Genomic DNA, 55,799 nt, shown 5'->3' on the forward strand with positions numbered 1-55,799 from the left:
ACGGTCACCGGCAAGAAGCAGGAAGCGGCCACCGACGGCTACCTGCATCGCGGCATTGCCGGCCGGCCGTTCGAGCACCGGTTCGAACTCGCCGATCATGTCAGGGTGAACGGAGCTGACTTGAGCAACGGTCTACTGTCGATTGATTTGGTGCGCGAGATCCCGGAGGCGTTGAAGCCGCGCAAGATCTCCATCCAGAGCGCTGGGGCTTTCGCGCCCGCGCAAATCGAAGCGCAGAAGGCCGCTTGACCCCGCTTGGCCGGAGAACAAGGGCGCCGTCACGACGGCGCCCATTAACATTCCGGGTTGGAAAGGAGAGAGCGATGAAACCCGATATGTTCAAACAGCCTGTTTCCATTTTTGTCGGCCTTGGCTTCCCAGCAGAGGTTCGCAGCGTCATGGATGCCTACCGGCATCTTTCCGAGTGTTCGACGTCACTCAGGGACAGCGCGCATGCGATTGCGCTGAAGGCCTGCAGTGCGGCACTGCATGGCGAGATCGAAGCAGAAACCGCGCGGGGCCTGTTTGCGGCCTTCGCCGAGAAACACGATCTGCTGGCGCCGGAAACCAATATGATCGCGGTCTCACGCCTGCGGCGTGACCGCGATCCACACGTACAGTGAGGTGGTCCGATGACGCATGACATGTTGCAGCAGGCGGCCAGCAACGCGATGGCGATGGGTCCTGCGGTCTTGCTTCAGGGTATGCAGCTTCGGCGGCCAATCGATGTGGTGAGAGCGCCGGCTCTTTCCGTCGATGATAAGCGAACGATCCTCGCGGCCTGGGCCTCCGACTTTTACGCTATCGATTCGATGCCGGCTCTCCGGCAGGTGCCGGGAATGCCAGAGCCGATTTCGATCGATGAGGTACAGTCCGCGCTGAAAGAACTCGATCGGCGCTATGGTATCTAACGAACCGCGCGTTCAAGCGGCCTGCTTCGACGATTTGGCGAGCCGCTTGATCGCCTGTTCGAGGAACGCTGCCCATCGAAGTAATCGTGCCAAGCGCTCGCCGCATCTCCTCCGCGGCAGGCTGTTTTGTTTTCGGCGCCTCGTTCCTGCTACAAATTGAGGTCGAGTTGCGGTTGGCTCTCTGTGGCATCACTTGGCTGATCACTGGTCAGCGACGACAGCGTCACTCCCAAAAGGCACACGGACCGATTGAAGGGATAGACGGTTGCCAGAAGCCCTGATGCCGCGTCCAATACATCCGCCAGGTTGACGAACGGCACTGTCGCAGTCCGACTGCGCGTTGCCTGGGTGAAGTCCGATCGTTCATTTCGAACATTCCACCGGGCGTCTATCTGGCCCTCGCCATTGCTCAGGGCTCCATATTTCGCAGCGTTGGTTGTGAGTTCGTGAATGACCATTCCCAAGGCGAGCCCACGCTCGGGATTGAGTTTCAGGTTCGGGCCCTCGACCGTGATACGCTCCGCCGCGAAGGGTGAAAGTTCCGCTGAGATTAACTCGTGCACAGAGGCCTCCTTCCAATGCTCTCGCGACAGCAGCCCGTAGGTCCGTGACATCGCCTTCAATCGGCCGATAAACGCTTCGTGAAATGCTTCTGGCGAAGAGGCGGAGTTCAGTGTCTGGGTCGCGATGCTGATAGTAACCGCAAGCATGTTCTTGACGCGATGATTGAGCTCGGAAATCAGAGTCCTTTCAACACGGGGTCAGGGACGAGGACGCGTTGACGCGGCTTGTGAGAAGCCCTGGCTTGATATCACCGCGTCCGGCGGCACGATCAGCAGCTTGGAAGACCACATGCCGACTGATCGCTGACAACCGGCGACAAGCCAAATGGCCTTTTTCAGTACATTAGCGGCCGCCCAACGCACAGGAGAGTTAGTGCTCGGGGTTAAGCAAATGATCGCTGAGCGGCCAAGAATGAAATATCAAATATCGAGCGGCAGTTGTAGCTCAAATTTCTATGGCGCGACGGTTAATGCTTTCGTCGCGCAAACAGACATTCCGGTAGATACCAGGATGTGGATAAGATAACTCCACAAAGTAATTTATTGTAATGTGATGCAGGTTCGTCTACAGCCAATTTTCAGCGCCAAAGGCGAGATTTACAAGTCACCCCCCACATTCATCCCCCGCTCACGCGGGGGTAATCCTTACGGCACTAGGCTGGGTAGGGACGTTTCTTGATCCAACGCCATCTAGCGTGGCTCAACCGACATCCCCGTGCGATGTCAACCTTCCGGTAACCTAAACCGCTCTTTACGTTCGTACGGCAGGTTGTTTTCCGCTATGCGTATTTCTCGTTAAACTTGCGTAAAGGGAGCGACCTATCAATGAACTCCACCATGCCGATAACAGTGCACAACTGGTTCGACGGCACCCTGAACAAAAAGTTCGGCTCCCTTTTAAATGCTGTCGAATATGTAGGAAAGTTCTCCAGCGACCTCAGGGCGATAGAAATCCTCTACCATATCGGCGATCATCAATATCGGATCATTTCGGGCAACGAACTGGCCGCGATGATTACCCAGGTCAACGCGCGCCACCTATTGCAGATCCTGCTCGCCTCCGCAGCCGTTACTCACGAGCGGCAGACGGCACAAGCATCTTGAAGAGCCGCGTCGAGAACCTATCTGAATCCATAGGCGGTTAATCTCGGCGGAGGAGCAGGTTATGTCGCTGCTAAGTCTCCTTTATCTGGATGATCATGGCATTGAACTGGTCTCCAATGCCGTTAGGCAGTGGTGTCAGGACCGCCAGGTCTCAATGCAAAGCGTTCAAGGCCAAAAGGCCATGGGTATTGCTATCGATAAGGTACTCGCCGGTGAATCGTCGCCGGCGGCTCTTGTTGAGGCAATCGATAGCGATATGCAGGTCGACCTCACGGGCAAATAGCTCGCGAGGAAATGGCCATTTGGTGCGGAACCGCACGGAACTTATCCGACTGTCATTTGTTGGACAAAATGGATCGCACAGGTGGCCCCATACCGGGGCCGTCCGCTTCCCTTCCTTTCCTGTGCGATCCGCCCTTTCCAGCAACTGCCCCGTTTCGGCGGGGCTCCTTTTTGGTCCGCGGCGCGCCCGGCGCGAGGCCGCAACGGCCCCGGAATCATGACCTCACACATTAAAGATAAAGAATCCGCTGGCACGGGAACAATAGCCTTCGTTGATGGTAAGATGCCTCGCCGAGCGGAGAGGTGTAAAGCCACATGACACCTCGCCGTTGGGCCCACTCGTACACCTGAGCCTGCCCCGCTCCTAGAAAAAGTGGGGCTTTTTTTTGGCAATTGACGACGTTCCAGGTGGACGTTTGTGTCACGCGGTTGCGTGTCTTCTTGGCTGGTGGTTCCTTTCGTTTCTAGGCAATGTTCTTATTTTGTTCGTACTGGTGATTTAGTCAATCAGGAATCTGTTGGAGGCCGAATGGAGGAGTGGACATTGGCACCTGAATGCCTTGTCGCTGAGGCAAATCAACGTGGTTTTGCCCTGTGGACAACTTGTGGGTTCAGCGAACTGGCATTGGGGCGTGGCCAGTGAACATGATCCGGCCACGCACTCGCAATTCGTCGATGCGATCGGCACTGAACACTTCGGAGGGATAGCCGGCAGCGACGTTGTCAGATGTCAGGGATAACTCTCCATCCATCGACCAACGCGCCCGTGCTCGCCCGGTCGCATGGATCGTGGCGGCCGCCGAAGGCATGAGGAACATGATGCTGTCGACACGGTCATCGTCACGCACAAAGGCAAAGGCCGCGAAATCTTGCCTGAAATCACCGATCGCGGAAATGTTTGCCGCCGAGATGTTCAGTATTGGAAAACGACGGCAAAGGTCTGGGATGAAAAGCGTGGCTTCGTGCAGCAAATGAAGACAGAGCTCGAGATAGGGGAGCACAGGCCGGACACGCGACTCACACCTTGCCTCGAAAGCCGCAATAGCTGATCCGTCTGGCGCCCAATTTATTCGAATTGTCAGAACCGCACACAGCCCCCCGGCCATATGGCTGTGATGTCCTTCATGATGCATAAGCGTATCCTTGAGGCGACCATCAAGGCTGCTGGTATGAGCGCGGGCTCCCTCCCGAAGGAGACGTGCATGTCCATCCCCGATCAGAGTAGCGTTCGCAATTTGCTGCTGAAGTCTCTGCCCGTCGAAGCCTTCGAAATGCTCGCCGCTGATGCCGAAAAAGTCCATCTGCCGACCAGGCACGTCCTGGTCGAATCCGACCAGCCGAACGACCATGTCTGTTTCATCGAGGACGGTCTGGCCTCGATGGTCGCGACAAGTGTCGAAGATGAAGCTGTCGAGGTTGGGCATATCGGATATGAAGGTATGGTGGGATCCCATGTCGTGCTAAGGACGGATACAACTCCCAACCGGACCTTCCTGCAGGTCGAGGGCTCCGGTTTTCTGGTTCCCGTCGGCACCTTGAAACGGGCAACGGCGGAGTTCCCGACGGCCAATGACCTATTCTTGAATTACGTTCACTGTTGCGACATACAACTTGCGCAATCGGCCCTCGCCAACGCCCGTTATAATATGCACGAGCGGCTCGCTCGCTGGCTGTTGATGTGCCATGACCGCCTCATCGGAAACGATTTACCTCTCACGCATGAATTCCTTGCGCTGATGCTCGGCGTGCGCCGATCGGGGGTCACCAACGAGCTGCATATCATCGAGGGGATGAGGGCGATCAGGGCCACTCGCGGCAATGTCAGGATCATCGACAGGGAAAAACTGGAAGAAATCGCCGCGGGATGCTACGGCGTGCCGGAGCGGGAATATGAGCGCCTGATTGGCCTGACGACGCGCCGGGCGGTCATTCGAAAGGTCGGATCGCTTCCGTGAAGGGCACGATCAGGAGAACGCCCCCGTCATCGTCAAAAACGCGAACTTCCCTGGCGGAAATGTCCTTCCCCGAAAGCACAGCTTGACTCATTCGCGCGCGTCGCGGATGGCCTCACGCTTGGCGTCTTCTGTCGCCAGCTCGGTACCTTCGAAGTCGGCGATCGTTCCTGTAGCGGAAACGATGTCGAAGTAAAATATTGGCATTTCCTGCCCCATCTGCGGCACCTGTCACAAATCCCGGGTCAGTTCCTTAAAAATCGTCGCAGCCGCCTCCCGGCTAGGTCAATCTGGGAGGCAGCGGAACATGCATCGCGAGGCCTCGCCTATCAATTGTAAGTGCTGCAGGCCTCGTCAGCCCTCCGATCAGTCATCGTCGCGCGAAGTTGGAGGAGTTCATCGACAATTCTCTGAAAACAGTCATCGTCGGCGCTGGCGATCGATAACGTCGAAGCGCGGATCGTCTGAAGCAGACGATTGAGGGCCGGGTATCGGTCGCCACCGCCGCTTGCGGCGTCGCGATCACAGATTTCTTGAAGCTCATCAACGATGTGCCGCACGACATTCTGCCGCTCGAAGCTGTCGAGGGTAGAGGGATCGACGGCTTCCCATTCGAGATGACCGATATCCATCACGACACACAGGTTTCGCTAAGATCAGACGACGGCGGCAGGCAAGACTGCGCTTCCAAATGCATATATCGCACTAGGCCGCTAAGTTTATGTTGATCTCGGATGCCGCACTCGAACCAGGAAACAAGCTCCCTAGCAACATGCCGCGCTGCCTGACTGCCCATGCCACAGGATTTTTCCTGGCACCACCCCTGCAAAATAGCTTGCAACATGGCGATGTCGGCAGGTTGTAGAGCTGGCTTCGTAATTCCGGTGTGCTGCGTCATGTGTTCCTCCCCAGGAATATAAGCGCATCCTAATTTCAAGAATTTCGAATTCAACCGCTCGTGCGGAACCGTACGAATCCGGTTCGCCCCCCGACCCATCGTGGCCACGGAACAAACCCAGCACGATCGGGTTTGGCAGGTCGAATTAGGATTTTGCGGCCACATGATGCGGGGCAGCGTCGGCGTATGTTCGTCGCATGCGTTCGCCGGGCACGGCCCAGCGCCTTTTACATTTCCCATCGGAATGGACGGAACTGAGGTTGCGCGCTCAAGGTGACTTGGAACGGAAGGTGACAGCACCGTCTGGGCGACTAGCGATCGACGCGCTTCATATTAAGATGTCCGACTTGAAACAATCCTTGGCCGCAGCATCTGCTAGTGCTTTGCCGAACGATTGGGCACACTGCGAGCGACACGGGTAGATGACGAGTCATAACGGTTCGAGAGAGATGGAGAGCGGAAAGGCCGGCGGGTTTCGCGGCCGTCTCCGGCGTCATCGTACCCAGCTCATCGCAGGGGCGACGCTCATCGTTTTCTGCATGGTCGGATATTCGATCACGCAGCTTACCGACGAAGTTAGCTACGACGACGTCGTTAATGCGCTGGCTACTACCCGCGCCAGCGCGATCCTTCTCGCAGTTCTCTTCACTGGTCTCAGTTTCTTTGCGCTGATCTTCTACGATCTGAAAGCCACCGACTATATCGGCAGGAAGTTGCCCTTTTCGCATGTCGCGCTCACGGCTTTCAGCGCTTACGCGGTCGGCAATGCCGCGGGTTTCGGGCGGCACCATCCGCTACTGGTCCTATTCACGTCTCGGCCTCACGCCGGAGGATATCGGCCGCGTCATCGCCTTCGTCACGCTGTCTTTCGGTCTCGGGATTGCGAGCTTCACGGCGATCGCGCTGATGATCATAGCAGATGAAATCGGGCCGCTGATCAACACCAATGCACTGCTGCTGCGGATCATTGCCGGGCGATCCTGACGGCGCTCGGCGTGGTGGTCTATCTCGGACGGGATGGGAGGGTGGTCAATCTCGGACCGATCGCCGTCTGCCTGCCGGATTCGCGCACATGGTTGCGCCAGTTCCTAGTTACCGCATTCGATGTCGCTGCGTCTGCGACCGTCCTTTACGTTCTCCTGCCCCAGACCGCGATCAGCTGGCCTGTGTTCCTGGCGGTCTATGCGATCGCGGTCGGGCTCGGCGTGCTCAGCCACGTTCCGGCCGGTCTTGGGGTTTTCGAAACCGTCATCATCGCCTCGCTCGGCAGTGCAGTGACTATCGATCGGATATTGTCCTCAACCCCCTCTTTCAGACTTTCGATACTGCGATTGGGGTGGAAGAACTCGGATTTGAGGGTGGCGAAGAAGCTCTCCATTGCGGCGTTGTCGAGGCAGTTGCCCTTGCGTGACATGCTCTGGGCGATGTTGCGGCTTTCGAGCATGCGCTGCGCATCTCCAGATCGGCCATCAGTTCGAAACGCTCTTCATCCGTCAGGACTCCAGAACCGAGGCGAACTAGCGCTCCGAGACGCCCGCAAAATTGGTCACGATGCACTTCCTGCTGATGGCTTAGTTATGTCTTTCACCGATCAGCGATTTCTTAGGCGTCATCTCCCTGGCAGGTCCTTCTCGGTCGTCGCGGGTGCCGGAAGCTTTTGCTGCGACTCTTCCCTGTCCGACGCCCGCATCGGGGCCGTCGACGCACCGGCGACATAGTGGCCGAGCCCGAGCGCGCCGATAGCAACGACAAATGCACCCGATATGGCGAGGACGGACCTCTGCCCATCCTGGTTGATCATTCCGAAAGCAAGAGCAACCCCCAGAAGAGCTGCTCCTCCTGCCACTAGCCAGAGATAATTCATTAGCATCAGCTCCAATGTCCGGCGCCTAACCCTGAGAAATAACGAAGGTTCCCAGCTACCCCAAAATAGCGGAGTCAACGGTTCTGGCGCGGCGAGGCTTTCGAGGCCAGCACCCGGCCCTTGTTGCTATGGGGTTCACGTTTTAGGTCAGAAAGATCGCATAAATGGATTGTCGGGAACCTGTGCGAAAGTCTCGGGACGAACTACTTGTCGCCGTTTCCTTTCAAGAACGTTGAGCGCATAGACCGCCCTCAGCCCCCATCCGATTGGCCACAAATTCTGCTGCGGGAATGGTGCGGTGATCGGAAATGACGGTGGGTGTAGACTGGTAGTCCGGTAGGCGCTATTCGTGATGTACCAGCATATCATCAAACCCTTCCGCGGATTTTCCAGGGCCTCTTATATTGAAAAAAGTGCAACGCAGCTTTGCCGCCGAGTACAAGACCGGCAGGCGAAATCTCGATACCAAGTCAAACTCGATCTGGGGCAACGTGGATCTAAAGTCCGCCGCTAGAGACCTGGAGGAAGAGGCAATGACGTTTCTGTCGGGCAGCTCTCAGAATGGCAAATCCGACAATGAAATGTCTTTACCAAAAGTAGATCAGCCCGAGTCGTTGTTGACACCGCCTCCCTGGCCGTCGACAACTGCATCAGATACGCAGGAGATAAGCATGGCCGACGAGACTGATACGGCAATGAGTGCCGCTGTTCCGACCGTTGTCGAAACGCCCATTGCGCCGAAAAAACAGCGCAAACCGCGCGCCAAGAAAGCGGCGGCACTCGAGACCGCGCCAGCTGACGCTTCGGCAGAGCCAACAGCTGCTCTGACCGGCGCCGGTGGTGGGAAGAGGAGAGGGCGCAAGGCAAAGGTGATCGAAGCTGCGTCCAGTGCCAAACGCGCACCTGTGAGCCGTGCTCCAAAGGCCGAGCAGACAGCCTCGGCCGCGCCGATCGCGGCGATCGATGAGATGGCAGACCTTTTGCAGTTAGAAGAGGAAAATCAGCGGCTGCGCAAGCTGTTGGCTGAAAAACTTCGCGCTGAAAATGCCGATTTGCGCAAACGGCTCAAGCTCGATTGATATATAAACAGCCGGTCAACCGCCGGCCGCATTTCCATGCGTATTGAGATAACAATTTGGCAACGGTGAATGCTGTTGCCGGAACTAAAACTCACTGCCTGCTTGCGGAATAAAACGCGAGGTCGGATAAATGGCGTCTCCCTGGAAACTTCTTGCCCGACTGATCTCCCCGGGACGCGAACACAAGAGCGAAAACGGCTCGACCGAGAAGGTTACGCCGGACGCGTTGGCTATTTCGGGTCCGACTGAAACGCTTGCCGAGGAGAGCCTGATTAGCGCTGCTCGAGCGGCAAGTGAGGAGCTACCTCGTCACGATCATGCCGCTGTAATCTCCGCAGTGCCTGTGCATGCCGAAGAAGCCGGAAGCGATGTCCGCGACACGGTCGACGGCGATGTCGCCAGAATGGCGGAGGTCGCTAATCCGGCTATATTCGGGGGTACTGGTATCGACGTCACCGCTGCACATGATACCCCTGGGATCAGGCGAACTGTCGAGGTCGCACCGCGCAAGCAAAGGAGCCGCGGCAAGGAAGCGGTGGCGATAGCGAACGATCGTCAGGTTATCCACACTGCAAACGAGATGAGCCTCGATGACGAGATCAAGGTGCTGAGGGGTCAGTTGGCCAGAAAGCTAACGCTGCAAAACGCGCAGTTGAGAAAAATGCTAGACCGGTTTGAACGGTGAGCGTGGCGCGCTGCCTGCCCATTAACCCCGGATCGATTGCAAGCCTGTTGCAGGAGAACGAATCTCAGATTTGAATAGGGTGTCGCCGGTTCGAGTCCTTTCAAGGCGTGCATGCAATATTGCGTTCTCTTTGTGATCGCTAAGACAAGCGACTGCAGGATGTGCCTGCAGTCGCTGTCCCTATCTGTTAAACCGCAACGGGTCTCAGCCAAGGTTGATTGTCGGCCGCGGCGCTATCGACAACGGCATCGACGAATGCAACGCCTTTGAGTCCGTCATAGGCGGTCGGAATATCCCTTCCAAGGGCGGTTGCTTCGCGCCCATCGTGCTTTGCACGAATAGCTTCGGCGAAGCCGGCATATAGGTTTGCAAAAGCCTCAAGGTATCCCTCAGGATGCCCCGGAGGCGTACGTGTGCGGACTTTCGCAGCCTCGGAAAGCTCGTCGGCGCCTCGTTTGATAATTTCGGTACGACCGTTGAGACGAGCGTGCACGAGTTCGTTCGGCTGCTCCTGAAACCAGCTCAGCGATGCTGTTTCACCGAACACACGCAGCCGTACACCGTTCGACGAGCCGAGGGCCACCTGCGACGACCACAAAAGCCCGCGCGCGCCACCTTCATATCGCAGCATCACGTGGGCGTTGTCATCGAGTGCCCGTCCTTCCACGAATGTTGCCAGGTCTGCGGTCAAGGACTCTAGCTTCAGGCCCGAGACAAAACCGGCCAGGTGATAGGCATGTGTGCCGATATCGCCGATCGAGCCACCACGGCCGTTCTTTTTCGGATCGGTACGCCAGGCGGCCTGCGCGTTTCCTTCGCTTTCTATTGCGGTCGCCATCCATTCCAGGGGATATTCGACCTGAATTGTGCGGATTTTTCCAAGCATGCCTGCCGAAACCATGTGCTTGGCTTCGTGGATCATCGGGTAGCCGGAATAGGTATATGTGACGCCCATGAAGCGACCCGTCTCGCGAACGAGCCTTTCGAGCGCGACGGCGTCTTCCAGGGTGGCTGTCAGCGGCTTCTCGCAGATTACGTCAAATCCGGCTTCCAGAAAGGCCTTGGCGATTGGGAAATGTGTGAAATTGGGCGTGCAGATGGCGACGGCGTCGATCTGGTCTTCGCGACGGCTTTCGCCCGCGATCATCGCGCGGTAGTCGTCGTACGAACGACTCGCCTCCAAACCCTCGCTGGCGGCGAACGCGTGGCCACGCGCCGCATCAACGTCGAAGGCTCCTGCAACGAGGCTCCACTGTCGGTCCTGACGCGCGGCGATGCGATGGATGTTGCCGATATAGGCACCGTTGCCGCCACCGACCATGCCAAGGCGAAGGGGCTTATTAACCGTAGAACTGGAAGTCATATTATCCTCAATCAAGACCGAGCATGGCGCGATTGGCGTCCTTGTTGGCGGCGGATTTTACGAAGTCATCGAACGCACGGTCGGCAACTTTGATGATGTGATCCCGGATGAACTTTGCGCCCTCTGCGGCGCCATCGTCCTGGTTCTTGATGAAGCACTCCCATTCGAGAACTGCCCAGCCGTCGAAGTCGTAAGTTGCAAGCTTGGTGAAGACCGAACCGAAGTCGACCTGCCCGTCGCCGAGCGAGCGGAAACGGCCGGCACGCTTTGACCACGGCTGGAAGCCGCCATAGGCGCCGGTCTTGCCGTTCGGTCGGAACTCGGCATCCTTTACGTGAAACATCTTAATGCGTTCGTGGTAGTGTTCGATGAATTCCAGATAGTCGAGTGCCTGCAGCACGAAGTGGCTCGGATCGTAGAGGATGTTGCAGCGCGGATGATTGCCCACGCGCTCCAGGAACATCTCGAAGGTCAGCCCGTCATGAACGTCCTCGCATGGATGGATCTCGAAGCAGAGGTCGACACCCTGTTCGTCAAAGTCATTCAGGATCGGCGTCCAACGTTTTGCAAGCTCGTCAAAGGCTTCATCGACAAGACCCTCGGGCCATTGGGGATAGGGGTAGAGGTAGGGCCAAAGGAGCGAGCCGGTGAAGGTGACATGCCGGTCGATACCGAGGTTGCGAGAGGCGCGGGCGGCAAATCGCATCTGCTCCTCGGCCCAGGCTCGGCGGGCCGCCGGATTGTTGTGAACGTGAGCGGGCGCAAAGCTGTCCATGATGCGGTCGTGGGCCGGGTGCACGGCGACCAGCTGGCCCGTAATGTGCGAGCCGAGCTCCGTGGCTTCGAGACCGCTTTCCGCAAGGACGCCCCTAAGATCGTCGCAATAGGATTTGCTCTCGGCCGCCGTCTTCATATCGATCAGGCGGGTGTCCCAGGTCGGGATCTGCACGCCGGCGAAGCCTCGGGCCGATACCCACTTCGAAAGCGTTGGCAGTGAGTTATACGGGGCCTCGTCGGCTGCGAATTGTGCAAGATAGATGCCCGGTCCTTTGATCGTCTTCATTGTCTCACCTCTCAGAAAGAGCTGTTGCCGGCGCAGGAGGGCCGCCGTCGTAGGCTCCCCACACCGATTGATCGAAATGGACGACCGAACCCGTCATCATCCCGGAGTCGTCTGATGCCAGAAAGAGGACGGCGCGAGCAACCTCCTCGGGAGCCAAGATTCGCCCGAAAGGCTGATCGCCTGCCGCCTTGGTAAGCCAGTCGGAATCGGCGCCGTGGTATTCTCGTTGAATTCGGTCCTCGCCGTCCGAAGCCATCCAGCCGATGTCGAGCTGGTTCACCCTGATCTGATTGCGCATCAGCGCATAGCCGGAATTGCGGGTGAGCGTTGCCAGTGCCCCCTTGGACGCAGAATAAGGCGCAAGGAAAGGTTGACCCGCGTGCTCGGACGTCGACCCGATATTGATCATGCTTCCCCTGACGCTATCGCGGATCATCAGTTTGGCCACTTCTTGCATCAGGAAGAACGGCGCACGCACATTGATGGCAAACATCCGGTCGAAGAGGTCCTGCGTTGAATTCAGCAGATTGCCACGATCGGTGAGTCCGGCTGCGTTGACGAGGATATCGATGCGGCCGACCGCCATTTCGGCAGATGCAATCACGTTCCGGCAATCGGAGACCTGGCTGAGATCGGCCTGGACGAACGTCACAGGCACACCTGTCTCCTCGGTGATCGAGCTGGCGACGGCATCGCCTTTTTCTCGGTTGCGACCGCAGGTGACGATACCCACCGCACCAGCCTTGGCAAACAGCTTCGCAATAGCCGCGCCAAGACCCTGGGTGCCGCCCGTGATGACGGCATATTTTCCGTCGATCCTGTTCATATCAGACACCCACCCGTTGCTTAGAACGGATCTTTTCCTGATCGGCGCGCGCCTTCCGGACGGATTCGCGTTCTGAAACCTCGGGAACGCCGACATCCCAATCCGCATCGCCCGGCACCCAGGCATAGGCGTCCGTCACCAGCGTGACGATGGTCGTCCGATCGGTCGTCTGGGCCCATTCCATTGCCGCCTTAAGATCCGCAAGGCTCTCGCAGCGGCGCGCCAGCGCTCCCATGGATTCGGCGTGCTTAACGAAATCGACCGCGAACTGTTCCTTCACGCGGCAATCCTTGATGAGGTTGTTGAAGCCGGGCACCCCCTTGAACTGCTGCAGCCGGTTGATGACGGCATACCCGCCATTGTCGCAGACGACGACAATCATCTTGTGGCCCGACAGGACCGTCGAATAGATGTCGGAGTTCATCATCATATAGGTGCCGTCGCCAATCATGACGATCGGTGTACCGTGCCCCTCCTTGGCCATCGCATGGCCCCATCCGGCGGCAATCTCATAACCCATGCAGCTGAATCCGAATTCGCAGTCGAAGGTGTTCGTGTCCTTCACCCGCCAACCCTTGGTCACCTCGCCGGGCGTTCCGCCGGCAGCCGCAATCAGCGTGTCGTTCGGCTTTGCTGTCTCATTGACGATGCCGATCACCTGCGCATAGGTCGGGATCGGGCCGTTGGTGATCGCTTGGTGCTGGTCGAGCAACCTGTCCCAGTCCGCGAATAACGACTTCGCCCTTGGCATGAGGTCCGGATCAGCCTTCCAGTCGCCCAGCGACTCGTCGAGCTCCATAACGGTTTCGAGAGCATCGCCGACGACAGCGACAGCGCGATGCTTCACGGCGTCGAAGCGCGCGGTGTTGATCGAAATGAACCTGGCATCTTGGTGGAAGGCCGTCCAGGAGCCTGTCGTGAAGTCCTGAAGCCGCGTCCCGATGGCAAGGATGACATCCGCTTCCGCTGCCAACGCATTGGCCGAGGTCGAGCCTACGATTCCAATGGGTCCGGCATGGGCGGGATGGTCGTGCGTCAGCGCACCCTTGCCTGCGATCGTCTCGACGATCGGAATGCCGCGCTTGATCGCAAAATCCGCGACATTTTCTTCCGCCAGCGAATAGCGGACGCCACCGCCGGATATAATGAGCGGCTTTTTCGCGGATTTCAAAAGTGCTGCGGCTTCAGAGAGCTTCCGTCTGTCGGCGCGTGGACGTGGTATCGACCATAGTGTCGGTTCAAAGAAGGCCAGCGGATATTCGAAGGCGACTTCCTGCGTGTCCTGCGAGAGGCCGATGAAGGCAGGCCCGCAATCGGCGGGATCGAGCATTGCCGCGATCGCCTGCGGCAGCGACGAGATAATCTGCTCGGGCAGAATAATCCGATCCCAGTAGCGAACAACGGGCTTGAAGGCATCGTTGACGGTGATGGTTGGATCACTGAAATGTTCGACTTGTTGAAGGACGGGGTCCGGGACGCGGTTGGCGAAGGTGTCACCAGCAATCAAGAGAACGGGCAGGCGGTTTGCATGGGCTGTGCCCGCCGCGGTGATCATGTTGGCGGCACCAGGTCCAATGGAGCTCGCAGCAACCATCAACTGTCGCCGGCGCTTGGCCTTTGCAAACGCGATCGCAGCCAGCGCCATTGACTGCTCGTTTTGGCCGCGCCAGGTCGGCAACTGGTCTTGAACGGATTCCAGCGCCTCGGATAGGCAAGTCACGTTGCCGTGGCCAAAAATGCCGAAGACACCCGCAAAGAGCGGGACGCGTTGTCCGTCTATCGCGGTGAATTGGTTGCACAAAAAGCGAACGAGCGCCTGCGCCATCGTCAGGCGGACGGTGTTCCGAGACATCCGGATTCTCCTCCCATTGGTCGTGTTTCAAGGACGGTACGAAATATTTATTGACAAAGCAATAGTTACGCAACAATCATTGCAAAAATTCGATTGGGAGGATCCTGATGCTTAAAATCGCCGTTCTCGGCTGCGGGCGGATAGGCCGGATGCACGCCGAAAACATCGCGGCCCATCCGCGTGCGACCCTTGCCGGCGTGTTCGATATTCATCGTCCGGCGGCCGTCGAAGTCGGCAGCAAACTCGCCACCACAGTCTTCGATGCGGTCGACGAGGTTTTCTCGAGCACGGTCGTCGACGCAGTTCTTATCGCAACCTCGACGCCGACCCATGCCGATTTCATCGAAAAGGCTGTGGCGGCGGGCAAGCCGATTCTGTGCGAAAAGCCGATCGACCTCAGCCTTGAGCGCGTCCAGCGTTGCGCAAACACGATCGGATCGACGGCGGTCCCCATCATGCTGGGCTTCGTCCGGCGTTTTGATCCAGGTCATAGAGCGGTACGAAACGCTATCCAGGCAGGTGATATCGGTGATCTCCATCAGGTCGTCATCACGTCCAGGGATCCCGGCATGCCGCCGGTTGCCTATGCGGAGGCCTCAGGCGGGATCTTTCGCGACATGACCATCCACGACTTCGACATGGCACGCTTCATACTGGGCGAGGAGGTGACTGAGGTCTTTTCTATCGGCAGCCGTCTGGTCGACCCGGTACTCATGGAACGGCTGGGCGACTACGACACCGCAAGCGTAGTGCTGACCACGGCGACCGGCAGGCAGTGCATCATCAACAATTCCCGTCAGGCAGCCTATGGATATGATCAACGCGTCGAGGCGCTTGGAACGAAGGGAATGGTGATCTCCGAAAACCGTCGCCCCAATATGACAACGCTCCACCGGGCAGAGTTCACGGGTCAAGGTGCTCCGCTCCTCAACTTCTTCATCGACCGGTACGCCGAAGCCTTTTCGACCGAGATCAGCGCCTTCGTCGATGCCATTGAAAGTGGCGGGCCTCCTGAGGTCGGCTTCGAGGATGGACGCCAGGCTCTGATCCTTGCCGAAGCAGCGATCAAATCCGCGGCCGAGGGTCGTACCGTCAAAACCAGCGAGATTGGGTGAACCATGTACAGGAATTTCGGACTCTTCATTGGTGGCCAGTGGCGCGACGCTGAAGACAAGGCGACCGCAGAGGTCATGAGCCCGGTCACGCAGGACGCGCTGGGTAGCGTGCCCGTGGCAACCGTCGGTGATACCCAGCAAGCACTGACAGCCGCGCGCAAAGGATTCGACGCCTGGAAGGCGACATCGGCCTTTGCAAGAGCAGACGCCCTCCATCGCATCGCCGACGAGATGCTTCGCCGTACGGACGAAGCAAAACGCATGATCTCGCTGGAAACGGGAAAGCCCATCGCTCAGTCGGAGCGGGAGTGGGGGCTGGCCGTCGACCAGTTTCGATGGTTTGCGGAAGAGGCGCGCCGTATCTACGGACGCATTATCGAAACGCGTGTCCCCGGCGGTCGTTTCGAGGTCACCCGCGAACCCGTCGGTATCATCGGCGCCTTCACGGCCTGGAATTTTCCGGCCGCGCTCGTCGCCCGCAAGGCTGCTCCGGCCTTGGCAGCGGGATGTTCCATCCTCATCCGACCGTCGACGCAGACACCGGGCGTTGCCATGGTCATGGTCGATTGCATGCGGGCGGGGAACCTGCCTGCCGGCACTGTAAACCTTGTCGTCGGCCCTACCGGGACAACCTACACGCCGATCATGGCCGACAAGGCTGTGCGCAAGGTCTCCCTGACGGGTTCGACCCGCGTCGGCCAGCAGATGATCCGGGATGCCGCAGATACGGTGAAGAAGGTGTCCATGGAACTTGGCGGCAATGCGCCACTCATCGTCTATGACGACGCCGATCTCGAGCTTGCCCTCAATGTCTCCGTTCCGACCAAGTTCGCCAATGCTGGCCAGGTTTGCGTTACCCCGGACCGGTTTTTCATTCATGAAGGACTTTACGACGCCTTCGTGGACGGCTTCGTCGCTCGTGCCAACGCCCTGAAGCTGGGTGATGGACTGGATGCCGCCGTGCAGATGGGCCCACTCATCAACGGCGGACGGCTGACCGAGATTGAATCCATCGTGTCCGATGCCGTGAAAGCCGGAGCTCGTGTCGCGGCGGGCGGGGAACGCGCTTCCGAATTCAACGCTGGCCACTTCTACAAGCCGACTGTTCTGACCGATGTCACCGATGACATGAAGGTCTTTTCCGAGGAGAATTTCGGCCCTATTGCCGCGATCACCAGGTTCAAGGATGAGGACGAGGTCCTTTCGCGCGCGAACGCCTGCGACGTGGGTCTTTCGGCCTACGCATTCACGCGCTCGCCAGATCGCGCACGTCGCACGGTCGCTGCGCTGAAGGCGGGCATGGTGGGTATCAACAGCTTTGCGCTCGCGGCATCCGAGGCTCCCTTCGGCGGCACCAACCATTCCGGGATGGGTCGCGAGGGCGGGATCGAAGGCATCAGTGACTACCTCGACACCAAGCTCGCGCAGATCGTGTTCTAAGGGATGGTGGCATGATCAAGAACAAGCTGAAGGAAATCTGGGCCGGGGAGTGCCCGTCGATCAACGGCTGGCTGTCGATCGGCAATGCGTTCACCGCGGAGATCATGGCCGCGCAGGGATACGACTCGGTCTCGATCGACGTGCAGCATGGGGCCCTGGACTACAGCGCGGTGTTGGGGATGTTCCAGGCGATGCGCGCATCCGGCGTGGTGCCAATGGCCCGGGTGCCGTGGCTTGAGCCGGGCATCATCATGAAGGTCCTCGATGCTGGCGCCTACGGCGTGATCTGCCCGATGGTCAACACCGCCGAGCAGGCGGCCGAATTCGTAAGCTACGTGCGCTATCCCCCGCATGGCCAACGTAGCTTTGGCCCGACCCGTGTCAGCTTCGCTGCCGGTGCGAATTATGCCGGCGAGGCGAATGACGAAATCCTTGCCTTCGCCATGGTCGAAACCCGACAGGCGATGGACAATCTCGAGGCCATCGCAGCCACGCCGGGTCTGGACGGAATCTATGTCGGGCCGGCGGATCTCACTTTCAGTCTCACACAGGGTCGCCTTGTGCCCGCTTTCGATCGCGAAGAGCCGGAGATAATCGACGCGTTGCAGACGATCATCGCCGCCTGCAAGCGGAACAATATTCGAGCGGCGCTGCACTGCGGCACGCCGGACTATGCGGCGCGTGCCATCGGGTGGGGTTTCGACATGACGACGGTTTCCGGCGACAGTCGTCTGCTTGCGGCGGCGGCGGCGGCGAGCGTCGCGAAGTTCCGCGAAGCCGTCGGCCAGATGGCTGGTGCGAACGAGAAGGGGGCGTACTGATGCCGCATATTCTCGTCGCCGGAAAGCTGCACCCTTCTGGGGTTACCCTGCTGGAGAACGCGACTGGCGTCACGTTCGACTATGTCGAGGAAGTGTCGGAACAGTCCTATCGGCCCTTTATCGGCAAGGCCGATGCACTGGTTCTCCGCACGCAGCCTTTGTCTGCGCCGACCGTCGCAGCAGCGACCTCGCTCAAGGTTGTCTCCCGTCACGGGGTCGGCTACGACGCCGTCGATCTCCCTTCGCTGAACGAGCGTGGCATTGCGCTTACAATCGTCGGAGATGTCAATTCGGTTTCGGTCGCCGAACATGCGATGATGATGATCCTTTCCGCCGCCAAGCGGGTCCTGCGCGGCGACCATGCCGTGAGATCGCCGGCTGAATGGGGCTGGCGCAATCGCCTCGAAGCCGAAGAGATCTCCGGAAAACGGCTGCTGATCGTCGGATATGGTCGCATCGGACGCCACCTTTCCCGAATGGCGCTCGGCTTCGGCATGGAGATCAGGGCATTTGATCCTTTTCTGCAGGCTCAGGGCTGGCCGCAGGGCCAAGTCCTGCCTTGCGACGATCTTCTCGCCGGGCTGCGATGGGCCGACGTCGTCTCCATCAATATTCCAAAGGCCGATCAGCCGATCATCCGGGAGAAGGAATTGGCCGCGATGAAGCCAGGCGCTATCCTCGTGAATACCGCGCGTGGCGGCGTGGTTGACGAAAGGGCTTTGGTCGAAGCGTTGAAATCGGGGCGCGTCGGAGCCGCGGGCCTGGACGTTTTCGATGACGAACCGCCGGCGGAAAACAACGAGTTGCTCACGTTCGACCAGGTGATCCTGTCACCCCACATCGCGGGTCTTACCCGCGAGTGTGGCGAGCGCATGGCGATCGCGTCGGTCCAGAACGTGCTTGATTACTTCGCCGGTGAGATCGATCCGAATCTCGTCGTCAATGGCGCAGAGCTTCAGCGCTCCTGACAGTCACCGCTTCAAAAACCCCGCATGGACGCGCAGTCTCCGGATGGGGAGCCGGGCTGGGGTCTGGTTTCTGCAACGTTAATTGCCAACGCTATATTCCGCACTATTTGTTGAATTTTCCTTTGACTCATCGATCATTGCCGATTAGGCTTCTTCGCAATGATCGTTGCATTTTGATTTGTGGCAATCATGGACGACGGAGGAAGTGCTGGGAGGCGCGTTCCGGGAAATCCGTCAGATCAAAACCGCGCGTTTCCATGGGAGGTTTGAGATGGAACGACTGATACGCAGCCTTTTAGCGACTACCATTATCGCCGCCGTAGCCGGTGGCGTCGCCTTCGGACGGGACAAGGCCAAAGTTTTTTTCCTTCTTCCGAACCAGACGACCATCCGCTTCGAGAGCCGCGACGCTCCGTTCTTCGTTGCAGCAATGAAGGAGAAGGCACCTGACGTCGAGGTCGTGGTGCAGAACGCTCAGGGCGATCCCAACAAGCAGCAGGCTCAGGTCGAAGACGCCATCGCACAAGGCGCGAAACTCATCCTCCTGACCTCGGCCGACGCCAACCTGGCGGCGGGTGGTCTCGCCGCGGCCGCGAAGGCGAACGTTCCTGTCGTTCTCTACGACCACGATGCCGTCGGCGGTAAAGCGGAGGCGCACATCGTGTTCGACTCCCTTGCAGTCGGCCAGGCTCAGGGCAAGCGTGCTGCGGAACTCATCAACGCAATGTCGAAAACGCCGGTCAAGGTTGCGCGCGTCAAGGGCAATCAGGGGGAATATGGCACAGGTCAATATGAGAAGGGTCAGAACGAATTCCTTCAGCCGCTGATCGACTCCGGCAAAGTCAAGGTGGTCTGCGAGCAGTACACGCAGAACTGGGATCCGGTTCTTGCACAGAATTTCGCAGAGGATTGCCTGACGAAGAATGGCGGCGATGTAGACGTCTTCCTCGGCATGAACGATGGGACGACCGGGGGATCGGTCGCAGCCCTGATCTCGCAGGGTGCCAAGCCGGGCGACAAGCTGGTCACTGGAGGACAGGACGCGACAGTCGAGGCACTGCGCTACATTGCTCAGGGCTGGCAGGACAACTCCGTCCTGAAGGACTTGAAGGTTCAGGCGACGGAGGCAGCCGAAGTCGTGGCATCGATCGTCGCAGGCAAGGGCGTGCCGAAGGAACTGGTCAACGGCAAGGTCAACAACACGTTCATGGACGTGCCAGCCGTATTCCTGCCGGTCAGCAACATCACGAAGGACAATCTCGGCGACGTTGTTACCAAGGGCGTTTGGACCTGGGCAGAGATCTGCAAAGGCATCGAAACGACCGACGTCTGCAAGAAAAACCTTTGATCTGATCAACGCGATGGGTGAGGGCGGCTCGCCACCTTCCTCCATCGCGCGATCAGGATTGAATGAGAGGCTAACATGACCGCGACCGAAACAGGGCGTTCAGAACAAAAGTCATTTCCCAACCATACTTCGGTGCCGCTCGTTGCAATGCGAAACATCCAGAAGTCGTTCGGGTCGGTCCACGCCCTGCGAGGCGCGTCCGTGGAGGTCCATGCCGGCGAAATCGTCGCGCTGGTGGGCGACAACGGTGCGGGTAAGTCCACACTGGTGAAAGTCATGGCGGGAGTCTACGCCGCCGACTCCGGGGAATTCGAGATCGATGGAAAGCCGGCCAACATCCGCACACCCGCCGACGCGACCAAACATGGCATTGCGACGGTCTATCAGGATCTGGCGCTCTGCAACAATCTGGATGCTGTGCAGAACCTCTTTCTCGGAAGAGAACTGACGGGACCGGGCTGGTTCGGTCGACGTATCCGTCGCGCGGAGTGCGAAGTGCGCGCCCGCGAGGTGATGACAAGAATGCGGCTCGGAAACCTCTCCCTGACGCGCCCGGTTGGCGCCATGTCGGGAGGGCAACGTCAGAACATCGCCATCGCCAGATCCATCCTCTGGACACCGAAGGTCGTCATCCTCGATGAGCCGACAGCCGCGCTCAGCCACTCCGCCGCCCAACAGGTCGCTGACCTGATCCGTGGGCTGGCGGACGATGGATTGGGGATCGTCATCGTCAGCCACGACATCCACCATTTCGTCGTCAATGCAACTGATAGGATCGAGGTCATGCGCCTTGGGGCCAATGCCGCGAGCTTCCGATCAAAGGATGTGACAGGTGAAATGGTCGTCAACGCCATGGTCGGTGGCAATGAAGGCGTCAATCTCGCCGGCTGACCAGAGCCGCCGCAGTTTCGAGGAATGAACATCATGGCTTCCATCACAACGACGACCGCGCCGAAACGGCGCACCTTCGGAGAACTCCTCAATAGCGACCTCCGGGCCCTCCCCGTTGTCATCGCGCTCGTCGCACTGTGGATCTTTTTCAGCACCCAGAGCGATATCTTTCTCACGCCGAGAAATCTGTCCAACCTGCTGCAGCAGTCGACGGTGGTTGGCGTTATGGCGCTCGGGCTGATGTTCGTTCTTCTGGTAAAGGAAATCGACCTGTCGATCGCCGCCATCCATGGCGTGACATCGGTTCTGAGTGCCAAGCTGATCGTTGACTATGGCTTCTCACCTTGGCTCGCGCTTCCCGCCGCGGTGGTCATCGGGGCCGCAATCGGTTCCTGTTCGGCACGGTGGGTAAACTGGATCGGCGTTCCGTCATTCGTCGTGACGCTCGGACTTGGGCTTGCGCTGAATGGCATCCAGTTGCTTCTGCTGCCTGCAACGGCGCGCTATGGCCTCATGGGAACGGGCGTGGAATATATCGCGCAGACGACTATCCAGGGTTTTGGTGCGTGGATCACCTGGCTGATCTGCGTCACGTTGCTAGCGGCTCTGGTCCTTTCAGGCGTCGGAAGGCGGCGGCGCGCCGGCCTGGAAGTTTCGCTCCTTCATAGAGTGGTGCTGCCCATCGTCGGCGCTGGCGTCTTGGGCGCGATCGTGGTGGTCGTCCTCAATGCCAGCCAGGGAATTCCGCTGCCGGTCCTGATGTTCGTCGCTCTTCTCGCCATTGGCGGCTATGTCCTGAACGAGACGCAGTTTGGCCTTTATCTCTACGCTGTCGGCAACAACGACGAGGCAGCCCGTCGCGCCGGGATCAAAGTCCCGCTCATTCGCATGGCTGCCTTCGCAATCGCCGGTGGCGTCGCTGCCATCGCCGGCATCGTCGCATCGTCCAGAACGCTTGGCGTCGGCGTGTTTTCCGGCGGCGGCGTCGGGGGCGGCACGTTGCTTTTGGAATCCATCGCAGCTGCTGTCATCGGTGGCGTCAGCCTGTTTGGCGGACGTGGCGCAATTCACGCCGCACTGCTCGGAGCGTTGGTAATCGGGACCGTGCAGAATGGCCTCAATCTCATGGGCGTCGAAAACGAAGTTCGTCTGATCGTCACGGGCTTGTTATTGGTGTTGGCGGTTTCGATCGACAAGATCATCGAAAAGCTGACAGGGCAGCAGTCATTTTGATCAGCCTTGAGGGGGCACACAGCCGGTCGGTATGCCCCGTGATGGTTTTCGCATTGCCAAAGCTTGGGAAGTCGGCGAATGATGCAATGAAATTTGCAGGTCTGAAGAATGGCAAAAACTGACGCACCCAGGGACTATGAGGAATTCATAAGGCTGGTTCACGATCGCTATGGTGATATGAGCAAGTCCTATCAAAAGATCTCGGTTTATCTGACACAGAACCCGAACGACGTTGCGGTCCTGTCTGTTCATGCAATCGCCGACCGTTGTGGTGTCCATGCTTCAAGTTTTGTCCGCTTCGCACAGTCGCTGGGGTACGAGGGCTTTAAGGATCTTCAAGGTCTCTTTCAACGGCGCCTCTCGACCGCCGCACCTGGCTTTGAAGCCCGCAAGAAAGCCTTGGAAACCGAACTGGGCGCGCGCGAAGACAAAAGTGAAACTGCCTTCCTTCATGACCTGGTTGTCCGAGATATAGCCTCCCTTCAGGACCTACTCGAGCAGATCTCTGGTGACGATCTGACGACAGCCGTCGACTTGCTGCAGAAAAGCGAGACCATCTACCTGATTGGTCAACTTCGCTCGGCGCCGATCGTCGAGTTGCTGCGCTATATCCTGACCATGCTTGGGAAACGGTGCGTGCTGCTTGATCCAGGTGGCGGACTTGCGACCCATATGGCCCGCACAATGGGAAAGAATGATCTGCTATTTGCTGTCTCGTTTCGTTTCTACGCGACCGAAGTAGTCAACGTCGTGGAGGATACGGCAAAACGCGGCGTTCCCATCGTCGCAATTTCCGACAGCACGCTGTCACCCCTGGCGAAGTCGGCAACCGTTCTGTTTCCGGTTCCAGAGCACGAGTACACCTTCTCACGATCTCTGGCGGCGCCGATGTGCCTTGCACAGGCCCTAGCTGTCGCTCTCGCCAGTCGACTTCAGGGAAGCGACGAGGCGCCTCGCATTCCTATCGTTACTGGGCGTTAGCCTCGCCATCGTCCTGGGTTCATATTTGTTCAAGAACATCAGGTTGCCACCGACGTCCAACTCAAAGTGCACGGAATTTGCGTTTTCACGCGACGGACGCACCAATGTCCCGCTCGCCTTCAACAGCATCGCCCCGCGCGGCAAGCGCCGCCATCACCTCCACACAACCCTATCAAACGTGTCTCAGGCATCGATTTTTTGGAAGGATGGGAACTTTTGTGTGCCGAGGCTCATTTGCCAGTTGGCGGCTAGGAGACCGTTGATCTCCAGATGCGCAAGCCGCCTGCGGAGAAAGGCTATGACCGACACAGCGCAAATAGATCGGCTCAAGGCCGAAATGGTGGGCCTTGTTCTCAAGCTTCGGAATTTTGCTCGGCGATTTTACAGCAACCACCATGACGCCGAAGATCTCGTGCAGGAAACGCTCTTAAAGGCGCTGGCTAATCTCGACAAGTTTGAAGAGGGTACGCAGCTCAAATCATGGGTTAATGACGGTCATGCGCAATACATTCTGCACACGCTACAGGAACGCAAAGCGCGAGGTGGTCGTACCCGAGGAGGCAATCTCAGAGTGGGCAACGATCGATGCGCCGCAGGAATGGCAGACAAGGATCCGGGAGCTTGCGGACGCATTCGAACATCTTTCTCCCGTTCGGCAACAAGCCTTGACGGCCGTTGTGCTCAAAGGCGCAACTTACGAGAAAGCTGCAACGGACGCCGGATGTGCAATCGGCACAATCAAAAGCAGGATCAACCGCGCGCGCGAGCAGATGGCTGCGGAAATCGGTTCAAGACCTGCCCTTGACGGGAAATCTCGGCACGTCGGCAACAATCACGCGTCTAAGGCTGGACGACCAAAAAGCCCCTGAGCGATTTTCTCCAATTCCACCGGTTTTTCGCAGAGCACATAACCGCTAAACCGACCTGGAATAACCGAGGGATCGTAGGCAGTCGCGAATACGAATGGAATACCCATTTCATCGAGACGATCCGCTACCGGAAATACAAGCGCGTCATCGAGGAATACATCCAGGATAGCGGCATCAATTGCCTCCGCTTGGATGAGAGCAAGTGCCTGCTCGATGCGCGGAGCGGGCCCGACAACGGTTGCGCCTAACTTGATGAGACTTTTGCGCGTCTCGTTCGCCAGCAGGAACTCATCCTCGACGACGAGCACGCGCTTGCCGGCGAAAAGGGCGCTGTAGGGAAAGCCAGGCTTCATTTACGACCTCCGCCGAAAGGTACAACGATCTGGTTGTCCTACTATGGACCTAATGACCAGCATCCTTCTGTTTGCTAACCGAGCGGAAACGAAAGATCGACGGTCAAACCCGCCGGATCGAATTTTGTTTCGACATCGCCTCCAAGCCGGTAACTGATTTCACCTTGCATGAGCGACATCCCGAAACCTTCAGCTTCCGGTTCGGAAACCACCGGTCCACCCCGTTCGCTCCAGGCAAGAGCGAAGCGATCATTTCGAACATTCCACCGGGCGTCTATCTGGCCCTCGCCATTGCTCAGGGCTCCATATTTCGCAGCGTTGGTTGTGAGTTCGTGAATGACCATTCCCAAGGCGAGCCCACGCTCGGGATTGAGTTTCAGGTTCGGGCCCTCGACCGTGATACGCTCCGCCGCGAAGGGTGAAAGTTCCGCTGAGATTAACTCGTGCACAGAGGCCTCCTTCCAATGCTCTCGCGACAGCAGCCCGTAGGTCCGTGACATCGCCTTCAATCGGCCGATAAACGCTTCGTGAAATGCTTCTGGCGAAGAGGCGGAGTTCAGTGTCTGGGTCGCGATGCTGATAGTAACCGCAAGCATGTTCTTGACGCGATGATTGAGCTCGGAAATCAGAACTTTCTGATGCTCTTCGGCTTCCGCCAAGGTCGTGACATCGATCAGGGTAACGATGACGCCGTCGATCTTGTTATGGTCGCCTCTGTAAGGAATGAGGCGCGCCAAGAAATGGCGGCCCTGATCATTGCGTGGTAGGTGATGATCACGTTTTTCTCCCGAAGCAAAGACCTCGGCGATATGATCATTGAGTTCGGGGTAATCGATATCGCTGGAAAGCTCTGTCAGCGGGCGGCCGACGTCCGACGGGCGCAGTTTGAAGAAACTCGATGCAGTCGGTGTGAAGTTGCGGATGACGAGGTTGCGGTCGAGGAAGATCGTGGCAATCTGCGTGGCGTCGAAGAGGTTTTTCAGATCATTGTTGGCCCGGTCAAGGTCCTCGACCTTGCTATTGAGCTCCGCATTGATGGTGTTGAGCTCTTCATTGAGCGACTGCATCTCCTCCTTCGACGCCTCCAGCTCTTCATTCGAGGATTGGGCTTCCTCGTTGACCGATACCAATTCCTCGTTCGAAGATTTCAATTCCTCCAAGGCTGTCTCATATTCCTCGATCGTCGACTGCAGTCGTTCCCGCGTGTAGCGAAGCTCGCGCTCGAGGTCGGCCGTTTCTTCGTTGTCACGCTTGTCACTTTCGGCCTCCGAGCGCGCCTGCGACGGTCCTACGGTTTGAAACAGGACGACATAGAGAGGTTCGCCGGGCCCGCGGGTTCCAAGTGGCTCGACGGCCAATGTCAGCAGTTGGACGCGGCCTTCTCCCTCGTCGATGGCGACATTTTCCTTTACGATGCGTTGCCTTGACGACGCACATTCGCGCAGGGCCGCTCTGAGATCGAGACGCAGATCCCGCTTTGCCATGTTGAGCAATTGTCGGCTCGGCGCTCCCTGCGGCACCTCAAGAAATTTTCCGGTCCGGCCGGACGAATAGAGGACATCGCCATCCCCGTTGACGACGACATGGGCCGGTGCAAACCCCTCCAGGACCTGGGATTCGACCGTTTGGCGCAACTGTAAGCCGCCAAGGCTTGGCCCATCGTGTCTCGATGCCGGAAACGGGGCGTAGCGCTCGTCTCCAACGAGAATTGGGAGACGGTGCGCGTTCGCATGTTCGCGAGCCTGAAAAATGCGATTTTTCTTGTCGATCGTGTTGAACAGATCGCCATGTTGACCAATGCCCTCCGAGGTGCCGAGGAACAGATATCCGGCAGGTCTCAGAGCATAGTAAAATGCCGGGATAACCCTGCTTTGCACCTCCGGCCCGAGATAAATAAGAAGATTGCGACAGGATACGAGATCGATGCGGGAGAAGGGCGGGTCGCGGATGACGCTATGCGGTGAAAAAATGCAAAGCTCGCGTATGTTGCCGCTGACAACGAAACTCGTCCCATCGCTGCTGAAGTATTTCCTTTTCCTGGCATCCGAAACACCTTCCAGAAGCGCCTCGGGATATCGTGCCGTTCTTGCAATGTGAAGTGCGGGATCATCAATGTCGGTCGCAAATATTTGGACACGGGGAACCAGGGAAAGTCTCTCCATGTGTTCGCGCATGAGAATGGCAATCGAATACACCTCCTCGCCTGTGGCACAGCCGGGAACCCATATTCGGACAGTGTCGGCCGCGGTCTTTCCGGCAAACAATTGCGGGATCACTGCAGTTTCAAGCAGCGAGAAGCATCCGGATCACCGAAGAAATTGGTTACATTGATCAGCAAATCGCTGAAGAGCTTGGATCCCTCGATCGGATCCTCTTCAAGGGATTTTGCGTAGGCCTCGATAGTCTTCACTTGCCTGACTTGCATGCGTCGCCTGACGCGCCTCAGAAAGGTTTTGGTCTTGTACCCAGAAAAGTCGTGACCGGTATGGGTACGCAGGATTAAGTAAATCCGCTCGCGAGATCGTTCGAGGTCTGCAGCCTTGTTGTGCTCGTCAATCTCGCCGAAATCCAAGAGAAGGTCAAAACTGCGCGCGAATGCGATCAATTTCTCGCCCATCTCCTCCGCCGGCAGGGCTAGGTCGATAAGGCCACTTGAAATCGCACTTTGCGGCATGTCCGGATTGCGTGGACCTGAGCCATCGGCGATCTGCCGGCAGGACGGGCTCGATCACTGCCGTTTTGCAAAACGCCAAGCCTCGCTGTGAATCGAAGGCAAACCAAGTCCACGAAGATATTGTCCTGCACGGCGTTCATTCGCGGCACGGTGTGGCAGAATGTTTGTACGTCAGTCACTCGTTGCCCGACCGTCAAGTTCCATAAACTGTACTGCGCTTGAGAAAACGTTTAATTCGTTGAAATACTCAGAAAGCCAGCCCAGACGCCGGTTGGTTCCGTTCAACGCGGCTAGTTCCGGAACCCAAATGATCGGCATGCGAGACCACACTGTCCCGAGCCGGATGATCGGGTAGACCGTGCTCATCGTCGGTTCTGCCCATGCTTCTTCAACTTCTTTCGCGTTCGCTGCAATGCCGAGCTGGCAACCTGCGGCGGCCGTCGTCGATGAGGCGATTTCGCACCGCGCGCCCTCCGCCGATAATCAATTGCTCGTCGCAACGAGATCCGACATGTCGCAGCTGCGCCGCGGTCCTTCCCATGGTTGATATGTATTGTCTTCCGGTCGATACGACTTGTAGCGAGCGGCGCACCGCGCTGCCGCCTGTGCATTCACTTTCGTGCCGACGCCTTCATCGGCCTCGGCGACAGTCCGCTGGAACGGCGAAGAGCAGTCGCGGGTCTCACCGCTATAGGATCGATAACTGTTGGTCGTGGGATCGAAAGAGCGATAACGTTCCCCACACCAGGCAAGATGCGCGGCCGAAAGTCTGGGCTGCGGTGTCTGAAGTTCGGCTGGCGGGCGAGCCGAATCGGGCCTTGCCGCTGACGCCATGCTCGCCGACGCCTCGGTCACATAGCTGGAATAGAGAGGCGGAATTCGTTCATAGGGCTGCTGCCGAGGATCGACTTTTACCGGCGTCGTCGTCCATAGATCGCGCGCTGCGAGCTCCTTGAAGGCGTGAGGTTCGGAATCCGCCACGACATAGGATGCGACAGATGCGGCAGCGACGCAGGCCCCGACCGAGCTTAAGATGCCAAAGGCAACGGATGCAATGGCTTTCATTGTCCCGACCCCTGCTGTTGAACCTGTGGAACCCAGACACGGCCGGCGGCACTGCTATGTCGGCCGCCGGTGGCGACAAGCACGGCGAGAATGCCGGCGATTGCCAGCAGGATGGCAATCAGCGGCACGGCCAGACCACCGGATTTCTCTTCGGAATAGATCATGTTCCTCTCCTCGCTGGCGCTCCGGCGGCGGGGGTCGCCGCCGAGGCGCTGGCTGCTATGCCGCGATGATGTAGACGATGGTGAATGCAGAAGGATCGACGATGACGATCCGGCCGTCGGCAAGAATGAAGAAGCGGTAGCTTTCATATTGCGGAACGATCTTCACGATGCGCGGCGGCAGCGGTTCCAGCCGTACCTTCTTCGGGATCTTCACCCCGACGGAAACCGTGAAGTCGACTTCCTTCACCGGCTCGACATGGACCTCCTTCACCACAGTGCGAATTTCCGTCTGCTGCTCGACCGAGATGTTGACGTTGGTTTTGGTGTTCGTCTGATTGTTCGTCGTCGTATTGCTATTGACGGTTGTTTCAGACGAGCTTTTGTTGGTCGTAGACGAATCCTGATCGGTCGACTGTTTGGACGCATCACCGCTCTGCGTGGTGGTGCCGCTATCCGTGCCCTCTGCGGGCTTGGCATTTTGCGTGCTGTTCTTCGTGCCTGAGGTGGTTGCGCCGCTGTTATCGGTGCCGCCGGACTTGGCGGCGGGCTTCTGTTCGGTGGTCGTGCCGCTACCGGCGTCTTGCGATCCAGGCTTGGTTTCAGTCGAAGCCTTGCCGGAGGCGCTTCCACTCGTCGAAGACTTGTCCTGGGAAGGCTGCTCGGCGCTCTTCTGGGTATCCGAGCCCTGACCGGATTTCTGCTGCGATGACTGGCCCTTGCCTTGCGGGCAGGCTCCCGAGGCGTCGGGGGTGCAGTCGGTGCCAGTGCCGGCGGCGCTAGAGCCGGGCTGCGAACCGGTGTCCGTGCCCGTCTGAGAACCGGATTGGGCCTGGCCGCCGCTCTTGCTGTCCTGCTGGGCTGCTGCCGGCAATGTTGCAAGGGGCGACACGCTCAGTGACAAGGCTGCCATGAGCATGGTGAGATGGTTGCTTTTCATGATCAATCTCCGAGGTTTCGGGCACGCGATGCCGCCTCGCATTCTCATGCGTCGCATGCGTGCCCTCACTGTTAGAAAAACGGCCTAAGCCGGTCCGTCGGTCATTGGATGACCTGGATGACCTTCCGGGAAGAAGGTTCGACGATCACACGCTGATCGTTGATGATCGCGTATGCATATTTCGGATCATCGGGGACTGGTGTCACGACAACGGTCTCCGGCAGGGGCTGTCCTACAACCACCTTCTCCTTCACCACGACGCGTTCGGTCGGGGCCGGAGCCTGCTGGACATAAGTGATCACTTTCTGAGGCGGCGGATCGATGACGCTGCCCGCCACGCCGCCGACGATCGCGCCGACACCTGCACCGACCGGACCGCCGACAATCGCGCCCGTGGCAGCTCCGCCTGCCGCGCCTGTCACCGTTGACGACTGCGCGAAGGCTGACGTCGATGCCAACAGGATGCTGGCGGCAATTCCTACTGCTTTGATATTCATCTGTTTTCCTCCTTTGACGCGGTTGGTTCCGCTGGAGGTCGAAACCGCCAAATAGAAAAACCGTTCCACAGCTCGGACTTCGTGCCGGGGCGACATCGGACCTTGGTCCCAGCCCGTAAGCACACCGCCAACTACTGCATGGGGAAACGGCTCAGCATCCGGTCCTGGACGTTCTCGTGGCCGACGAACATCGCTGCAAGCGAGATGGCTTTCTCGCGGTCGGCGGCGTTTGTTATGTAGCCTTCAAGCAAGACCACGGGGCCGAGCATCCTGATCTCGATGGCGCTGCTGTCGATATCCAGATCAGCGGAAAGGGCCGCTTCGATCGTCGCGATGGTCGAGGCAGAACTATGGCCTTGGGAGCAACCCTCTTCATGGCTGGCGTTGTAGGAACCGAACTTCATACTCTCCTCCTGTTCCGCCCCTCCACGAAACTTCATGTTACTCAAGTCTAATATGAGTAGCGTGCCCTGGCATCACCAGCCGGACTTAGGTCCGGCTTTCCCTCGGCACGATCCGGCTTAGATTCTCCTGATCCCTGCAAGGACGTCAGGCTCGTAATTCTTGCAAGGACGTCAGGGAGGTTCAAGCATGTTGCCCAACTTCAGTCAGAACCTCCCTGATGACTCCCCAACGCCGCAATGGATGCGGAATGCTTTTGCGTTTGTAGGAAACGGATAGAAATCCGAACGGTCGGCGACCTCGAATCCTTGGCGATTAGCCCGTGCGCCTTCAGGGCCGTTGCTACGCTACCTGCGCTAGGCGCCCTGGCGCCATCTGATTGCTGCTTCCGTTCGATTGGTGGCGCCAAGCTTGGACAGTATTACGGTCATGTGATGCTTGATCGTTTTCTCCTGCAGGTCCAGGTGGCGCGCGATATGCTTGTTGGAAAGTCCTTCGGCTACCAGTTCTATCACCTCGAGTTCGCGGGGAGTTAGTAAAGTCCGTTCGACGAAGAGACTTTTCTCGACCATCTTAGCCCGCATGGACGGCGAGACGGACCACGAGCCTCCAACGACCGTTCGAATGGCCTCCGCAAGCTCGCGTGATCCGACACCCTTGACAACGTATCCCGCTGCCCCTCGCCTTAGCGCCGCGACCAGGGATTCGACTTCCTCAGAGGCGGTCAGCATCAGGACCTTTGTCCGTGGGCTTAGCGCCAGGATCTCGGAAATCGCATTGATTCCTCCTCCTGGCATGGACACATCGAGCAGAAGGACGTCAGGTCCATGGGACGCCGCCAACGTGGCCGCGTCATCGGCGCTCGCCCCTTCTCCGACAACGACGAAATCCTTGATTTCGGACAGACTGCGGCTCACCCCTTCTCGAAAAAGAGGGTGGTCGTCCGCGATCGCGATCGTAATGGCTGCCAAGCTGCACCCTCCATTTCCTCGGACTGAAAACCCGTCGCCTGTCGATTGGCGATTTAACAGACCTGGCAAGAGTTTAGAAAACATCCAGAGGCATTGCGGGCGCGACTGAACACTTTTAGTTAGGCCTGTCAGATATCGTGATTTTGCCGCCCGCGGTTTCCACGGTGAGTGGTTTTTGGCCTCAGCGAAACGACATGGTATGCCGGTTCAGATATCTGATCTCGTCCGGCTGCTGGGATAGGACTGTTAGCGAATCTGAAAGATTGCGACGAGCAACTGCGTCGGGAAGCGGCTCAGCATCCGGTCCCGGACGTTCTCCTTGCCGACGGTCATCGCCGCAAGCGAGATGGCTTTCTCGCGGCCGGCGGGATCCGTTATGTAGGCTTAAAGCAGGACCGCGGGGCCGCTTCGATCGCCGCGATGGTCGAGGCTGAACTACCGCCTTGGGAGCAGCGATCTTCATGGTTGGCGTTGTCGGAATATCGTCCTCCTGTTCCGTCCCTCCACGGAGCTTCATGTTACTTCAGGCCTACCATGAGAAGCAGGTCCTGGGAGCGCCAGTCAGACTTAGGTCCGTCTTCCCCTGGGCGCTATCTCGCTTAAATTTTCCTCATCCTTGTTGAGAGGACACCAGGGAGGTTTTAGCAATGTTGCTGTATCCAGTCAGAACCTCCCTGGTGAAGCGCTGTCGATCCATGTCGGGCGTCATGGGGAGTTCCCGAGCGTAGCCTCCGTTGAAAAATTCGAGCACAGCCGCTTCATACGATTGCGGAGTGGGCAAGTGCATCTCCTGACAGACAACAGAATGGTGTCGGCAGCATTGGGTTCGGGGGAGGAAGCCGATCAACGGCGCCTCAAGCATTCAGTGGAAGGTGTGCCCGCTCGCGACGCGATGCGTTCTTGCGCGAGCGTTCTTGGCTGCCATGGACAACGCATCAACTATTCTATCGGAGCTCGCCGGTTTGGCGACGACAGCTCGGCCCTCCGGGTTCACGGTGAAATACACCACCCCAAGTCCGAATTCGGCAGAGAGGGCGCGGGCAATGGACGGCCCGGTGATTCCATCCCCAAGCCGGACGTCGATGATGGCGATGTCTGCTGCGGAGCCGAACTCCAAAGCTTCCGACATGTTCCCCGCGATGCCAGTGATTTCAAATCCGGCGTCGATCGCGACGCCTTCAATCACCAGAGCGGTTCCGGGTTCGTCTTCGACGATGAGCAGGCGCATGGTTCGTCTCCGGAGCGGCTAAAAAATCGGCGCGGCGCTCTCTGGCGTCGCCAATCGAAAACACCGCCCACCACAAGCCGTTCCACGTGTAGGACTTCAGTCTCAAGTACCCCCAACCAAGGTCCGGGATCCGGATGCCTCACTGAGATCACGCGTCCGCGCCCTGTGCGCGATCCGCGCGAACGAAGTGTCCGAGGACCAGACCTTGATGTCAGGCCCGAACGCTTCCAGTCGTTCACCAACGTGCGGCTGACATATCTAGACTCTTCTACCAAAGTAGAAGGGTCTACGTCGGACCAAAGTCCGTTTGCGCCCGCAGAACAAAGTCGGAGTGTAGGCGTGTTGAAGGCGAAAACGGCAATGCAGTCCCTTCATCCCTACGAAGTATCCTTATGGTTGACGTGGCGAGAGATCTGCAATGCTTTCGTATACAGATGAGCATCGAGGGGACACACTCTGTTCTGACCGGCCTCTGGTCGCAGTAGTCATCCCGGCCTTCAACGCTTCCACCTATATCGAGCGCACGCTTCGGTCCGCTATGCGCCAGACCTACGCCGCCCTGGAGATTATCGTTGTCAACGACGGTTCCACGGACGACACCGCAAAACTCGTCGAGCAGATAGCGATGTCGGACTCGCGGATCCGCCTCCTGTCCACACCCAACCGCGGTGTCGCCGCCGCAAGGAATACTGGGATCGAGGCATCATCAGGTCAATTCGTGGCATTCCTTGATGCGGACGATCTCTGGCACCCAACGAAAATCGAAAAACAGGTGAAGGCCCTCAACCGGTTGTCCTCGCATTGGGCCGCAGTCTACACGCTGCATTACATCATCAACGAGGACGACGAGATCATTCGCCCAGGCAGTTCCGATGTCGCAAGAGGATACATCTATGCCCGGCATCTGAACGTTAAGTATATAGGGAATGGAAGCGCGCTTCTCGTCCGGCGGAACGCCGCGCTTGCGATAGGTGGGTTCGATAGCTCATATGCAGCAGCCGGTATGGGAGGCTGCGAAGACCTCGATTTCGAGCTCAAGCTGGCCGCACGCCACTTCATAGAAGTCGTTCCCGAACGGCTGGTGGGATATCGAAAGCATCCCGGCAGCATGTCTTCCGATCACCTGCGAATGGGCAAAAGTGCTCTGGAAGTCGTCAGGCGCTCGCTGGCCGCAAATCCGCAGCTCCCCCGATACGCGATCGGAAGCGCAATCGACGCCACGCAAAAATATGCGTTTTGGGAATTCCGAGAAGCGCGGAGAACCTTTCTGTCACTCTTGACGCTTCGGCCGATATTACGAAGCGACCCGCGTTTCGTGGTTCGGCTTGTGCTCGAGAAGGGTCTGCGCGGAATACAACACTGTCTTCGCCTCGGGACGACAAGCCGGCAAGATCAACCGCGGACGATGAGGTCGAAATTCGACGAACAACTTGCTCCTTCGTGTCTGGAATGCCCAAAGGAAACCCCGCGGTTGCGACGTCGTTTGATGCGGCTGGCTGCGGTGGATGCCAAGCTGAATTCAACTCTCGCGGCCCGAGCGAACGGCACCTAATGCGGACGAAGGTGCAATGATAGAGGAATCGCGGGCCTGGGAAGCAGGCCCGCGATGCTTCCAACTTATTTGATGACCTCAATCACCGTGCGGGTCTTCGGATTGACGAGCACACGCTTTTTGTTGACGACCACATAACCGTAATCAGGTTGATCGGGGATCTTGTGGATCTCGACCGTGTCAGGAAATGCCGTACCGACTGCGACGTCACCTTCAAAGGTGACGGACGGTGTTTCCTGTTTTTCGACATAGGTCCTGACCTCGCCAGGAACGACGACCGTCGTCGTCTGCGCGACCGCAGCTCCTCCGAGTGACAGAAACAGCGCTGCCGCAGAGATGACCAGTTTTTTCATTTTATCCTCCCAGGATCTTGAATGTCCCGGTAAACTCCATCTCCGAGATATAGTTCCTTCCCTACATGGGATGCCTGCGGGCATGCTTGAACAGGCGATGTTGGCGCCCTCTCCCGTGCTCGGGGCGGCACAATCTAATCGAGGGTGCGGGCACGGTTTCCGCAATCTCTGGGCGACCGGAGCGAGCGGCCCAGCGGCACCGCCGCGTCTTGACATCGGGCTCTCTACGGGAACCAGGATCGTCGATGTTGCTCACAGCGATCACCACGCCGGGCTCACCGAGCAAGTTCTTTGCGCGGAAATTCGCGCGGAGGAACTGAGCCGAGTTGTAGGTCTGACTTGGTCTTTTCCTTTCGCCGTCGTGCGATCAAAATGGCGCGGTGTGTTCCGCCCTCGGCTTTCGGATTCAACCAATTCGTTATCGCACGCAGGCGCTCATTCCAAACCGAGCCACTGCTTTAGTTCGTCGATCCTCTTGGACGCTTCCGCCTTGGTCAGATCCTCCACGTAGGCGTCGGGCTGGTGCGCCTGTTCGGATAAGGTCTTCAGATAGGATCGCTGCGCCCCGGTCATCGGCTCGTCGCCGCTGACCCAGTCGTCGGGGTCCTTCTGTGTGTTGGACGATGGGTTGGTTTTCGGATTGTCACTCATAACGGCCTCCTGAATTCGTTCTCTAAACGTTCCAGTTAGTGCCCGGTTCCAGCTGCGTGTCGATCGTCGCGTTGGACTCTATCGTCGGCCTCTGATCGGACGTAAAGGCGGCATCTCATTGAGCGGAGGAAGCAATTCCGCTCAGGTCGCTCTATCGGGCAGCCGGCCCGAGCCTATCAGCCAATTGCAATCGGAGATCGAGGCCGGCGGCGGCACCGCCATCGCGATTGCCTGCGACATCGCCGACAACGAGGCGGCTGCCCAGACGACGATAACCCGCTTCGGGAAATTGGATGCCATGTTCGCCGACGCCGGCGTGCTTGGCCAGTTCAAGCCCTTAGCCGTCGCGGAAGCGACGAATTCGACGCGCTAATCGCTCGACCAACCTGAGCGGCACGTTCTTCACGATCAAGCAATGCCTGCCGTTTCTGGCCGATGGCAGCATTCTCATCAACGCGTCCTGGACGGCCGGTCGCGTGATGCCCGGCGCCGGAGCCTATCCCGGCACGACGGGCGCCCTACAGGCGATGATGCGCACCGTCGCGGTGGCGCAAGGTCTGCCGGGTAGGTTCACCCTCGGGCCTATTGAAGCCATTTTTGAGTTTGATCCAAGGCAATCGGTGCACACTGAGGGCCAAGGAGTTCATCGATTGAGTGGCGTGAGCCGGGCTGTCTACTCCTAGTGGCTGGCTTGTTTGACCTTTTCCAGGTGGTCGCGGCAAACCGTCTTGACTAGGCCGAGCAGCACGGTCGTCTGCTCGCTCAGCCAGGTGAGCGCCTCCTCGCTGATCTCATAATGTTTCGAATAGCGCGCCTTCACATAGGCCTCGTTCAATGTGTTGAACCATGCGCGTTCCTTGTGCTGATCACGCGGAAAGGCTTCCGCCAGGCGACGGTCCTGTTCCTCTGCGAGCGAGCGCAGAAATTTGATATTGTGCGATGGTGGGCCGTAATTGGTCAGAGTGAGCAGAACGCAGGAATAGGCTTGTTCGAGTGCTTGATGCAGGCTGAATGCGGACAGGTTTGACCAGGCGTCCCCGGTCCTTTCCGACTTGCTGAGTTGAAATTCAGCTGTTGCAAGAAATGCGCTGGCTTCGCTAAACCTTTGCTCAAAATGTTCATTCGCGACGCGGAGCCGATCCTCCAACGAAAGCGGTTCGGGCTCAGCCAGCGGCTCATCGTCGAGTTCGTAGAGGACGATGCCTTCCTTCCTGATGTCGGAAAAGAAATACTGCCCTTCCTTGAGGTAGGTATTCACCTCACGTCTGGAATGGACGATGAAGCTCACCGGCGTTTCGATCGAGGCTTCGTGAATCAGCCGATCGGCTGCCTTGTGCCAGTACTCGGCAAACTCGCAGAGCTTGCGGTTGTTGACGATGATCAAGAGATCGAAATCCGACCGATAACCTTTCATGGTGAAAGGTTCATCGACCCATCCACCCTTGGCGTAGGAGCCGAAGAGGATGATCTTCAGGATCCTGCCCCGCTTCTTGAAATCGGCCGTGCCTTCCTTCAGCGCATCCTCGAATTCCTCGTGAAGGATTGCGAGAACCCGGCCGAGTTCTCGCTGCTTGCGAAGCGGCATATGTTCAAGCGACGATTTCATAAGAAATCGATAGGCGAAAGATCTCGAACCGTCTACTCGCAGTTTTGAGAGAGAATTTGTAGGCTTGATCACACCTGAGATCACGTTCTTCCGAGGATTGCGTTGATCGATAACGATCGGGGAGTGGCGTTTCGCAGGCAGGCCCAGCGGCCGGATCCCGGTGGTGCGCGAGTTCGCATATCAAGCCGAAGTTCGCTCGGGCCGGTACCATGCGCGAGAACGCTTCGATCAGGTCGCGAACCGCATGTGGCCGCTTCTTGGGGGGCTGTGTTCCTCGAGAAAAGCGGTCACCTTCCGCACGATCTCATCCATGCTCTCGGGACGTTCACGGCACTTCATGGCCCAGCTGCGGCCAGGATGAAGCGCGTCCCAAAGTGGCCGAAGGCCGTTGTATCGACCGGAGCCTGGATCGTGGTTTCCGAAGCCGTCGAGCACTCGGTTCCACAGCGGCTTGAAAGTCGAGATCAGGAGACTTTCACCGAGCGGAATCCAGATGTCGTCGACGATCAGGAACTTGGCTCGAAAATGCGATAACTTGAGATTGTCAGGAGATTGGCTCTCGACCGAGGCGATCGTTTCCCTATGCTCGGAAAGCCGGTTGTAGAGCCAGCGTCCTCTTGCCTCGGAAAACAGGCTGGAACCTCGCCTGGAGCCGCTGGGTATGGCCTTTCCGATATAGATCGGCCAGCGAGGCCCTTCGGTGTTCGCTTCGGCGATCGGCCGGTAGAGCGGCAGATCCCCGAAATAATAGATCACGTAGATTCCCGCCCCATCGAACGGCGGAATGTCGGCGAGCGGGTGATCCGCTTGATCCAGCAAGGCTTCGGCGACGGACTTTCCCAGGTTCAGCTTGTCGAGCGGATTATAGGTGCCGCCGCTCATGCCCGTCCCGGCTGTGTCATGGACGCGGCGAGGTGAGCACGAACGGATTTCGCGACGACCTCCCCCAAGGTGACGGGGACGGCGTTGCCAAGCTGGCGCATCGCCTCGCTCCAAGCGCCGTGCAGGACATAGTTGTCGGGAAAGGCCTGCAGGCGGGCGCTTTCGCGGATGGTGAAATACCGAACGCTCCCGTCGGCCCGGCGCAGCATGTTCTCGCCGCCTGGAACACCATGGACACCGGCCTTGAGCGTTTTCGCCGGTTCATCCAACGAACTGCCCGTGTGGCCGACGTAGCCGCGCGCGCCGGCCTGAAGCCGGTGATTATGGATACCCGTCTCGCCATCCCTCGCATGCGGTTCGGGCAGGCCTTGCAAGGCGTCGCGAACGGTCCGCCAGGCTTGTTCCGTTGGTTTTTCCGCCAACCGCTCGCCGCGAGCCTTGTAGCGTTCGTTGATGACCCGATCCTTGGAGGCGACGCGGTGTCGTTCCCAGTATTCGCCGCTCCCGAACTGGTCGTGGAGGAGCGCGTCGAGGGAATGGGTTTCCCGCGGGAAACACCAGTCCGCGTCGATACCCTCGACGAAGCCCACGAACACGACGCGCTCGCGCTTCTGCGGCACTCCATAATTGGCGGCGTTGATGAGTTGAGGGATCACCCGATACTCGATCGTGCCGCCGGAGGTGTGATGCCTCTGCAGGCGGTCGCGGTGATCTTGCCAGCTTTCGTCGTGGCGCCGTTCGATCGACGGATACTGAAGCTGAAGAAGGATATGGCCGAGATAGGCGGCGAAGGACTGACGCGTGAGGCCCTTCACGTTCTCGAAGATGAAGGCGCGCGGACGAACTTCGCGAATCGCCCTCACGGCCTCCGGCCACATGTCGCGGCTGTCGTCATGAGCGCGGTGCGCGCCGCCGATGGAAAACGGCTGGCAGGGCGGGCCGCCGGTCACGAGGTCGATCTTGTTCTCGAACACGCGAAAATCGACCGCCCGCACGTCGCCCTCGACGGGTCGCGGCCAGGACGAGATCACCGAGTTTCGAATTTTTCGGTTCTCGCGGAGCGTATCGCAGCACCAGCGATCCCACTCCACCACCAGCTCGGGCTTGAACCCGGCGAGGCTGACGCCCATTCCAAGTCCACCCGCGCCGGCAAACAGTTCAATCGCGCGCAACGACCGCTCCCTCGTGACCGAGAACTTGGAGAATCTTCCTTCTCAACAGTTCCTCGTCCTTCATCTCGCATTCCCAAAGCACAAGTACTGACCAACCCATCGCCCTCAGCTCTCGTTCGACCCGCCGGTCGCGCAGCTGATTCGCCTCGAGCTTCGGCCCCCAAAATTCAATACGTGATTTGGGCATGCGCGCAAGCCGGCAGTTCGGATCGTCGTGCTTGTGCCAGAAACATCCATGGACGAAGATGGCGGCCTTGTACTTCGACAGCACGATATCCGGACGGCCTGGAAGATCGCGGCGATGAAGACGAAAGCGGAACCCCATGGAATGGAGCAGCTTGCGAACACGGATCTCCGGCTTCGTGTCGTGCCCTCGCACGCGAGACATTCGTTCGGATCTCTGTGGCGGTGTCAGTGTATCGGTCATCTGAGAGAGCGCTGGAACGATAATTTCCGGTGTCGGATATGTGGTGCGTTTTCGGGGTGGCGCAACCTTCCATCCGACGGACTTCGTGGCGGAGCCGGGATGAAGGAAATATTGGATACCGAGCCGAGCTTGGCAACGGACGACGAGAAAGCGGTTCGTCACGAATTCCCAGGCTGATGTCATTCGACGGCCGACGGGCCTCCTGGCCATCGCATGGTCTGCACGAGCGGGCGCGGTGGCGGGCGGCGAACTCATGTCGCCGTGATCCGCGATGATCTTCCCTTTGGCCGTTCCGATGGGAAGGACTGCCGGACGCGGCATCGTGAGTCCGATCGGACGTGGAGGAACCTGTCCTCGGTGGCGGGACTCTTGACACCATCTCGGATTCCGGCCTTGCCCCGATGGCGCGCGCGTCGGCTTTCCCGAAACCGGGTGAACGAGAACGTTGGACGGACATGTCCGCGAACGAAACGCGCGCGTCGGTAAAGCCCAGCGACGGCACGACGTCGGAAGCCCGGTTTCCAAGGCGGCCGGCTAGATGGTGGTTTGCAGGCCGAGTTCCACCACTCGCCCAGTGGGCAGCCCGAAATAGTCCGTCGCGTTGCTGGCGTTGCGCGAAAGGGCGATGAATAGGCGGTCCTGCCAGAAGGGCAGGCCGCCCTTCCTCGATGGAAGGATCGTCCGGCGGGAGAGGAAGAACGAGGTCGACATGATGTCGAATTTCAGGCCGAGCTTTCGCGCCAGGACCAGCGCGCGCGGGATGTTGGGCGTCTCCATGTAGCCGAAGGTGATGACGATCCGGCTGAACAGCGGATTAAAACTTTCCAGGAAGATCTTCTCGGTGTCGGGAACGAACGGCGTGGTGGCGGTGACGACGCTCAGGATGACGTTGCGCTCGTGAAGCACCTTGTAGTGCTTCAGGCTGTGAAGGAGCGCGGTCGGGGCTCCCTCCACGTCGCTTGTCAGGAAGATCGCGGTCCCTGGCACCGTCGGCGGCTTCTTGCGGGCTAGGTTGTCGATGATCGTCGCGAGCGGAATTTCGTCGGCCTTGGTGCGACTGATGAGGAGCCGTCGCCCGGCGGTCCACGTCTGCATGATGAGCGCCATGGTGGCGGCCACGGCCACCGGGACCCAGCCGCCGTCGGCGAACTTCGCGATATTGGCCGCGAGGAAACCGGCATCTATCAGGGATATCGGGATGATGACGGCGAGGGTCGTCACCAGTTTCCAACTCCAGATTCGCCGCATGACGACGAACAGCAGCACGGAGGTGATCAGCATCTCGCCGGTGACGGCGATGCCATAGGCGGCGGACAGTCCGCTGGAACTGCGGAAAAACAGGACCAGCGCCGCCACGAAGACGAAAAGCAGCGTATTCACCCGCGGCATGTAGATCTGACCCGAATGGGTCTCGGACGTGTGGAGGATCTGCAGGCGTGGAAGCAGGTTGAGATGGATCGCCTGGCGGACGAGCGAGTACGCTCCCGATATCACCGCCTGGCTGGCGATGACCGTCGCCGCCGTCGCGAGACAGACCATGGGGATCCTGGCCCATTCGGGGTGCATGTTGAAGAACGGATGGGCGGCCATCTCGGGATTTGCGAGCACGAACGCTCCCTGTCCGAAGTAGTTCAGGAGCAGGCTCGGGAAGACGAGCGCGAACCACGCCACGACGATCGGCCGGCGGCCAAAGTGTCCAAGGTCGACATAGAGCGCCTCGGCGCCGGTCACCGCGAGGAAGACCGCGCCGAAGACCGCGACGGCGGAAGCGATGTTGTTGGCGACGTACCGAACCGCGTGGATCGGGTCGATCGCGCCGAGGACGGACGGATCGTCGAGGATATGGATCGCCCCGCTGACGCCCAGGACGACGAACCATAGCGCCGTTATCGGCCCGAAGACCGACGCCACGCCGCCCGTGCCGAAACGCTGGACGAAGAACAGCGCGGCGATGATCGTCAGCGTGATCGGCACCACCCAGTTGGTAAGAGCGGGCGCCACCACCTGAATGCCCTCGACCGCCGATAGAACGGAGATCGCCGGCGTGATGATGGCGTCGCCGAGAAACAGGGAAGCGCCCGTCACGCCGAGGACGAGCACCCATTTCGGTCGTCCTCTCAGGCTCTCCCGCGCGAGGCTCATCAAGGATAGCGTTCCGCCTTCGCCCCGGTTATCCGCCTTCAGCACGAAGGTCACATATTTTAGCGTGACGACGATGGTGAGAGCCCAGATGATCAGTGAAAGGATGCCGAGGACGTTTTCTTGGTGGGCTCCCGACCCGCCCGTGGCGTGGAGAGCCTCCCTGAACGCGTAGAGCGGGCTCGTCCCGATGTCGCCATAGACGACCCCCAGCGCGGCGAGGACGAGCGAAGGTAGGCCGCCTCTGGTTTCGTGTCCGAGCTCCGGATCCTCGGATCGCATCTGGGTGGAGGTCAAATGTCAGGTCCTGTTTGGTTGCCGTGCCCTCGCGAGCCTCGGCGGTTAAATTCCGCGTGTTCCGTCGTGATTGGCAACGCATCCGACTTGCGTTCGGCACCCCTACGATAATCGATCCGAGGCTGGCACGCTTACCACGTCGGGATGCCCGCACCCATCCATCTTGAGCGCGTCGCCGCTTACAATGACGGTCCCGACGCCGACCACCCATCGGACATGTGCCAAGGCCTTCCGGCGAGGCGTTTTCTGGAACAAGAAGCGCACCGGAGTGCCGCCCGAGCGGAACAGCTTGCCGCGGGGATCGGTCTCGGCTTCCGCCTTCAACTCGGCGCGATGCTAGACCTTCCGCGACGACCCCTTTCGTTACCGGGGAGGAGATCACCGTCGACGGACAGATCCACCTTGCGCTCGGCGACCGGTTAACGTTGGTTGGCGACGCTCCGCCAAGCTGGCCTCGTCAGATAGACTGTCAGGCCGATCGCGAGACAGCCTGCGGTGCTGAACAAGATGATTTGAAACGTGGCGGAGGGTCCACCGGCAATTTGGGCGATCCATCCGAATATAGCCGACGAGATCGCAACTCCGAAAAACACCACGGTATTGAGAAAGCCCAACAAAAGGCCTCTATGTTTGGAAGGTGCGATTTCCTGCGCCTCGGCCATAACCAGGGGATGGAGGTTGCCGATCGAATATAGCAGGCAGATCAGAGCGATGGCGGCGACAATACTGGAGCCGGGCGAAACGGCCATGGCGAAGGCGGCGATCGTCGCCGCGGCCATCCCAGCCGTCACGATGCTTCGCGGTGACACTCTGGACACGAGCGCGGGTATGGCAAAGGAAGTCCCAATGCCGACGGCGCTCACGATCGTCAGTGCGAAACCTGAGAGGCGCTGATCCGCGGAGAACACGCCGGACAGGTAAGGGGTCGCCCAAGCGTTGCGAAAAGTCCCTCCGAGCGACAGGGCTAGGCATATTGGCAAGAGGTAGACTATGCCCGCTGGGCTGCTCTCAGGCGCATCTTCCGATTGTCCTTCTTGTGGAGGTGGTCCCATTCGAAAGGCGACTCCAGCAGCACAAAGCGCCATTGCTGACGCTGCAACAAGCATCGCCCCGCGCCACCCGAGGGTTTCAGAAAGCCAAACCATAGGCGACGCCGAAAGAAGGGCGCCGAGGGAGCCAACAGCGCTTATGGCGGCGATCTTTTTCCGCGCGGCCACCCCGTCGTCAAGACTTCCGAATTGATAAACCACTCCCATGAAGATGGGCGCGCATCCCGCGCCCAGGACCGCCTGACCGGCAACAAGCTGTCCGGCCGTTGCTGCCATGGCGACCAACGCGGCCCCCATGCTGCCGACGATCATTGACACAGTTATAGGCGTTCTTGCGCCGAAACGGTCGAAGGCTGAGCCCAGTGGCATCTGCAGCAGCCCGAATGACATGAAGAAGGCCGACGCCGCGTATCCGTAGCGGCTGGGGTCGAGATCAATGTCCGCGGCGACCATCGGGCCGACGACGCCGAAATAGCTGCGAAAGAACATGCTCATCAGAAAGGCGAGAGCGAGGACGAAGAACTGCTTCCTGTCGTTGTGCATCAAACGTCCGCCGTTTGCGAGATGCAGAAGCAATGCCAGTCGGTGCGATTGGTTCCGAACCGACGACGCCAAGCGCTTCTAGCTCTTGCGGATCGTTCTCTCGAATTAGTCCTCGGCGTCGGAACAGTTCTTATATTGCAGCTTCTGAAGTGGCGCATCCAGCCTCAGGATGAGCCCGGTCGGGGCGTAATCAAGAGAGACCTCCCCGAAAGCGGACAGGCTGGAGCTGACGAGCCGAGTGCCGAACCCCTTCTTGGTTGGAGTTTCCACCGCCGGACCTCCAACCTCCTGCCAAGTGAAGTTCAGGCTCGGGGCGCCCGCCTTGTCGCGTACCGACCACTCGATTTCAACAGTCCCTGTATCCTCCGAAAGCGCACCATACTTATTGGCGTTGGTGACGAGTTCGTGCAGCACGAGGGAGAAACAAAGGGCCGCCTGTGGACTCAACTCAACGTCGGGACCGCTTGCTTTGAAACGTCCTGACGTCTCAAGTCCGAGATTAATCGCGGTAGCCTCGACAATCGTTCCCATGGTCGCGCCCAACCAATTTTGCTGCAGCAAAATATCGTGTGCTTTCGAGTAAGCATTGATCCGCGCCGAGATCGATTGTTCCGCTTCCTCCAGAGAGCTGGCGTTTCGAAAGGATTGACTGGTGATAGCCTGAACGACGGCCAGCGTGTTTTTCATGCGGTGAGAGAGTTCGTGCATCAGGACGCGCTGTCGCTCCTCGTTTTCTCTCTGCTCGGTGCGATCTCTCAGAATCTTCACAAAGCCCTCGACTTCGCCATCATCCGACGTCAGCGCCATCATCTGACCCGACGCCCAGAACAACGATCCGTCCTTGCGAACGTGCCAGCGTTCATCGTTGCCATGGCCTTCCGCTAAAGCGGCGGTCATCTCCCGTTGGAGAATCCCCGCCTGCAGGTCTTCCTGCGTGAAAATGACGGCTGCGGGCTTTTCCACGTAGTCACCAGGCCATCGAGATCCATGGAGATGATCGCATACTCGATCGCGCTCTGCAGAATGGCTTCGAGAAAGCGCTCTCGGGAGCGGCTGGAACTGGAAAAGGGTTTCATGATCATATTGTGCGCGCGAACCTTTCAGGGCCCGCAAGAAAAAAGGGCCTCATCCTGTTCCTTGGGCGCCGCCTGACACTGGGGACGGCGCTGGCATTTGCAATGGGTTACTCGATGGCTGTGACGGTCCTTGAATGATCGGCTACCCCTAACAATATCATTTCGTCAGGACCATAGGTGGGCATGAAAGGAGGAAAATAAGCCGCAGAACGCTGTTCCATGGACCCGGCCGGTAAGAATCCGGCTGCAGTGCGGTTCGTAGCGCACTTTCACAGGCGTATACGGCGCCTTGGACTTTCTCGAAAACGGATGGCCGTTGCCTCACGGAGAGCGCCACGAGCGATCGGTGAAGACGTGCCGAGGCGCTCTCAACGGCACCATCGCCGGCATTATCGCGCGGGAGGCCTTCGTGGCCGCCTGCCTGGAAGCCAGCATGCCGTCGTTCTCCTTCCCTGGAAGAGAAAGCCGAGCGCGCATCCGGCTCGGCCAGCACGCCTTGCTATCATCTAGGGCATCAGTGACGACCTCGCCTCATCGGAGGCGAGGTCCGGCATAGGGCGCCTTCCCCGGCCGCGCTATCTTCGGCACCGTCGCGCCGGTCTACAACGACATCGTGATGCTAGGCCAGCCTGTCTGAGCAGCCTGGGAAATCTACGACAGCCGATCAGAGGACCGAGACGTTCTCAGCCTTGGACTTTCCAGTCTTGCGGTCCTGTCCGACCTCGAAGCTGACTTTATCGCCTTCGCGGAGCGAACCGCCGCGTTGCAAGGCAGAGGCGTGAACAAACACATCCTGTCCGCCGCCCTCAGGCGTGATGAAGCCGAAGCCCTTGTCGTCGTTGAAGAATTTAACCGTTCCCGTTGGCACAAGAGCCTCCTGTTTCATTCGTCCGGATTGCGAAGCGAACGCTACAGCGCCAGCGCTGGACGATCAATGGCGAGCATACAGATGACCGCTGCGGGGGCGTCGATGGCGCGAATGATTGTGATCGCGAGTTCTTCGCCGTTGTTCGGTCGTCACAACAGGGAATTGGAGCCCCGCCCCGTTGGCAGCTCACCTCAATGAATCGTCTTCGGCCGCTTCTTCGTATGCGAAATGTCATCGAGCGTCGCCATTAGCTTTTCGAATTCGCTTAAGATGCGATTGAACTCGGCGTCCCGCATGCTGACGATTTCCGAGATCGTCGAGGACACGGAGGCGATGAGGGTGTCGATCCAAACGCAACACTCGGCCGCCACGTTTCGGAGCGCTTCGCTCGGTGCGCCTTTAGCTCGCGGAGGATGCGAACGATGAGGGCTCCTCTATCCGCCCTGCCCAAGAACGGGAGCCTGGTCTGCGCCTGCTGGATTTTTGTTATCAGCGTCGTTGCCATCCCCGATCTCCAACACTCCAATACAACCGGGTATTCACAGCTGGAGTTCAATTCAACCGAGCGGCGTGTCCTGTCGCCGGCGCTCCTGACATGGCGAGATAGGCGCCACGAAGCATTACGATGATGCCGATCACGTCCATTACGGTGATTTGCTCAGCGAAGACAGCGGCGCCAAGGGCGACAGCGATCACCGGCGAAACGAAGGCATAACTGCCGGCGCGAGATGCACCGATATCGCGCAGCAGGCGCATGAAAGTGGTGTAGCCGATCAGCGAGCCGAAGATCACAAGGAAGAACCAGCTGAGCCAGGCAACTATGCCCCAGTCGCCGGCGAGGGCAGAAACTGCGCCCGCTTCGAAAGCCAGGGCTGTAGCGAACAACGCGATGCCTCCGACCAAGGTCGTTACGCCTGCAACGAACAAGGCCGGATAGGTTCGGAGAAGTGGACGGGCCAGCACCGAGCCGTAACCATAAGTGAATGCTGCGGACGCGACCGCCAAGCCGCCCCAGAGGCTAGCGCCGGGGAAAATGTCAGGAGACCGCGACGCTTCCTGGGGGGATTCCGGCCAAAAAAGAACAATGAGTCCGGAGACCCCCAGAGCGATTGCGAAGATCCGCCGGCCATCCAATGTCTCTTCGCTTAGCAGGAGAGCAAACACCAGGAGCGCAATCGGGGTGAGCGACATTTCCAGAACGGCGGCAGTCCCGGAATTGATAAACTGCATGCCCCAGAACAATGGGCCGTAGCAGAGCGTGATCATCAGCATACTGACGGCCGTGAAGCGAATGCCATCTCTCAGTTTCAGCCCCGATATATTGCCGTTCGCCCAACCGTATAGAAGAAGCAACACGCCGGCGGCGGTGAACCGCGTGCCGGCAAACAAGAGAGGCGGGACAGCCTGGATGCCAGCCTTGGTTCCGATCCAGGTGCTTCCCCAGATTATACATAGCATCAGAAAGCGAAGCTGATTTTTATTGGCGCCTGTAGGCATTGGGGTTCCGATCTTGGTAACGTGTAAAAATCATTTATACCGTTACAACTCGCCCTTGTCCAAATCGTTCCGGGAACCGATATTCAAGTTATGAACACGCGAAAGACGATCCATGACATCAGCCTTCTCGGCGGTCATCCGGCGCTCGACTTCGTCAACACGGTCGATAGTCGCGGTGAACGTTGGGGACCGGATTTCCTGAATAGCTACGATGACCTCGTGGCCTGGGCCTATCGTCTCGATCTGATCGATGACAAGGAACGCGATACCTTGCTCGCTAGGGCTGCCAGGTCGCGGTCCAACGCGGAAAAGGAACTCGGACAAGCCAAGGAATTGCGGGAGGCTCTCAGCCGCCTGTTCTTGTCTGAATTTGATGAAAGCCCGGTCAGCCGGGACGATCTGGAACTTATTGCGGGCATGACCCAACGTGCGCAATCGCAACAATCCCTGGGCTTCGTTCGAGGCAGGATCCAATGGCGTCCGGCCGATGCCAAAGACTTGGATGCAATCAGCACCCGTGTCGCCCAATCAGCTGCCGAACTGCTGACATCGCGAGACGGACGCCGTCCTGTGCGCGCGTGCGAAGGTCCAAATTGCGGCTGGCTTTTTCTGGATCAATCTCGTGGCGGCCACAGGCGATGGTGCTCGGACAAAACCTGCGGATCGCATGCTCGAGTGCGCAGATTTCGGGCCATCCAAGCCAATTGATCACGCCAGGCTGAATTCGCCTCCGTCAGCGTAAACGCACAAAGGTTATCTGAAAGGAAGTGCTAACCAATCCCCTTCCGCGTGCTTTAACGTTCCCTGTTTTACGCTCTACGCACATAGAAGGACGTAATGTAGATGAATCGGCAGGCGAGGTCGCGGTGGGTTTTGAAATGGGTTCTCCCGGCAGCCACGTCATTGATCATAGGGTGCGTCCTTTTTGGCACCCTCCAATGGTCCGCGGCGCAGACCGATATGGTCGCGGAGGCTCGCCAACGGGATCTCGTCAGACTGATCGTCTCGAAGATGCAGGCTAGCGTTGCTCATGATCAGGAAAGCGCGACGGTTTGGGACGACGCGGTTCGAAAAACCGATGCGCGGGATGTGGAATGGCTTCAGTCAAATCTCGGCGAATGGATGCAAACCTACTTCGGGCATGACGTCGCTGTCGTCCTTTCCTCCGATAGAAACCCGATCTACGAGTTCATTGCGCCCTCGGATAACGCTTTGACGCCCGATGATCTGCGCGTCGCTTATGTGCCGCTGGCGGATGCATTGCAGAAGCGACTTGCTGCCAGCGACACTGAAGGGGTCACGGACCGGGTGCTCTCAATCGGCGAAAGCGACCTCACATATGTAGGGCGACGACCGGCGGTCGTGAGCGTCAAGCCAATCGTCTCGGACACCGGCGACATCGAGCAACAGCCGGGGGAGCAAAATCTCCATGTGGCTGTGAGGTTCCTCGATCAAAGTTTCGTATCCGAGATCGGAAAGGACTACCAGTTTACCGAAATGCAGTTCTCGGCTGACGCTCCGACGGACGCTGAGCACTCATTCGTTCCCTTGATGTCTCGTTCGGGCGCCGCTATCGGCTACTTCACCTGGCGCCCATTTCGCCCAGGTGCGAGCATGATGGAAGCGACCCTGCCGGCGGTCGGCCTCGCTGCGGTTGCCATTTTCGTCGCGGCGAGCCTGTTCGGGCGTGCGATCTGGAGACGTTCAGCACGGCTCGCCTCGAGTCGTGCGGAGCTCCAGCATCTCGCCTCGCGCGATCCTCTGACTGGTCTTTCAAACCGAGCTCATTTCAGCACCGAACTCGCCGCCCGGCTTGGGGCGGCTTCCCAGGACCAGAGCTACTGCGTGCTGTTCATAGACCTCGACCGGTTCAAAGCGGTCAACGATACTTTCGGACACCCGACGGGAGACAAGCTCATCTCGCTCGTCGCCCAGCGCATGAATGAGATCATGCCGGCGGCCCTCATCGGCCGCATCGGAGGTGACGAATTCACCGTCCTGCTCGAAGAAGTCGACGGTCAAGTGGCCGATGCTGCTTGCGCACGGATCGTGCAGCGTCTGCGCGAGCCTTTCGAGATCGATGGCGCCCATATCGTCATTGGTGCAAGTGTCGGAGCTGCGCTTGTTGCCGGCAGGGCGGACCCGTCGGAACTCACCCGTCAGGCCGACATAGCTCTCTATCACGCAAAGGCTGCGGGTCGGAACACCTTCGCGATCTTCGGAAACCATATGGACGAACTCCTGCGCAGGCGTCGGAAGCTTGAACAGGACCTCCGGCTAGCGCTCGAGACCAGGTCTCAGGTCGGGGCCTTTTACCAGCCGGTATATTCAGCGGAGCACAAGGGTCTGTCATCGATGGAAGCGCTTGCCCGCTGGAAGCATCCCGAGGAAGGCTTTATCGCTCCCGACATCTTCATCCCCATCGCCGAGGAAATCGGCCTTATCCAAGAGGTCGGCGCCATCGTGCTCGAGGACGCCTGCGGTGTCATGGCGGATCTCCCTTCCATCTGTATGGCGATCAACGCGTCGGCGCTGGAGCTCTGTTCCGACGGCTATCCTCTTCGTGTCTTGTCCAGATTGGCGAAATGGAACATCGATCCAAGGAGACTGGAGATAGAAATCACGGAGTCTTTGGCTTTGGGTGGAGAAGGACATAGCGATCGGAACATTGCTATGCTCCGAAATGCGGGTGTGAGGATCGCCATAGACGACTTCGGAACCGGATACTCCTCCTTCTCGAGAGTGCAGAATCTCATGATCGACAGGATCAAGATCGACAAGTCCTTCATCGATGCAGTTCAGGGAGAGAGCAGGCCGCTGATCGAAGCGATGATCAGTATGGCCCGAGCGAAAGGTCTTAAGACCACGGCTGAAGGGGTGGAAACAGATGAACAGAGCGATGCTTTAGTGGCCCTTGGGTGCGACAGCCTCCAAGGTTTCCTAATCTCGCGGCCTCTTTCCCGCGCGGCCATTATCGATTTGTACAACGGAAGTGGGAAGCGAATATTCACTGCTTGAGGGCGCCGGCCGTCGACCTGTGCTCAAACCGGCTACGCCGCGGACGGGGTTGGCTCGGGGAAGCACGCCAGAGCAATCCGGTCGGTGGACGACAGAAATCACGGGAATTCCGGCTTCCTCCGCAGCGAACCGGGCCTTCGAGCTGAAGGCGGTCAGAGGCATCGACTTCAGGATCGGACTTGGGGTTGCCTGGAACAAGGAGGACCCAACCGCCTCGCGCGATGACATCGTCGATATCGCCCGCTCATTGGCGTGGCCGGGCAGGTGAGTTGAGGGCACTCCAGCCTGCGAAACACCGCCAAACGCATCCGTCGGATTTGACCTTACGGAACCGAGCATAGATTTCCTGGCTCTTGCGAACACTTTTGGCCAACCGGTTCAAAGGGTGACGTCGCCCTGCAGTCCACGCTTCCCGGTGCCCCAAACGTCATCGAGATCCTCATAAGTGACTAGGATGATGCAAACCCCAGCAGGCGCGTGCATCGCGAGCGCGAACAGCCGCGCGAATAGGCAATGTCGCAGGCATGGAGGCCCATTCCTTGCTCGCGATCGGAACCTTTCGTTCGGATACGCCTTCCGTCAGAATCTTACTCTGGCGGGAGCTACACCTTGATTAACGACCTTTGGTACAAGAATGCCGTTGTCTACTGTTTGTCGGTACAGACGTTCATGGATTCCAACGGTGATGGCATCGGCGATTTCCAAGGATTGCAGCGACGATTAGACTATTTGGCCGGGCTCGGCGTCACCGCGATATGGCTGATGCCGTTCCAGACCTCGCCCGGGCGCGATGATGGCTATGACGTCTCCGACTACTACAATGTGGATCCGCGTTACGGCTCGCTTGGCGACTTCGTCGAGTTCACACACGGTGCCAAGCAGCGGGGGATTCGAGTTCTCATCGATCTCGTCGTGAACCATACCTCGGACGAGCACCCGTGGTTCAAGGAGGCGAGAGCGAATAGAAACTCTCGGTATAGAGATTGGTACGTTTGGTCGAAGACGAAGCCTGAAAACGCCAACGAGGGTATGGTGTTTCCCGGCGTCCAGAAGTCGACGTGGACGCGCGACAAGGAATCCGGGGAATACTTTTTCCACCGGTTCTACGAATTCCAGCCCGATCTCAACACGGCAAACCCGCTTGTCCAGGCCGAGATCCTCAAGATCATGGGCTTCTGGATCCAGCTCGGTGTATCCGGTTTCCGCATGGACGCTGTTCCTTTCGTAATCGCTGAGAAGGGTATTCAAGTGAAGAAGCCCAAGGAACAGTTCGACATGCTGCGAACGTTTCGGGAATTCCTGCAGTGGCGCAAGGGGGATAGCATTATACTGGCCGAAGCCAACGTCGTTCCGAAGGAAAATTTGGAATACTTCGGAGATGACGGCGACCGAATGCAGATGATGTTCAACTTCCATGTCAACCAAGCGCTATTCTATGCGATGGCCAGCGCGGACAGCCAACCGCTCGTGAAGGCCATGGAGGATACGGAGAAGCGACCGATGACTGGACAATGGGGTGTATTTCTACGCAACCACGACGAACTTGATCTCGGTCGACTTACCGAGAGCCAGCGGCAAGCTGTCTTCTCCGCCTTTGGGCCTGACAAGACCATGCAGCTATATGATAGAGGAATCCGGCGCCGACTTGCTCCCATGCTCGGTGGTGACATCCGTCGCCTGAAGCTCGCCTACAGTTTGATGTATTCGCTACCCGGCACGCCGGTTCTTCGCTACGGCGATGAGATCGGAATGGGTGACGATCTCTCGCTACCCGAACGAAACTGTGCGCGAACTCCGATGCAGTGGTCCGATGAGCCTCAAGGAGGCTTCACCAAGAACGATAATCCGGTGCTTCCGGTCATATCGGAGGGACCGTATGGATTCGAACATTTGAACGTCGCCTTTCAGCGTCGTGACAGCGAATCTATGCTGAACTGGACCGAGCGGATGATCCGCATGCGCAAGGAGGCGCCCGAGATCGGCTGGGGCACCTTCAACGTCATCGATAGCGGCGATCCCGGCGTATTGATCATGCGCTACGAGTGGCGGAAAAACGTTGTGATGATCATACACAGCTTCCACGATAAGCCCGTCGAGATCACGTTCGCTCTCAGGGAGGACGACGACGCAAACTCACTTGTCGACATCCTGGATGGGCACGATAGCCGGGCTGATGGCGACGGAAAGCATCACATGGTGTTGGAAGCCTATGGCTTCCGTTGGTACCGGGCTGGGGGACTGGACTACCTTCTAAAGCGCAGCGTAGTCTAGTAAGAGCAGCAGGAGCTACCGCGTGACAGCCTTTGATCACAGTGCCCGAAGGTCTTCAGCCGCCGTTTTGCCTGAGCCGGGATTGAGATCCGGCGAAGGCCCCGCCACCGAGCGGGGCCTCTCCCGCTCTGACTTTTTTCCGCCGTTCTTCCTTATTGGATGAAAATGGATGGAAAAATGGAGCCTAGTATGTCATATCCCATTCGGATGGAAACGGATGGGATAATGGATGACGGCCCTTGATCTCGCGAAATTGCGTATCACGCCTGAGATCCTGTCGTTGATCGCCGAGATCGACGAATTCAAAGGCGCATGGCGAGCGCTCGGTCGTATCGCGCCAGATCGGCTCTCCAGCTTGCGCCGGGTCGCGACGATCGAAAGCATCGGCTCTTCGACCCGTATCGAAGGCGCAAAACTGAGCGACCGAGAAGTCGAAAGACTGCTCTCGAACCTCCGTATCGGCTCGTTCACCAGCCGAGACGAACAGGAGGTCGCAGGCTATGCCGAGGTAATGGAAACGATCTTCTCCGCCTTCGACGCGATCCCGCTTGACGAAAATCACATCCGCCAACTCCATCGCGATCTACTCGCTCACTCGACTAAGGATGAGCGACACAGGGGAAACTGGAAAACCCTTGCCAACAACGTCGAAGCCTTCGACGAAGATGGACGAAGCCTGGGCGTCGTCGCGACAGCATCCCCCTTTGATACGCCAGGCCGGATGTTGGAACTGGTGTCCTGGCAACAGGCCCAGGAGAAGGATGGGACGTTCCACCCTCTGCTCATCGTCGCTGTCTTCGTGGTGGTCTTTCTGGAAATCCATCCTTTCCAGGATGGCAATGGCCGCCTGTCGCGAGCCTTGACCACTTTGCTGCTCCTTCGGGCGGGTTATACCTACGTGCCATACAGCTCTCTCGAAAGCGTTGTCGAGCAGAACAAGGAAGCCTATTACCTCGCGCTTCGCCGAACGCAGGGCACGATCCGGACAGATCAACAGGACTGGAACCCGTGGATCGAGTTTTTCCTCCGGAGCCTGCAGCGCCAGAAGCAGCGACTCGAGCGCAAGATCGAGCGTGAACGTATCCTGCTGGGCGACCTGCCGGAGTTGTCGGTCTCGATCCTCGAACTTGCGCGTGAGCGCGGGCGCGTTACGGTGATGGACGCGGCCAAGGCCACAGGCGCAAGCCGCAACACCGTCAAGGATCATCTTCGGGTGTTGACCGAGCAGGGGCATCTGACCCTTCATGGAGCGGGTCGCGGGACCTGGTACGGCCTAACTTGAAGCCGGAGTGATTGGTCCGCCGATGCGCCGGGATCGGAGCCATGGCCCAACTGTACGCGGCCGCCATTGCCACGTCCCTTAGGCCGTGTTGCAGCGATCAGCTTTTTGACGTGATAGCCCTACCCTTTGGATTTTTCATGCAACGCGACTGAACTCGGGATGGCCAAGTTCAGTCATCCGGTTGAGAACTCGGACGCCGATTTTTGCTTCGGTCTTCTGATTGTCGAGGTAGCGATCCTTGACGTTGAAAAATTGGGTCGCGTTGGATGAGGATGGTGCCCCACAAAATCAAGTGCTTGCAAAATTGTGAGGTACGCGGGCGCAACACGAGATTATTATGCTTTTCCTCGCAATTACCCCACAGAAAGACAAACAATTTCGACAATCTACGAATATCCCTTCAAGGCGGCGGGTGTTGCTTCGGGTCTGCAACAGAGAACGTTGGCGCTCAATGGACGATCAAGCAGCCTCTACCATTTTCGCTTTAATCCATCCGGCCAAGGTTTTAACGCCAGGATTTTGCCGGAGGTGATGAGCGATCCATAACTGCAATCTGTGTGGCCCGAGGATGAAACCGAACGGAGCTACAAGTTGTCCTGCATCGATCTCTCGCTGAACCAGATATTTAGGGGCCATGGCGACACCGGCCCCAAAAGTAGCGGCTTGGAGCATAAGATAAAAATGCTCATACTCCTCCGCAATCTGAAGCTCCGGAATTTCACTTCCGACGGCTGAAAGCCACTCTTCCCAAGCTCCTTTCCGTGTTGCAGTGCCCAAGACCTGCGCCGTTCTCAGATCGGCAGAGGATTTCAAGGGATGGCGCAACAGATAATCCGGGCTACAAACGGGCCCGATTTCCTCGCCAATCATGTCTAGAATCACGACATCGTCGGGCGCGCTATACATTGTGTTCCGAATTGCTACGCTGATGCCGTCCCTGGCGACGTCGACTTCTCCATAGTTTACATTGAGACGGAAATGGATATCCGGATTAAGTGCCTTGAATTCAGGTAGTTTTGGAATCAGCCAGCACTGCATGATAGTTGCTGAGCACGACAAGGTCAGGGGGCCAGCCGAAAGACGCGCTACCGCCAAGTTAAGGGACCGAAACCCTTCGCTGAGAGTCTGCGCCATCTCGGCGCCCGCCGGCGTGGGCTCCGATGATTTCGAAAGGCGCCGAACCAGCGTCGTCGCGTACAGGCGTTCCAATTCGCGAACGTGACGGCTTATGGCACCATGGCTCACATCGAGTTCTTGTGCGGCTTTTGTCATACTTCCCAGCCGTATCGTCGCTTCGAACGCACGAAGAGCATGCAAGGGAAGATTTGCATAGGACATGTGACAGCCTCCTCACATACTGCGATAAACAGGATCCCCAGTCAGCAGGACGATGTCAGCTTCACGCACAGCAAAAAAGGTCTGAATTAGCAGACGCTCGACATTTTACACGAGAATATGCCGCCGGCACAGCGATTGGATAGGCATGGAAGACAACTCAATGATTTATTTTTATCTGATGGTGTGACTCAAACTCACATCAGTCGGCTTCCATTGTGCCTGTTTTCAAGGAGCCGCGCGTGTATCATCGCCAGAACGATCATGGGAGTACGGAGGAGGGTCCGGTACGCTTTCGATCGGGGAGGAGATATCGTGACCAATTCAATGCGCCTCGAGGCTGACTATATCCTCGAGACATACATGCCACCGGAACAAGCAGCGGAAATAATTGCCGGTGAACAGTCGAGTGGTACGTTTGTCGCGGTACCTGGCGAAACGCCCGAGTTAAAAGCGTTGGCGGCTGCAAAAGTGGAGGCCCTCGAGACCATCGCAACGTACAATGCTGTTCCAGCCCTCGACGGTCGATATCCGACTGACGCCGCGATGCATTTGCATCAGGTGAGGATGACGCTGTCCTGGCCCATTGCAACTGTTGGAACATCCCTTCCCAACATTCTGGCGACAGTCGCTGGCAATCTTTTTGAACTTGCCTGTGTAACTGGTCTCAGGATCGTCGACATTCGATTTCCCCCGCCGTTCTTCCAAAAATACAAAGGTCCTGCGTTCGGGATTGAGGGAACCAGAGAACTTAGCGGCGTTCAGACGGGGCCGATGATCGGAACGATTATCAAGCCGAGTGTCGGCTTGACAGCAGAGCAAACCGCTTCTCTGGTCCAAGAACTCGTCAATGGCGGGATCGATTTCATCAAGGATGACGAGCTGCAAAGCGACTCTTCAGTCTGCCCGTTTGAAGACCGCGTTGATCGCGTGATGCGGGTGATCAACGGGGCCGCAGAGCGGACGGGCAAAAAGACGATGTACGCGTTCAACCTGACCGGCGATATGGATGAGATGCGGCGACGTCATGACAAGCTTGTCTCAGCTGGTGCAACATGCCTGATGGTTAGCCTGAACTCAGTCGGCATGGCGGGTTTCGTGGGTTTGAGGTCGTTCAGCCAGCTCCCGATCCACGCCCATAGAAACGGCTGGGGTTACCTGACGCGTCATCACTCGCTGGGCTGGTCTTATGTTGCATGGCAGAAGATTTGGCGGCTGGCCGGCGCGGACCACATGCACGTCAATGGTGTCGACAACAAGTTTTCCGAAGACAATGAATCTGTCATTCGGTCGGCGCGTGAATGCCTGACGCCCATGTCGGAAGACAAGCCTTGTCTGGTCATGCCGGTATTCTCGAGCGGGCAGACCGTGCGCCAGGCCCA

Annotated in this window: 55 protein-coding genes and 8 pseudogenes (1 of these 63 running past the window's edge); 28 read left to right on the forward strand and 35 right to left on the reverse strand. The window is 58.4% G+C overall.

The genetic code is table 11. The annotated features are described in order from the left end of the window. The 3 genes from FHT75_RS30415 to FHT75_RS30425 all read left to right on the forward strand — a co-directional run. Nucleotides 1-249, forward strand: a 249-nt coding sequence (locus FHT75_RS30415; RefSeq protein WP_183845670.1) for an Hsp20 family protein, incomplete at its 5' end; no start/stop codon positions are given. Nucleotides 250-323: 74 nt separating this feature from the next. Beyond that, entirely contained in the window at nt 324-623 is a 300-nt protein-coding gene (locus FHT75_RS30420) for a DUF982 domain-containing protein (RefSeq protein ID WP_183845671.1), read from the forward strand. Between the two features lie 9 nt (nt 624-632). Next, a complete protein-coding gene (locus tag FHT75_RS30425) occupies nt 633-911 on the forward strand; it encodes a hypothetical protein (RefSeq protein ID WP_168319063.1) in 279 nt (92 codons plus the stop codon). A 149-nt stretch (nt 912-1,060) separates the two neighbouring features. On the opposite strand, the gene FHT75_RS30430 is transcribed toward FHT75_RS30425, so the two are convergent. Next, the gene (locus FHT75_RS30430; RefSeq protein WP_281413885.1) at nt 1,061-1,654 is read right to left on the reverse strand and encodes an HWE histidine kinase domain-containing protein; all 594 of its coding nucleotides are present in this window, start codon (nt 1,652-1,654) and stop codon (nt 1,061-1,063) included. 645 nt (nt 1,655-2,299) lie between these two features. Between FHT75_RS30430 and FHT75_RS30435 the strand changes: the two genes are divergently transcribed. Further along, on the forward strand, nt 2,300-2,578 hold the full coding sequence (locus tag FHT75_RS30435) for a hypothetical protein (protein ID WP_183845673.1): 279 nt from the start codon (nt 2,300-2,302) through the stop codon (nt 2,576-2,578). 61 nt (nt 2,579-2,639) lie between these two features. Then, complete coding sequence (locus tag FHT75_RS30440) at nt 2,640-2,861, forward strand: hypothetical protein (protein WP_183845674.1); 222 nt, start codon at nt 2,640-2,642, stop codon at nt 2,859-2,861. Nucleotides 2,862-3,471: 610 nt separating this feature from the next. Here the strand turns inward: FHT75_RS30440 and FHT75_RS30445 are convergent. After that, the gene (locus tag FHT75_RS30445) at nt 3,472-3,831 is read right to left on the reverse strand and encodes a hypothetical protein (protein ID WP_183845675.1); all 360 of its coding nucleotides are present in this window, start codon (nt 3,829-3,831) and stop codon (nt 3,472-3,474) included. 231 nt (nt 3,832-4,062) lie between these two features. Here FHT75_RS30445 and FHT75_RS30450 point away from each other — a divergent pair, with 231 nt between their 5' ends. Beyond that, nucleotides 4,063-4,815, forward strand: coding sequence for a Crp/Fnr family transcriptional regulator (locus FHT75_RS30450; RefSeq protein WP_183845676.1), 753 nt, complete (start codon nt 4,063-4,065; stop codon nt 4,813-4,815). A gap of 87 nt (nt 4,816-4,902) precedes the next feature. Here FHT75_RS30450 and FHT75_RS36525 read toward each other — a convergent pair whose 3' ends face one another. The 3 genes from FHT75_RS36525 to FHT75_RS30465 all read right to left on the reverse strand — a co-directional run bounded on the left by FHT75_RS36525 (nt 4,903) and on the right by FHT75_RS30465 (nt 5,710). Then, complete coding sequence (locus tag FHT75_RS36525; RefSeq protein WP_409527384.1) at nt 4,903-5,019, reverse strand: DUF6894 family protein; 117 nt, start codon at nt 5,017-5,019, stop codon at nt 4,903-4,905. Nucleotides 5,020-5,141: 122 nt separating this feature from the next. Next, nucleotides 5,142-5,444, reverse strand: a complete 303-nt coding sequence (locus tag FHT75_RS30460) for a hypothetical protein (protein ID WP_183845719.1) — start codon at nt 5,442-5,444, stop codon at nt 5,142-5,144. After that, nucleotides 5,444-5,710: a hypothetical protein gene (locus tag FHT75_RS30465; RefSeq protein ID WP_183845677.1), complete on the reverse strand. Its 267-nt coding sequence runs from the start codon at nt 5,708-5,710 to the stop codon at nt 5,444-5,446. Before FHT75_RS30465 ends, FHT75_RS30460 begins: the two co-directional genes overlap by 1 nt. 422 nt (nt 5,711-6,132) lie before the next feature. Between FHT75_RS30465 and FHT75_RS30470 the strand changes: the two are divergent. Beyond that, nucleotides 6,133-7,029, forward strand: a pseudogene (locus FHT75_RS30470) (hypothetical protein); the annotation flags it as partial. Here the strand turns inward: FHT75_RS30470 and FHT75_RS30475 are convergent. Next, a pseudogene (locus tag FHT75_RS30475) lies at nt 6,996-7,160 on the reverse strand (IS3 family transposase); the annotation flags it as partial. The pseudogenes FHT75_RS30470 and FHT75_RS30475 overlap by 34 nt on opposite strands. Nucleotides 7,161-7,319: 159 nt before the next feature. Then, complete coding sequence (locus FHT75_RS30480) at nt 7,320-7,574, reverse strand: hypothetical protein (RefSeq protein WP_183845678.1); 255 nt, start codon at nt 7,572-7,574, stop codon at nt 7,320-7,322. Between the two features lie 404 nt (nt 7,575-7,978). Here FHT75_RS30480 and FHT75_RS30485 point away from each other — a divergent pair, with 404 nt between their 5' ends. Both FHT75_RS30485 and FHT75_RS30490 read left to right on the forward strand, forming a co-directional pair. Continuing rightward, nucleotides 7,979-8,653 (forward strand): transcriptional regulator, encoded by a 675-nt coding sequence (locus tag FHT75_RS30485; protein ID WP_183845679.1) that lies wholly within the window; start codon nt 7,979-7,981, stop codon nt 8,651-8,653. Between the two features lie 130 nt (nt 8,654-8,783). Then, nucleotides 8,784-9,338 (forward strand): hypothetical protein, encoded by a 555-nt coding sequence (locus tag FHT75_RS30490; protein WP_183845680.1) that lies wholly within the window; start codon nt 8,784-8,786, stop codon nt 9,336-9,338. A gap of 187 nt (nt 9,339-9,525) precedes the next feature. Here FHT75_RS30490 and FHT75_RS30495 read toward each other — a convergent pair whose 3' ends face one another. The 4 genes from FHT75_RS30495 to iolD are packed head-to-tail and all read right to left on the reverse strand — an operon-like array spanning nt 9,526 to nt 14,442. Then, nucleotides 9,526-10,701 carry a Gfo/Idh/MocA family protein gene (locus FHT75_RS30495; protein WP_210299138.1) on the reverse strand — a complete coding sequence of 392 codons (1,176 nt, stop codon included), beginning with the start codon at nt 10,699-10,701 and terminating at the stop codon, nt 9,526-9,528. Between the two features lie 7 nt (nt 10,702-10,708). Continuing rightward, a complete protein-coding gene (locus tag FHT75_RS30500) occupies nt 10,709-11,764 on the reverse strand; it encodes a sugar phosphate isomerase/epimerase family protein (RefSeq protein WP_183845681.1) in 1,056 nt (351 codons plus the stop codon). A 4-nt stretch (nt 11,765-11,768) separates the two neighbouring features. Continuing rightward, the gene (locus FHT75_RS30505) at nt 11,769-12,590 is read right to left on the reverse strand and encodes an SDR family oxidoreductase (protein WP_183845721.1); all 822 of its coding nucleotides are present in this window, start codon (nt 12,588-12,590) and stop codon (nt 11,769-11,771) included. A gap of 1 nt (nt 12,591) precedes the next feature. After that, the gene (gene iolD, locus FHT75_RS30510) at nt 12,592-14,442 is read right to left on the reverse strand and encodes a 3D-(3,5/4)-trihydroxycyclohexane-1,2-dione acylhydrolase (decyclizing) (protein ID WP_183845682.1); all 1,851 of its coding nucleotides are present in this window, start codon (nt 14,440-14,442) and stop codon (nt 12,592-12,594) included. Nucleotides 14,443-14,546: 104 nt separating this feature from the next. Here iolD and iolG point away from each other — a divergent pair, with 104 nt between their 5' ends. From iolG to FHT75_RS30555, 10 genes and pseudogenes are all read left to right on the forward strand, one after another. Beyond that, on the forward strand, nt 14,547-15,557 hold the full coding sequence (gene iolG, locus FHT75_RS30515; RefSeq protein ID WP_210299142.1) for an inositol 2-dehydrogenase: 1,011 nt from the start codon (nt 14,547-14,549) through the stop codon (nt 15,555-15,557). 3 nt (nt 15,558-15,560) lie between these two features. Beyond that, entirely contained in the window at nt 15,561-16,997 is a 1,437-nt protein-coding gene (locus tag FHT75_RS30520) for an NAD-dependent succinate-semialdehyde dehydrogenase (protein WP_183845684.1), read from the forward strand. Between the two features lie 11 nt (nt 16,998-17,008). Then, nucleotides 17,009-17,818 (forward strand): HpcH/HpaI aldolase family protein, encoded by an 810-nt coding sequence (locus FHT75_RS30525; protein WP_183845685.1) that lies wholly within the window; start codon nt 17,009-17,011, stop codon nt 17,816-17,818. Continuing rightward, complete coding sequence (locus tag FHT75_RS30530) at nt 17,818-18,786, forward strand: hydroxyacid dehydrogenase (RefSeq protein WP_183845686.1); 969 nt, start codon at nt 17,818-17,820, stop codon at nt 18,784-18,786. Before FHT75_RS30525 ends, FHT75_RS30530 begins: the two co-directional genes overlap by 1 nt. 271 nt (nt 18,787-19,057) lie before the next feature. Continuing rightward, the gene (locus tag FHT75_RS30535; protein WP_183845687.1) at nt 19,058-20,134 is read left to right on the forward strand and encodes a sugar ABC transporter substrate-binding protein; all 1,077 of its coding nucleotides are present in this window, start codon (nt 19,058-19,060) and stop codon (nt 20,132-20,134) included. 75 nt (nt 20,135-20,209) lie between these two features. Further along, entirely contained in the window at nt 20,210-21,025 is an 816-nt protein-coding gene (locus FHT75_RS30540) for an ATP-binding cassette domain-containing protein (protein ID WP_183845688.1), read from the forward strand. A gap of 33 nt (nt 21,026-21,058) precedes the next feature. Further along, nucleotides 21,059-22,258: a sugar ABC transporter permease gene (locus tag FHT75_RS30545; protein ID WP_183845689.1), complete on the forward strand. Its 1,200-nt coding sequence runs from the start codon at nt 21,059-21,061 to the stop codon at nt 22,256-22,258. 108 nt (nt 22,259-22,366) lie between these two features. Continuing rightward, complete coding sequence (locus tag FHT75_RS30550; RefSeq protein ID WP_183845690.1) at nt 22,367-23,239, forward strand: MurR/RpiR family transcriptional regulator; 873 nt, start codon at nt 22,367-22,369, stop codon at nt 23,237-23,239. Nucleotides 23,240-23,576: 337 nt separating this feature from the next. Further along, nucleotides 23,577-23,666 (forward strand): annotated as a pseudogene (locus FHT75_RS36040) (sigma factor); the annotation flags it as partial. Between the two features lie 70 nt (nt 23,667-23,736). Beyond that, the gene (locus FHT75_RS30555; protein WP_246713028.1) at nt 23,737-24,108 is read left to right on the forward strand and encodes a sigma factor-like helix-turn-helix DNA-binding protein; all 372 of its coding nucleotides are present in this window, start codon (nt 23,737-23,739) and stop codon (nt 24,106-24,108) included. Here the strand turns inward: FHT75_RS30555 and FHT75_RS30560 are convergent. From FHT75_RS30560 to FHT75_RS30600, 11 genes and pseudogenes are all read right to left on the reverse strand, one after another. Then, nucleotides 24,072-24,461 (reverse strand): response regulator, encoded by a 390-nt coding sequence (locus FHT75_RS30560; RefSeq protein WP_183845691.1) that lies wholly within the window; start codon nt 24,459-24,461, stop codon nt 24,072-24,074. The genes FHT75_RS30555 and FHT75_RS30560 overlap by 37 nt on opposite strands. Nucleotides 24,462-24,535: 74 nt before the next feature. Beyond that, nucleotides 24,536-26,737: a CheR family methyltransferase gene (locus FHT75_RS30565; RefSeq protein ID WP_312865400.1), complete on the reverse strand. Its 2,202-nt coding sequence runs from the start codon at nt 26,735-26,737 to the stop codon at nt 24,536-24,538. Next, a complete protein-coding gene (locus FHT75_RS36045; RefSeq protein WP_246713025.1) occupies nt 26,734-27,135 on the reverse strand; it encodes a hypothetical protein in 402 nt (133 codons plus the stop codon). The genes FHT75_RS30565 and FHT75_RS36045 overlap by 4 nt, the downstream gene beginning before the upstream one ends. Before the next feature lie 483 nt (nt 27,136-27,618). Beyond that, nucleotides 27,619-28,200 (reverse strand): BA14K family protein, encoded by a 582-nt coding sequence (locus FHT75_RS30570; RefSeq protein WP_183845692.1) that lies wholly within the window; start codon nt 28,198-28,200, stop codon nt 27,619-27,621. Next, nucleotides 28,197-28,364, reverse strand: coding sequence for a hypothetical protein (locus tag FHT75_RS30575; protein WP_018241696.1), 168 nt, complete (start codon nt 28,362-28,364; stop codon nt 28,197-28,199). The genes FHT75_RS30570 and FHT75_RS30575 overlap by 4 nt, the downstream gene beginning before the upstream one ends. 55 nt (nt 28,365-28,419) lie before the next feature. Then, on the reverse strand, nt 28,420-29,301 hold the full coding sequence (locus FHT75_RS30580) for a DUF1236 domain-containing protein (RefSeq protein ID WP_183845693.1): 882 nt from the start codon (nt 29,299-29,301) through the stop codon (nt 28,420-28,422). A 101-nt stretch (nt 29,302-29,402) separates the two neighbouring features. Further along, nucleotides 29,403-29,798, reverse strand: coding sequence for a DUF1236 domain-containing protein (locus FHT75_RS30585; RefSeq protein WP_157213793.1), 396 nt, complete (start codon nt 29,796-29,798; stop codon nt 29,403-29,405). Nucleotides 29,799-29,929: 131 nt separating this feature from the next. Then, nucleotides 29,930-30,202, reverse strand: a complete 273-nt coding sequence (locus FHT75_RS30590; protein ID WP_183845694.1) for a BON domain-containing protein — start codon at nt 30,200-30,202, stop codon at nt 29,930-29,932. A 354-nt stretch (nt 30,203-30,556) separates the two neighbouring features. Next, nucleotides 30,557-31,171, reverse strand: coding sequence for a response regulator (locus tag FHT75_RS30595; protein WP_183845695.1), 615 nt, complete (start codon nt 31,169-31,171; stop codon nt 30,557-30,559). Nucleotides 31,172-31,417: 246 nt separating this feature from the next. Beyond that, nucleotides 31,418-31,647 (reverse strand): annotated as a pseudogene (locus FHT75_RS36050) (hypothetical protein); the annotation flags it as partial. A 386-nt stretch (nt 31,648-32,033) separates the two neighbouring features. Then, the gene (locus tag FHT75_RS30600; RefSeq protein ID WP_183845696.1) at nt 32,034-32,399 is read right to left on the reverse strand and encodes a response regulator; all 366 of its coding nucleotides are present in this window, start codon (nt 32,397-32,399) and stop codon (nt 32,034-32,036) included. Between the two features lie 418 nt (nt 32,400-32,817). Between FHT75_RS30600 and FHT75_RS30605 the strand changes: the two genes are divergently transcribed. Continuing rightward, nucleotides 32,818-33,951, forward strand: a complete 1,134-nt coding sequence (locus FHT75_RS30605; protein WP_183845697.1) for a glycosyltransferase family 2 protein — start codon at nt 32,818-32,820, stop codon at nt 33,949-33,951. Between the two features lie 65 nt (nt 33,952-34,016). Here FHT75_RS30605 and FHT75_RS30610 read toward each other — a convergent pair whose 3' ends face one another. Together FHT75_RS30610 and FHT75_RS30615 are read right to left on the reverse strand one after the other, a co-directional pair. Next, nucleotides 34,017-34,304: a DUF1236 domain-containing protein gene (locus FHT75_RS30610; RefSeq protein WP_157213788.1), complete on the reverse strand. Its 288-nt coding sequence runs from the start codon at nt 34,302-34,304 to the stop codon at nt 34,017-34,019. 435 nt (nt 34,305-34,739) lie between these two features. Beyond that, on the reverse strand, nt 34,740-34,955 hold the full coding sequence (locus FHT75_RS30615) for a DUF3072 domain-containing protein (RefSeq protein ID WP_183845698.1): 216 nt from the start codon (nt 34,953-34,955) through the stop codon (nt 34,740-34,742). A 118-nt stretch (nt 34,956-35,073) separates the two neighbouring features. Between FHT75_RS30615 and FHT75_RS36055 the strand changes: the two genes are divergently transcribed. After that, nucleotides 35,074-35,328 (forward strand): SDR family NAD(P)-dependent oxidoreductase, encoded by a 255-nt coding sequence (locus FHT75_RS36055; RefSeq protein ID WP_246713026.1) that lies wholly within the window; start codon nt 35,074-35,076, stop codon nt 35,326-35,328. Nucleotides 35,329-35,634: 306 nt separating this feature from the next. On the opposite strand, the gene FHT75_RS30625 is transcribed toward FHT75_RS36055, so the two are convergent. The 7 genes and pseudogenes from FHT75_RS30625 to FHT75_RS30655 all read right to left on the reverse strand — a co-directional run bounded on the left by FHT75_RS30625 (nt 35,635) and on the right by FHT75_RS30655 (nt 44,152). Next, entirely contained in the window at nt 35,635-36,561 is a 927-nt protein-coding gene (locus tag FHT75_RS30625) for a nucleotidyltransferase and HEPN domain-containing protein (RefSeq protein ID WP_183845699.1), read from the reverse strand. Between the two features lie 228 nt (nt 36,562-36,789). Beyond that, nucleotides 36,790-37,443 carry an Eco29kI family restriction endonuclease gene (locus FHT75_RS30630; protein ID WP_183845700.1) on the reverse strand — a complete coding sequence of 218 codons (654 nt, stop codon included), beginning with the start codon at nt 37,441-37,443 and terminating at the stop codon, nt 36,790-36,792. Continuing rightward, entirely contained in the window at nt 37,440-38,615 is a 1,176-nt protein-coding gene (locus tag FHT75_RS30635) for a DNA cytosine methyltransferase (RefSeq protein ID WP_183845701.1), read from the reverse strand. The genes FHT75_RS30630 and FHT75_RS30635 overlap by 4 nt, the downstream gene beginning before the upstream one ends. Continuing rightward, a complete protein-coding gene (locus FHT75_RS36425) occupies nt 38,602-39,363 on the reverse strand; it encodes a very short patch repair endonuclease (protein ID WP_312865401.1) in 762 nt (253 codons plus the stop codon). Before FHT75_RS36425 ends, FHT75_RS30635 begins: the two co-directional genes overlap by 14 nt. A 213-nt stretch (nt 39,364-39,576) precedes the next feature. Beyond that, nucleotides 39,577-41,463, reverse strand: a complete 1,887-nt coding sequence (locus FHT75_RS30645) for a potassium transporter Kup (RefSeq protein ID WP_409527379.1) — start codon at nt 41,461-41,463, stop codon at nt 39,577-39,579. Nucleotides 41,464-41,897: 434 nt separating this feature from the next. After that, complete coding sequence (locus FHT75_RS30650; RefSeq protein ID WP_183845703.1) at nt 41,898-43,070, reverse strand: MFS transporter; 1,173 nt, start codon at nt 43,068-43,070, stop codon at nt 41,898-41,900. A gap of 105 nt (nt 43,071-43,175) precedes the next feature. Then, nucleotides 43,176-44,152, reverse strand: a pseudogene (locus tag FHT75_RS30655) (sensor histidine kinase). Between the two features lie 232 nt (nt 44,153-44,384). Between FHT75_RS30655 and FHT75_RS30660 the strand changes: the two are divergent. Then, nucleotides 44,385-44,656 (forward strand): annotated as a pseudogene (locus tag FHT75_RS30660) (DUF982 domain-containing protein). Between the two features lie 154 nt (nt 44,657-44,810). On the opposite strand, the gene FHT75_RS30665 reads toward FHT75_RS30660, so the two are convergent. The 3 genes and pseudogenes from FHT75_RS30665 to FHT75_RS30670 all read right to left on the reverse strand — a co-directional run bounded on the left by FHT75_RS30665 (nt 44,811) and on the right by FHT75_RS30670 (nt 46,511). Then, nucleotides 44,811-45,014 carry a cold-shock protein gene (locus FHT75_RS30665; protein WP_183845704.1) on the reverse strand — a complete coding sequence of 68 codons (204 nt, stop codon included), beginning with the start codon at nt 45,012-45,014 and terminating at the stop codon, nt 44,811-44,813. Between the two features lie 191 nt (nt 45,015-45,205). Next, nucleotides 45,206-45,519, reverse strand: a pseudogene (locus FHT75_RS36060) (hypothetical protein). Nucleotides 45,520-45,566: 47 nt separating this feature from the next. Next, on the reverse strand, nt 45,567-46,511 hold the full coding sequence (locus FHT75_RS30670) for a DMT family transporter (protein ID WP_183845705.1): 945 nt from the start codon (nt 46,509-46,511) through the stop codon (nt 45,567-45,569). Between the two features lie 90 nt (nt 46,512-46,601). On the opposite strand from FHT75_RS30670, the gene FHT75_RS30675 reads away from it, so the two are divergent. The 5 genes and pseudogenes from FHT75_RS30675 to FHT75_RS30695 all read left to right on the forward strand — a co-directional run bounded on the left by FHT75_RS30675 (nt 46,602) and on the right by FHT75_RS30695 (nt 53,082). Continuing rightward, on the forward strand, nt 46,602-47,219 hold the full coding sequence (locus FHT75_RS30675; protein ID WP_168320216.1) for an ABATE domain-containing protein: 618 nt from the start codon (nt 46,602-46,604) through the stop codon (nt 47,217-47,219). Between the two features lie 135 nt (nt 47,220-47,354). Continuing rightward, nucleotides 47,355-49,529, forward strand: coding sequence for a putative bifunctional diguanylate cyclase/phosphodiesterase (locus tag FHT75_RS30680; RefSeq protein ID WP_183845706.1), 2,175 nt, complete (start codon nt 47,355-47,357; stop codon nt 49,527-49,529). Nucleotides 49,530-49,575: 46 nt separating this feature from the next. Beyond that, nucleotides 49,576-49,797, forward strand: a pseudogene (locus tag FHT75_RS36530) (hypothetical protein); the annotation flags it as partial. A 341-nt stretch (nt 49,798-50,138) separates the two neighbouring features. Next, nucleotides 50,139-51,800 carry an alpha-amylase family protein gene (locus FHT75_RS30690; RefSeq protein WP_168320214.1) on the forward strand — a complete coding sequence of 554 codons (1,662 nt, stop codon included), beginning with the start codon at nt 50,139-50,141 and terminating at the stop codon, nt 51,798-51,800. 280 nt (nt 51,801-52,080) lie between these two features. Continuing rightward, the gene (locus FHT75_RS30695) at nt 52,081-53,082 is read left to right on the forward strand and encodes a Fic family protein (protein WP_246713027.1); all 1,002 of its coding nucleotides are present in this window, start codon (nt 52,081-52,083) and stop codon (nt 53,080-53,082) included. A 459-nt stretch (nt 53,083-53,541) separates the two neighbouring features. Here FHT75_RS30695 and FHT75_RS30700 read toward each other — a convergent pair whose 3' ends face one another. Next, entirely contained in the window at nt 53,542-54,420 is an 879-nt protein-coding gene (locus FHT75_RS30700) for a LysR family transcriptional regulator (protein WP_183845708.1), read from the reverse strand. A gap of 324 nt (nt 54,421-54,744) precedes the next feature. Between FHT75_RS30700 and FHT75_RS30705 the strand changes: the two genes are divergently transcribed. Continuing rightward, a protein-coding gene (locus FHT75_RS30705; protein ID WP_183845723.1) for a ribulose-bisphosphate carboxylase large subunit family protein crosses the window boundary here: on the forward strand, nt 54,745-55,799 show its 5' portion. The gene runs 196 nt beyond the window's last position; only the first 1,055 of its 1,251 coding nucleotides appear in the window; it begins with the start codon at nt 54,745-54,747; its stop codon lies off the right edge, out of view.

This window comes from Rhizobium sp. BK112, from assembly GCF_014193215.1.
Taxonomy (GTDB): Bacteria; Pseudomonadota; Alphaproteobacteria; order Rhizobiales; family Rhizobiaceae; genus Rhizobium; species Rhizobium anhuiense.

Bases quoted from the DNA above. Each gene is read 5' to 3' on its own strand.
- iolD (WP_183845682.1), bottom strand. From the start codon at position 14,442: ATGTCTCGGAACACCGTCCGCCTGACGATGGCGCAGGCGCTCGTTCGC.
- FHT75_RS30420 (WP_183845671.1), top strand. From the start codon at position 324: ATGAAACCCGATATGTTCAAACAGCCTGTTTCCATTTTTGTCGGCCTT.
- FHT75_RS30505 (WP_183845721.1), bottom strand. From the start codon at position 12,590: ATGAACAGGATCGACGGAAAATATGCCGTCATCACGGGCGGCACCCAG.
- FHT75_RS30700 (WP_183845708.1), bottom strand. From the start codon at position 54,420: ATGTCCTATGCAAATCTTCCCTTGCATGCTCTTCGTGCGTTCGAAGCG.
- FHT75_RS30440 (WP_183845674.1), top strand. From the start codon at position 2,640: ATGTCGCTGCTAAGTCTCCTTTATCTGGATGATCATGGCATTGAACTG.
- FHT75_RS30425 (WP_168319063.1), top strand. From the start codon at position 633: ATGACGCATGACATGTTGCAGCAGGCGGCCAGCAACGCGATGGCGATG.
- FHT75_RS30605 (WP_183845697.1), top strand. From the start codon at position 32,818: ATGCTTTCGTATACAGATGAGCATCGAGGGGACACACTCTGTTCTGAC.
- FHT75_RS36525 (WP_409527384.1), bottom strand. From the start codon at position 5,019: ATGCCAATATTTTACTTCGACATCGTTTCCGCTACAGGAACGATCGCC.
- FHT75_RS30625 (WP_183845699.1), bottom strand. From the start codon at position 36,561: ATGAAATCGTCGCTTGAACATATGCCGCTTCGCAAGCAGCGAGAACTC.
- FHT75_RS30460 (WP_183845719.1), bottom strand. From the start codon at position 5,444: ATGGATATCGGTCATCTCGAATGGGAAGCCGTCGATCCCTCTACCCTC.
- FHT75_RS30495 (WP_210299138.1), bottom strand. From the start codon at position 10,701: ATGACTTCCAGTTCTACGGTTAATAAGCCCCTTCGCCTTGGCATGGTC.
- FHT75_RS30540 (WP_183845688.1), top strand. From the start codon at position 20,210: ATGACCGCGACCGAAACAGGGCGTTCAGAACAAAAGTCATTTCCCAAC.
- FHT75_RS30600 (WP_183845696.1), bottom strand. From the start codon at position 32,399: ATGCGCCTGCTCATCGTCGAAGACGAACCCGGAACCGCTCTGGTGATT.
- FHT75_RS30575 (WP_018241696.1), bottom strand. From the start codon at position 28,364: ATGATCTATTCCGAAGAGAAATCCGGTGGTCTGGCCGTGCCGCTGATT.
- FHT75_RS30610 (WP_157213788.1), bottom strand. From the start codon at position 34,304: ATGAAAAAACTGGTCATCTCTGCGGCAGCGCTGTTTCTGTCACTCGGA.
- FHT75_RS30520 (WP_183845684.1), top strand. From the start codon at position 15,561: ATGTACAGGAATTTCGGACTCTTCATTGGTGGCCAGTGGCGCGACGCT.
- FHT75_RS30580 (WP_183845693.1), bottom strand. From the start codon at position 29,301: ATGAAAAGCAACCATCTCACCATGCTCATGGCAGCCTTGTCACTGAGC.
- FHT75_RS30525 (WP_183845685.1), top strand. From the start codon at position 17,009: ATGATCAAGAACAAGCTGAAGGAAATCTGGGCCGGGGAGTGCCCGTCG.
- FHT75_RS30490 (WP_183845680.1), top strand. From the start codon at position 8,784: ATGGCGTCTCCCTGGAAACTTCTTGCCCGACTGATCTCCCCGGGACGC.
- FHT75_RS30560 (WP_183845691.1), bottom strand. From the start codon at position 24,461: ATGAAGCCTGGCTTTCCCTACAGCGCCCTTTTCGCCGGCAAGCGCGTG.
- FHT75_RS30675 (WP_168320216.1), top strand. From the start codon at position 46,602: ATGAACACGCGAAAGACGATCCATGACATCAGCCTTCTCGGCGGTCAT.
- FHT75_RS30645 (WP_409527379.1), bottom strand. From the start codon at position 41,463: ATGCGATCCGAGGATCCGGAGCTCGGACACGAAACCAGAGGCGGCCTA.
- FHT75_RS30530 (WP_183845686.1), top strand. From the start codon at position 17,818: ATGCCGCATATTCTCGTCGCCGGAAAGCTGCACCCTTCTGGGGTTACC.
- FHT75_RS30500 (WP_183845681.1), bottom strand. From the start codon at position 11,764: ATGAAGACGATCAAAGGACCGGGCATCTATCTTGCACAATTCGCAGCC.
- FHT75_RS30450 (WP_183845676.1), top strand. From the start codon at position 4,063: ATGTCCATCCCCGATCAGAGTAGCGTTCGCAATTTGCTGCTGAAGTCT.
- FHT75_RS30535 (WP_183845687.1), top strand. From the start codon at position 19,058: ATGGAACGACTGATACGCAGCCTTTTAGCGACTACCATTATCGCCGCC.
- FHT75_RS30570 (WP_183845692.1), bottom strand. From the start codon at position 28,200: ATGAAAGCCATTGCATCCGTTGCCTTTGGCATCTTAAGCTCGGTCGGG.
- FHT75_RS30465 (WP_183845677.1), bottom strand. From the start codon at position 5,710: ATGACGCAGCACACCGGAATTACGAAGCCAGCTCTACAACCTGCCGAC.
- FHT75_RS30650 (WP_183845703.1), bottom strand. From the start codon at position 43,070: ATGCACAACGACAGGAAGCAGTTCTTCGTCCTCGCTCTCGCCTTTCTG.
- FHT75_RS30680 (WP_183845706.1), top strand. From the start codon at position 47,355: ATGAATCGGCAGGCGAGGTCGCGGTGGGTTTTGAAATGGGTTCTCCCG.
- FHT75_RS30480 (WP_183845678.1), bottom strand. From the start codon at position 7,574: ATGAATTATCTCTGGCTAGTGGCAGGAGGAGCAGCTCTTCTGGGGGTT.
- FHT75_RS30435 (WP_183845673.1), top strand. From the start codon at position 2,300: ATGAACTCCACCATGCCGATAACAGTGCACAACTGGTTCGACGGCACC.
- FHT75_RS36425 (WP_312865401.1), bottom strand. From the start codon at position 39,363: ATGCCGCGTCCGGCAGTCCTTCCCATCGGAACGGCCAAAGGGAAGATC.
- FHT75_RS30630 (WP_183845700.1), bottom strand. From the start codon at position 37,443: ATGAGCGGCGGCACCTATAATCCGCTCGACAAGCTGAACCTGGGAAAG.
- FHT75_RS30590 (WP_183845694.1), bottom strand. From the start codon at position 30,202: ATGAAGTTCGGTTCCTACAACGCCAGCCATGAAGAGGGTTGCTCCCAA.
- FHT75_RS30615 (WP_183845698.1), bottom strand. From the start codon at position 34,955: ATGAGTGACAATCCGAAAACCAACCCATCGTCCAACACACAGAAGGAC.
- FHT75_RS30545 (WP_183845689.1), top strand. From the start codon at position 21,059: ATGGCTTCCATCACAACGACGACCGCGCCGAAACGGCGCACCTTCGGA.
- FHT75_RS30585 (WP_157213793.1), bottom strand. From the start codon at position 29,798: ATGAATATCAAAGCAGTAGGAATTGCCGCCAGCATCCTGTTGGCATCG.
- FHT75_RS36045 (WP_246713025.1), bottom strand. From the start codon at position 27,135: ATGCCGCAAAGTGCGATTTCAAGTGGCCTTATCGACCTAGCCCTGCCG.
- FHT75_RS30555 (WP_246713028.1), top strand. From the start codon at position 23,737: ATGCGCAATACATTCTGCACACGCTACAGGAACGCAAAGCGCGAGGTG.
- FHT75_RS30550 (WP_183845690.1), top strand. From the start codon at position 22,367: ATGGCAAAAACTGACGCACCCAGGGACTATGAGGAATTCATAAGGCTG.
- FHT75_RS30670 (WP_183845705.1), bottom strand. From the start codon at position 46,511: ATGCCTACAGGCGCCAATAAAAATCAGCTTCGCTTTCTGATGCTATGT.